Annotated in this window: 48 protein-coding genes, 1 tRNA gene and 3 pseudogenes; 30 read left to right on the top strand and 22 right to left on the bottom strand. The window is 43.2% G+C overall.

The window, feature by feature from the left end; genetic code table 11:
- Window positions 1-104 precede the first annotated feature (104 nt).
- Window positions 105-524, top strand: coding sequence for a plastocyanin (gene petE, locus F8S12_RS01300; protein WP_196514418.1), 420 nt, complete (start codon window positions 105-107; stop codon window positions 522-524).
- Window positions 525-718: 194 nt separating this feature from the next.
- Entirely contained in the window at window positions 719-1063 is a 345-nt protein-coding gene (gene petJ / locus F8S12_RS01295) for a cytochrome c6 PetJ (protein ID WP_196514417.1), read from the top strand.
- Between the two features lie 232 nt (window positions 1064-1295).
- Here petJ and F8S12_RS01290 read toward each other — a convergent pair whose 3' ends face one another.
- Window positions 1296-2792, bottom strand: coding sequence for a hypothetical protein (locus F8S12_RS01290; protein WP_196514416.1), 1497 nt, complete (start codon window positions 2790-2792; stop codon window positions 1296-1298).
- Window positions 2793-3503: 711 nt separating this feature from the next.
- On the opposite strand from F8S12_RS01290, the gene F8S12_RS01285 reads away from it, so the two are divergent.
- Together F8S12_RS01285 and F8S12_RS01280 are read left to right on the top strand one after the other, a co-directional pair.
- The gene (locus F8S12_RS01285; protein WP_196514415.1) at window positions 3504-4199 is read left to right on the top strand and encodes an esterase/lipase family protein; all 696 of its coding nucleotides are present in this window, start codon (window positions 3504-3506) and stop codon (window positions 4197-4199) included.
- 98 nt (window positions 4200-4297) lie between these two features.
- Window positions 4298-4897: a cytochrome b N-terminal domain-containing protein gene (locus F8S12_RS01280; protein ID WP_196514414.1), complete on the top strand. Its 600-nt coding sequence runs from the start codon at window positions 4298-4300 to the stop codon at window positions 4895-4897.
- Between the two features lie 224 nt (window positions 4898-5121).
- On the opposite strand, the gene F8S12_RS01275 is transcribed toward F8S12_RS01280, so the two are convergent.
- Window positions 5122-7008, bottom strand: coding sequence for a cation:proton antiporter (locus F8S12_RS01275; RefSeq protein ID WP_196514413.1), 1887 nt, complete (start codon window positions 7006-7008; stop codon window positions 5122-5124).
- A 335-nt stretch (window positions 7009-7343) separates the two neighbouring features.
- Here F8S12_RS01275 and F8S12_RS01270 point away from each other — a divergent pair.
- A tRNA-Glu gene (locus tag F8S12_RS01270) sits at window positions 7344-7416 on the top strand.
- 87 nt (window positions 7417-7503) lie between these two features.
- Here F8S12_RS01270 and F8S12_RS01265 read toward each other — a convergent pair.
- The 3 genes from F8S12_RS01265 to F8S12_RS01255 form a co-directional block, all read right to left on the bottom strand.
- Entirely contained in the window at window positions 7504-8112 is a 609-nt protein-coding gene (locus F8S12_RS01265) for an SRPBCC family protein (RefSeq protein ID WP_196514412.1), read from the bottom strand.
- Window positions 8113-8120: 8 nt separating this feature from the next.
- Window positions 8121-10139, bottom strand: coding sequence for a sensor histidine kinase (locus F8S12_RS01260; RefSeq protein WP_196514425.1), 2019 nt, complete (start codon window positions 10137-10139; stop codon window positions 8121-8123).
- A gap of 523 nt (window positions 10140-10662) precedes the next feature.
- Window positions 10663-10998: a hypothetical protein gene (locus F8S12_RS01255; protein ID WP_196514424.1), complete on the bottom strand. Its 336-nt coding sequence runs from the start codon at window positions 10996-10998 to the stop codon at window positions 10663-10665.
- A 71-nt stretch (window positions 10999-11069) separates the two neighbouring features.
- Here F8S12_RS01255 and F8S12_RS40150 point away from each other — a divergent pair, with 71 nt between their 5' ends.
- From F8S12_RS40150 to F8S12_RS01245, 3 genes and pseudogenes are all read left to right on the top strand, one after another.
- Window positions 11070-11318, top strand: a complete 249-nt coding sequence (locus F8S12_RS40150) for a hypothetical protein (protein ID WP_331001328.1) — start codon at window positions 11070-11072, stop codon at window positions 11316-11318.
- A gap of 144 nt (window positions 11319-11462) precedes the next feature.
- Window positions 11463-11546, top strand: a pseudogene (locus F8S12_RS01250) (HNH endonuclease); the annotation flags it as partial.
- 104 nt (window positions 11547-11650) lie between these two features.
- Window positions 11651-12052: an alr0857 family protein gene (locus tag F8S12_RS01245; RefSeq protein ID WP_196514411.1), complete on the top strand. Its 402-nt coding sequence runs from the start codon at window positions 11651-11653 to the stop codon at window positions 12050-12052.
- A gap of 222 nt (window positions 12053-12274) precedes the next feature.
- Here F8S12_RS01245 and F8S12_RS01240 read toward each other — a convergent pair whose 3' ends face one another.
- Entirely contained in the window at window positions 12275-16330 is a 4056-nt protein-coding gene (locus F8S12_RS01240) for a hypothetical protein (protein ID WP_196514410.1), read from the bottom strand.
- A 67-nt stretch (window positions 16331-16397) separates the two neighbouring features.
- Between F8S12_RS01240 and F8S12_RS01235 the strand changes: the two genes are divergently transcribed.
- The 5 genes from F8S12_RS01235 (at window position 16398) to F8S12_RS01215 (ending at window position 22711) form a co-directional block, all read left to right on the top strand.
- Window positions 16398-16619, top strand: a complete 222-nt coding sequence (locus F8S12_RS01235; RefSeq protein ID WP_196514409.1) for a hypothetical protein — start codon at window positions 16398-16400, stop codon at window positions 16617-16619.
- 371 nt (window positions 16620-16990) lie between these two features.
- Complete coding sequence (locus F8S12_RS01230) at window positions 16991-17692, top strand: Crp/Fnr family transcriptional regulator (protein WP_196514408.1); 702 nt, start codon at window positions 16991-16993, stop codon at window positions 17690-17692.
- A gap of 13 nt (window positions 17693-17705) precedes the next feature.
- Window positions 17706-18443, top strand: coding sequence for a DUF2232 domain-containing protein (locus tag F8S12_RS01225; protein WP_196514407.1), 738 nt, complete (start codon window positions 17706-17708; stop codon window positions 18441-18443).
- Between the two features lie 38 nt (window positions 18444-18481).
- Window positions 18482-19651, top strand: a complete 1170-nt coding sequence (gene cobT, locus F8S12_RS01220; protein WP_196514406.1) for a nicotinate mononucleotide-dependent phosphoribosyltransferase CobT — start codon at window positions 18482-18484, stop codon at window positions 19649-19651.
- A gap of 390 nt (window positions 19652-20041) precedes the next feature.
- Entirely contained in the window at window positions 20042-22711 is a 2670-nt protein-coding gene (locus F8S12_RS01215) for a U32 family peptidase (RefSeq protein ID WP_196514405.1), read from the top strand.
- Here the strand turns inward: F8S12_RS01215 and F8S12_RS01210 are convergent.
- Window positions 22706-23329, bottom strand: coding sequence for a Uma2 family endonuclease (locus F8S12_RS01210; protein ID WP_196514404.1), 624 nt, complete (start codon window positions 23327-23329; stop codon window positions 22706-22708). The genes F8S12_RS01215 and F8S12_RS01210 overlap by 6 nt on opposite strands.
- Window positions 23330-23552: 223 nt before the next feature.
- Between F8S12_RS01210 and F8S12_RS01205 the strand changes: the two genes are divergently transcribed.
- Window positions 23553-24326 (top strand): class I SAM-dependent methyltransferase, encoded by a 774-nt coding sequence (locus F8S12_RS01205; protein ID WP_196514403.1) that lies wholly within the window; start codon window positions 23553-23555, stop codon window positions 24324-24326.
- A gap of 47 nt (window positions 24327-24373) precedes the next feature.
- Window positions 24374-24922: a hypothetical protein gene (locus F8S12_RS01200; protein WP_230967710.1), complete on the top strand. Its 549-nt coding sequence runs from the start codon at window positions 24374-24376 to the stop codon at window positions 24920-24922.
- 48 nt (window positions 24923-24970) lie between these two features.
- Here the strand turns inward: F8S12_RS01200 and F8S12_RS01195 are convergent, their stop codons facing one another.
- The 5 genes from F8S12_RS01195 to F8S12_RS01175 form a co-directional block, all read right to left on the bottom strand.
- Complete coding sequence (locus F8S12_RS01195; protein WP_196514402.1) at window positions 24971-26128, bottom strand: extracellular solute-binding protein; 1158 nt, start codon at window positions 26126-26128, stop codon at window positions 24971-24973.
- Between the two features lie 199 nt (window positions 26129-26327).
- Window positions 26328-27101 (bottom strand): 1-(5-phosphoribosyl)-5-[(5-phosphoribosylamino)methylideneamino]imidazole-4-carboxamide isomerase, encoded by a 774-nt coding sequence (gene hisA, locus F8S12_RS01190; RefSeq protein ID WP_196514401.1) that lies wholly within the window; start codon window positions 27099-27101, stop codon window positions 26328-26330.
- Between the two features lie 79 nt (window positions 27102-27180).
- Window positions 27181-27474 (bottom strand): DUF3593 domain-containing protein, encoded by a 294-nt coding sequence (locus F8S12_RS01185; protein WP_196514400.1) that lies wholly within the window; start codon window positions 27472-27474, stop codon window positions 27181-27183.
- A complete protein-coding gene (locus tag F8S12_RS01180) occupies window positions 27471-27806 on the bottom strand; it encodes a DUF2499 domain-containing protein (RefSeq protein ID WP_196514399.1) in 336 nt (111 codons plus the stop codon). The genes F8S12_RS01185 and F8S12_RS01180 overlap by 4 nt, the downstream gene beginning before the upstream one ends.
- Before the next feature lie 66 nt (window positions 27807-27872).
- The gene (locus F8S12_RS01175) at window positions 27873-29330 is read right to left on the bottom strand and encodes an RNA-guided endonuclease InsQ/TnpB family protein (protein WP_230967709.1); all 1458 of its coding nucleotides are present in this window, start codon (window positions 29328-29330) and stop codon (window positions 27873-27875) included.
- Between the two features lie 85 nt (window positions 29331-29415).
- On the opposite strand from F8S12_RS01175, the gene tnpA reads away from it, so the two are divergent.
- Together tnpA and csaB are read left to right on the top strand one after the other, a co-directional pair.
- Entirely contained in the window at window positions 29416-29823 is a 408-nt protein-coding gene (gene tnpA / locus F8S12_RS01170) for an IS200/IS605 family transposase (protein ID WP_196514398.1), read from the top strand.
- A 210-nt stretch (window positions 29824-30033) separates the two neighbouring features.
- The gene (gene csaB, locus F8S12_RS01165) at window positions 30034-31077 is read left to right on the top strand and encodes a polysaccharide pyruvyl transferase CsaB (protein ID WP_196514422.1); all 1044 of its coding nucleotides are present in this window, start codon (window positions 30034-30036) and stop codon (window positions 31075-31077) included.
- A gap of 1 nt (window position 31078) precedes the next feature.
- Here the strand turns inward: csaB and F8S12_RS01160 are convergent, their stop codons facing one another.
- The gene (locus F8S12_RS01160; RefSeq protein ID WP_196514397.1) at window positions 31079-31645 is read right to left on the bottom strand and encodes a Uma2 family endonuclease; all 567 of its coding nucleotides are present in this window, start codon (window positions 31643-31645) and stop codon (window positions 31079-31081) included.
- 87 nt (window positions 31646-31732) lie between these two features.
- Between F8S12_RS01160 and F8S12_RS01155 the strand changes: the two genes are divergently transcribed.
- From F8S12_RS01155 to F8S12_RS01145, 3 genes are read left to right on the top strand one after another with little or no spacing between them, the layout of a single operon-like run.
- A complete protein-coding gene (locus F8S12_RS01155; RefSeq protein ID WP_196514396.1) occupies window positions 31733-32050 on the top strand; it encodes a hypothetical protein in 318 nt (105 codons plus the stop codon).
- On the top strand, window positions 32047-32427 hold the full coding sequence (locus F8S12_RS01150) for an aspartyl protease (RefSeq protein WP_196514395.1): 381 nt from the start codon (window positions 32047-32049) through the stop codon (window positions 32425-32427). Before F8S12_RS01155 ends, F8S12_RS01150 begins: the two co-directional genes overlap by 4 nt.
- Window positions 32428-32470: 43 nt before the next feature.
- Complete coding sequence (locus F8S12_RS01145; protein ID WP_196514394.1) at window positions 32471-32923, top strand: retroviral-like aspartic protease family protein; 453 nt, start codon at window positions 32471-32473, stop codon at window positions 32921-32923.
- Between the two features lie 108 nt (window positions 32924-33031).
- On the opposite strand, the gene pgeF is transcribed toward F8S12_RS01145, so the two are convergent.
- Window positions 33032-33817, bottom strand: a complete 786-nt coding sequence (gene pgeF, locus F8S12_RS01140) for a peptidoglycan editing factor PgeF (RefSeq protein WP_196514393.1) — start codon at window positions 33815-33817, stop codon at window positions 33032-33034.
- A 78-nt stretch (window positions 33818-33895) separates the two neighbouring features.
- On the opposite strand from pgeF, the gene F8S12_RS01135 reads away from it, so the two are divergent.
- Together F8S12_RS01135 and F8S12_RS01130 are read left to right on the top strand one after the other, a co-directional pair.
- A complete protein-coding gene (locus tag F8S12_RS01135) occupies window positions 33896-34735 on the top strand; it encodes a biotin--[acetyl-CoA-carboxylase] ligase (protein ID WP_196514421.1) in 840 nt (279 codons plus the stop codon).
- Between the two features lie 90 nt (window positions 34736-34825).
- Complete coding sequence (locus F8S12_RS01130) at window positions 34826-36355, top strand: peptidoglycan DD-metalloendopeptidase family protein (protein ID WP_196514392.1); 1530 nt, start codon at window positions 34826-34828, stop codon at window positions 36353-36355.
- 61 nt (window positions 36356-36416) lie between these two features.
- Here the strand turns inward: F8S12_RS01130 and F8S12_RS01125 are convergent, their stop codons facing one another.
- Window positions 36417-37097 (bottom strand): riboflavin synthase, encoded by a 681-nt coding sequence (locus F8S12_RS01125; RefSeq protein WP_196514391.1) that lies wholly within the window; start codon window positions 37095-37097, stop codon window positions 36417-36419.
- A 340-nt stretch (window positions 37098-37437) separates the two neighbouring features.
- Here F8S12_RS01125 and F8S12_RS01120 point away from each other — a divergent pair, with 340 nt between their 5' ends.
- The gene (locus tag F8S12_RS01120; protein WP_196514390.1) at window positions 37438-37935 is read left to right on the top strand and encodes a bifunctional nuclease family protein; all 498 of its coding nucleotides are present in this window, start codon (window positions 37438-37440) and stop codon (window positions 37933-37935) included.
- A 98-nt stretch (window positions 37936-38033) separates the two neighbouring features.
- A complete protein-coding gene (locus F8S12_RS01115; protein ID WP_196514389.1) occupies window positions 38034-39164 on the top strand; it encodes an aldo/keto reductase in 1131 nt (376 codons plus the stop codon).
- A 249-nt stretch (window positions 39165-39413) separates the two neighbouring features.
- On the opposite strand, the gene F8S12_RS01110 is transcribed toward F8S12_RS01115, so the two are convergent.
- The 5 genes from F8S12_RS01110 to F8S12_RS01090 form a co-directional block, all read right to left on the bottom strand.
- On the bottom strand, window positions 39414-39671 hold the full coding sequence (locus F8S12_RS01110) for a ParE family toxin-like protein (protein ID WP_196514388.1): 258 nt from the start codon (window positions 39669-39671) through the stop codon (window positions 39414-39416).
- Entirely contained in the window at window positions 39649-39870 is a 222-nt protein-coding gene (locus F8S12_RS01105) for a hypothetical protein (RefSeq protein ID WP_196514387.1), read from the bottom strand. The genes F8S12_RS01110 and F8S12_RS01105 overlap by 23 nt, the downstream gene beginning before the upstream one ends.
- Before the next feature lie 210 nt (window positions 39871-40080).
- The gene (locus F8S12_RS01100) at window positions 40081-40224 is read right to left on the bottom strand and encodes a hypothetical protein (protein ID WP_196514386.1); all 144 of its coding nucleotides are present in this window, start codon (window positions 40222-40224) and stop codon (window positions 40081-40083) included.
- Complete coding sequence (locus F8S12_RS01095) at window positions 40221-40457, bottom strand: hypothetical protein (protein WP_230967707.1); 237 nt, start codon at window positions 40455-40457, stop codon at window positions 40221-40223. The genes F8S12_RS01100 and F8S12_RS01095 overlap by 4 nt, the downstream gene beginning before the upstream one ends.
- Before the next feature lie 22 nt (window positions 40458-40479).
- Window positions 40480-40623, bottom strand: a complete 144-nt coding sequence (locus F8S12_RS01090) for a hypothetical protein (RefSeq protein WP_196514385.1) — start codon at window positions 40621-40623, stop codon at window positions 40480-40482.
- 68 nt (window positions 40624-40691) lie between these two features.
- On the opposite strand from F8S12_RS01090, the gene F8S12_RS01085 reads away from it, so the two are divergent.
- Entirely contained in the window at window positions 40692-40883 is a 192-nt protein-coding gene (locus tag F8S12_RS01085) for a hypothetical protein (protein ID WP_196514384.1), read from the top strand.
- A 12-nt stretch (window positions 40884-40895) separates the two neighbouring features.
- Here the strand turns inward: F8S12_RS01085 and F8S12_RS01080 are convergent, their stop codons facing one another.
- Window positions 40896-41438, bottom strand: a complete 543-nt coding sequence (locus tag F8S12_RS01080; RefSeq protein ID WP_196514383.1) for an RNA 2'-phosphotransferase — start codon at window positions 41436-41438, stop codon at window positions 40896-40898.
- Between the two features lie 552 nt (window positions 41439-41990).
- On the opposite strand from F8S12_RS01080, the gene F8S12_RS01075 reads away from it, so the two are divergent.
- The 5 genes and pseudogenes from F8S12_RS01075 to F8S12_RS01055 all read left to right on the top strand — a co-directional run.
- Window positions 41991-43796, top strand: a complete 1806-nt coding sequence (locus F8S12_RS01075) for an ABC transporter ATP-binding protein (protein ID WP_196514419.1) — start codon at window positions 41991-41993, stop codon at window positions 43794-43796.
- 148 nt (window positions 43797-43944) lie between these two features.
- Complete coding sequence (locus tag F8S12_RS01070; RefSeq protein ID WP_196514382.1) at window positions 43945-44181, top strand: hypothetical protein; 237 nt, start codon at window positions 43945-43947, stop codon at window positions 44179-44181.
- Window positions 44178-44351: a hypothetical protein gene (locus tag F8S12_RS01065; RefSeq protein WP_196514381.1), complete on the top strand. Its 174-nt coding sequence runs from the start codon at window positions 44178-44180 to the stop codon at window positions 44349-44351. Before F8S12_RS01070 ends, F8S12_RS01065 begins: the two co-directional genes overlap by 4 nt.
- 49 nt (window positions 44352-44400) lie before the next feature.
- Window positions 44401-45540 (top strand): annotated as a pseudogene (locus F8S12_RS01060) (IS630 family transposase).
- 7 nt (window positions 45541-45547) lie between these two features.
- A pseudogene (locus F8S12_RS01055) lies at window positions 45548-45951 on the top strand (sensor histidine kinase); the annotation flags it as partial.
- Between the two features lie 75 nt (window positions 45952-46026).
- Here the strand turns inward: F8S12_RS01055 and petL are convergent.
- Window positions 46027-46122: a cytochrome b6-f complex subunit PetL gene (gene petL / locus F8S12_RS01050; RefSeq protein WP_196514380.1), complete on the bottom strand. Its 96-nt coding sequence runs from the start codon at window positions 46120-46122 to the stop codon at window positions 46027-46029.
- Window positions 46123-46238: the final 116 nt, after the last annotated feature.

The raw sequence follows: 46238 nt of genomic DNA, 5'->3' as shown, positions 1-46238 counted from the left end.
CTCCCCCTTCTTAAAAAAAATTCTATCTATGACAGATTGTCATATTTGGTGTTGATTTTATTTAAAATAAGAAAGGAAAAAAAATTGTTTGTTAGGAGAAAGGCATGAAATTGATTTCGGCAAGCTGGCGACGACTTAGTTTAGCAGTGTTGACAATTCTTTTAGTTGTTAGCAGCTTCGCTGTTTTTACCCCTAGCGCTTCGGCTGAAACATACAAGGTGAAATTGGGTAGCGATAAAGGAATGTTGGCATTTGAACCGAAAAAGCTGACAATTCAACCAGGCGACACAATTGAATGGGTGAACAATAAAGTTCCTCCCCATAATGTTGTGTTTGATGCTGCCAAAAATCCTGATAAGAGCAAGGATTTAGCAACATCTCTGTCTCATAAAAAGCTGTTGATGAGTCCTGGTCAAAAGGAAACAACTACTTTTCCCGCAGACGCACCTGCTGGTGACTACACCTTCTACTGCGAACCTCACCGTGGTGCTGGCATGATTGGTATAATCACTGTCCAAGGTTAGAAACATCGTCGCTCCTAGAGTGATGCGTAAAATGCATAAATGGCGGTGACGAATTTTATCCCAGCCTAAGACGCTAGGCAAGCTGTGGCAATGCAGGGGGTGAATTCGTTACCGCCAATTTTGATCAAATGTGACTTAATTAGGGATTAATCGCGTTTATACTCTTGCTGGAGGCTTGTTGCGAGGAAATTCTTTTGAGAATACTTTTATTAATCTTGCTGTTGGCGATCGCCCTATTCAAACTTACATTCATTCATCCAGCACTAGCTGCCGAAACATCCAACGGTGCTAAAATTTTCGAGGCTAACTGTGCTTCTTGCCATATAGGTGGCGGTAATATCCTGATTAGTCATAAAACTTTAAAAAAGGAAGCATTGTCAAAGTACCTAAAAAATTATGATGGCGACTCAATCGAGGCGATTATCCATCAAGTGCAGAATGGTAAAAATGCCATGCCTGCTTTTAAAGACAAGTTAAGTCCTCAAGAGATTCTGGAGGTAGCTGCTTACGTTTTTCAAAATGCAGAGCAAGGCTGGTAAAGTAGCTCTACTGTCTACATACAGCAGATTTCAAGTTGGTGAACTACATCAGCTAAGTCTCAAAGCTAGGTATAAAGCCTGTTTTACTTCTGAATTATGCTGTATATGGCGAAGTAGCGATCGCCACTTCGCCTACTGCTAAAAACAAGATGTTAAAAATCAATGATCAAGATTGTGAACTTCTCATTCATGGTTTTTAGCTTGTCCTTAATTCAAAATCACCAGTAGGTGATTATTTTTCTACATTAGACTCTTGTCTTTTTTCCTTCAGTTGGCGCAACTGTTCTACTAATTTTTGCTCAGATTCAGCAGTAGGTGTAGGCTGACTTTTATTGACTCTAAACACCGATAACGGCTCAGGAGTAGTAGCTGCTGGTGAAGGAGCAGGCTGAGTATTTCTGATTCGTAGTTCAGATAATGGTTTAAAAGTAGCTGTTGGTAAGGACGCAGGCTGATTGCTATTGACTTCCGGTGCAACTAATGGTTTGAGACTACTTGCTGGTGAAGGGGCAGGCTGGTTTCTTCTGATTCGCAGCTCAGGTAATGGTTTAAAAGTAGCTGCTGGTGAGGGTGTAAGCTGATTGCTATTGACTCGTGGTACAGCTAATGATGAGGGACTTTGCTCTGGAGTAGCGCCAGTAGTGTTGTTTTGGAAAAGCAGATTAAATGGATAAGAACTAATCTGTTTATCTCCCTTGGGGGATTGTTTGTTGAAATATTCCCTTGCTTTTGTTCGCAATTCAGGTGAGATAAACTTGTTTTGGAACTTGATATCTAAAACTTTGCCATCAGGGTCTACAATTAACACACCCAAAACAGCACCTTCAAGATTAGGTTTATCCGTGGGTAATATTTCGCGGATGACTGATTTTTGTCGTGCGTTGGGGTATTCTTCCTGGACTTCTTTTCTCAGGTTTGTGTAGGAGTCTAGTTGTGCGATGGCCTGTTGAGTTCCCTTCGCCGACAAATCGGCTGTCTGGGGCGCACTTCCCCTAGTTCCAATTAAAGTCTTTTCAACCCTTGGAGTTTGTTTTAGAGAATTTATGAGCGAGTTTTGAGAAAATTTAGACGCATCATTTAAAGTTGTATTTCCCTGTGCTGTTGCAATAGAGGTAGTATCAGATAAATTCGGAGGTTGGGCATTCCGCAAAATATCCTCAGGTATTCTCTGCGACTGCAATTCTGGCAACCTATTTATAGGGAAGGGCTTAGATACCTCATATTTACTATCATTCAAACGAGGAACTAATGGAGAGAATTTAGCCCCAGCGTTGAATTTAGAACTGTCAACTTTAGAAGCATCAAATCGCAAATTTTCACTAGGAATCATCCGCAAAGACTGCCTTGTAGGCAAGGAGGAGATCCGATAGTTATTCGATGATGGGGGTAGAGGAGGCAGCACTAGCTGACTGGATGGCAGTGGTGGTGTCAATGGGGGTAATACAGCTTGGGCACCAAAGTTTGGAGGAGAAACTGGCGCTACTGGGGGAAATTGTTGTAAACCAACTTGCGGTGTACTTTGGGGCAACCGATTTTGGTCGGCTTGGCTCAATTCCAAAAGTCCAACTGTTTTGGATGATCCTGTTTCTTTAGGCTTGTTGGCCTCCATAGGCATCAATGGCACAATCATGGCGATCGCCCCGTGGATGCCAAGAGAGGCTATAGCTGCTATCCCAATTGGCTGGCTTATGATTTCTGGTATATTTTTCAGCAGGGAGACGTAAGACATAACTGTTATCGTTCACTCGGCTCAGTTGCAGTTGACTAGCGATTTTCTCTTTCAAACTATATTGCAACAGATTGCAATATATAAGTGCCTCTAAGGAAATAATTAGTTCCTAATAGTGGCAATCAAAACGCCAAGATTGCCATTTACTCAAGTTTTTAAGGTGATTAATGACGCTGTATCATATCTTTAAAGTTGAGCTTACTAAAGAGATATTTGAAAAATTACTTTTTTGGATTTTTTATTCTTACAACGCACACGATTGTAGATCGGCGTAAAAATTTATCGTTGAGATAAAGCACGAGGCAAGAGGGTTTTAGCCTACTTTATCAATATCCACCTAGTTTGGTTTTATTGTGCCAACTTACTCATTAATATCTGGGATATTTATAAAGTTTCAGTCAGGGCACGAGTTTGGATACATCACAACATCTGCTGAGGTTGCCTTGTCTTTTTTATTGTTTTGCAGTCAACTACGCTTCTGTAAAAGATGACACACCTGCTCGTCCGAGACTAGCCACTATGTAAAAATACTACCACATTAGCAACCCCTAAAACTGTTGCAAATTGTACAATTTTATTGACATTCTAGTTTTGAACCCCACCCAAGCTATTTGGGTTTTTATCAAAGGAGTCAGTCACGCGATCGCAATTCTAGCTCCTGAATCCTGACTGCTTCTTCGTCCCCTTAATTCATTGCATCTAAAATTCAAAATGCCGTTACCGATAGTTATTCTGCCTGGATATCTAGAAAGCGCGATCGCTTACCGCCAACTCGAACAATCTCTACAACAGTTGGGTTTTGCTACCGTCACAGTACCACTGCGACGACGCGATTGGCTTCCCACTCTTGGCGGAAGACCTGTAACACCGATTCTGCAACAACTAGATTACACAGTAAAGCAGACGTTACAGCAACACAATACTACTCAAGTTAACTTGATTGGTCACTCAGCCGGAGGTTGGATATCTCGCATCTACATGGGAGAAAAGCCCTATTCGGGACGTGGTAATATCCAACCCTTTCTCAGGGAAGCACATCCCCTGGTTGCCACTCTCATCACCTTGGGTACACCTCATATCAGCCAAGAACGTTGGACGCGCTTCAATCTAGATTTTGTCACCAATAACTACCCAGGAGCTTTTTACAAAAACGTTCGTTACGTTTGTGTGGCTGGCAAAACTATCTTTGGAGAAAGGCGACGCGGTAGTTGGTTAGCTTACAGTAGTTACCAATTAACTTGTGGCAAGGGCAATACTTGGGGAGATGGAATCACACCCATTGAAGCTGCTCATTTAGAGGGGGCAGAAAATCTAGTGATTGAAGGTGTGAAGCATTCTCCTAGAAGTCCAGGGATTTGGTATGGCTCACCAGAACCCTTAAAAGCTTGGGTGCAATATTTGATTTAAAAAACTTTGTTTTTTTGAAAAATGCAACATTTGTTAATATTTCTTAGCTAAAATTATAATAATAGTAAATACTTAGTTAAGAACAGGAGGGGTGAGCCATGCAAAGCACCCAGTTCGATAGGATTTTGCGACGAATAGCGACGATATTATCAGTCGTGATTTTGACTCTGTGCTTAATTTATGTATCTACCGGAGTTTTGCTTGCTTTTTACTACGAACCGACAGCAGGCGGAGCTTATAACTCCTTAAAGATGATTAATACACAACTGCCATACGGCTGGTTGTTTCGGAGAACCCATGATATTGCTGGTAACGCGCTAATTGCGATCGCCCTAATTCAAATTGTGGTGATGTTTTTAGGTCGGCAATTTCGCAAGAGTTGGCTAGTGGCTTGGATTAGTGGGATTTTGTTTACCCTAAGTGCCATCGGGCTGGATTGGACAGCGATGCTCCTAGATTGGACTCAGGAAGGATACTGGCGTTTTAGCATTGAGCTAGGAACCATCGAAGCTATTCCTTTCATTGGTGGGCAACTGCGTGATATTTTGACTGGCGGTGGAGCCATTAACACAATTACCGTCGAACACCTTTACACAATAAATAGTTATCTTCTTTCTATGGCAACACTAATTCTTGCCATAGTACATTTATCGGCTTTATTGTGGCAGGAACGTCAAATGTATCAAGCTGAGGGATAAGTTGGGAGTCATTAGACCTCTTGCATAAATAATTTTTTGTCTCACGCAAAGGCAAGGCAGCGCGGTCTTCTCCCAAGGGGAGACGCTAAAAGCGATGGGGGTTTCCCCCATGAGTGACTGCCGCGCAAAGGCGCAAAGAAGAAAGCAAAAAGAAGGACTTTTGCAAGAGGTCTATTGAATTTTAAATTTTTCCTTCAATCAATCCAAAATCCAAAATCCAAAATCTAAAATTGGCTAAGGGATAAATCTTCAACCTCTGGTAACTTTTCTAGAGACAGAGGAGTGGATTGGGTAACGCCAGATAAGCGTTTTAAAAGCTGAGGTCTGGGGTCATATAATACGTAGATAATGCGATCGCCAACTTCCCACTCTTGGTTAGCTGCCATTACCTGTAAGCGTTCTTCTCGTTCTACCAATAATGGTATCAACACCCCAGCCCGAATTTTTTCTTGGATGCGATCGCTTTGATTAGAAAATTCTGACTCAGTTAGGGTGGTTGTTCCCAACTTGACTCGCCCATCATTTAAATATTCATTCCAAGTTTTAATCGCTAAGTCTGGAATGAAAGCTTGGTTAACTTTATTATTAACTGAAATATTAGCTTGCGGGTCACGGGGAAAAACAGCCAAGACACGCGGCGGATTAAATTCCTCAGCCGCCCGTTGAGCCAAAACAAAATTCACCTCGCCATTACTAGTCATAGCCAAAAAAGTGCCAATAGAAGCAAGTCCTGCCTCTTCCAAAACAGCAGCATCCAAGGCACTGCTGGCAATAACCCGCAGATTTTGCGCCTCAGCTTGGACAAGACATTCAGGATCAGTATCAATCATGATCACGTTTTCTTCCCGTTCTTGAAAGAACCGGGCAATCAAAAGACTCAACGGATTACAACCCACAATTACTGCTCCAGTTGCATCTTTGGAGGTGATTTGCAGCCATTTAGCAACCCAGCCAGCTGTTAGCCCTTGGCAGACAACAGTCATAATAATTGTTAGGAATACTAGAGCTTTGATCGAATCACCGCCGTTAATGCCGCGCTGTGTTAGGGAAATCGCAAAAAAAGAAGCGATCGAAGCAGCAACAATTCCTCTAGGAGCAACCCAGCTTAAAAATAGTTTCTGTCGCCAGTTGAGGTTACTATTCCAAGTACACAACAGGATATTAATCGGGCGAACGACAAACATTAGTACCAAAACGGTGAATAAACTACCCCAACCCAAAGCAAATACACTAGCAATAGATAGGTCAGCTGCTAATAGAATGAATAGCACCGAGACGCTGAGAATTGTCAACTGACCCTTAAAGCTCCTTAACAAACGTTCTTCTGGGACTGAAGAGTTAGCAAACACTGCTCCGGCAACTACTGTTGTCATTACTCCTGACTCACTGCGGATCATTTGCGATAAAGTAAACAAACTCCACAGTATTGCTAGCACCACTAAGTTTTTTAGCTCAAATGACAGAAAATTGGCGCGTTTAAAAATCAAACTCATCACATAACCGCCAGCACCACCAATTGCTGCACCAACACACAGACGCATAAGTAAACCAGCGATCGCATTCATTGGGTCAGCATCGCCGTTTAAAATGGTATCGAGGACAACGAAGGCGAGAATAGCTCCTACAGGGTCAATTAAAACCCCTTCCCCTTCCAATAGTGTTGCCACTTGCCGATCTACATTGATTTGTTTGAGCAGGGGGCCAACGACAGTTGGGCCTGTCACCACGACTATGGAAGCATAGAGAAAAGCTATGTTCCAGGGAAATTCACCCAGCCAGTGAGCAGCCATACTCCCACCAAGCAGCGTGATCAGCGTTCCGAGAGTTACGAGCAATTGCAAGCTAACTGAAACTCTGCCTAACTCTCGCAGATCCAAATTGAGTCCGCCTTCAAACAAAATTATTGCCGTCGCTAGGGCGACAATAACTTCCAGTCCACTGCCTAGTAAATGGGGATGCAACAGCCCTATGCCATCGGAGCCAAAGAGGATGCCTAACAGCAATAACAAGACGATGCTGGGTATGCGAAAGTATGCAGCCAGGACTTGAGCGCTAATGCCTGCAAGGACTGCGATCGCCATTTGTAGGGTAATTTCAAAAGATGCTTCCATGTTGTAGATTTTGAGCGATTTATTTCAAAATCTTTTGTAAAAAACCGTAAATATTAACTTTACAGGGTACAACATCATACCCTTTGTCACCTCTTAAATTTAGCGTTTTTTCCATCTTCGCTTTCCCCAAAGTTCCAATTATCCAATGCCGACGACGGACGCTACACTCGTAGAAGAGCCACAGAAGCATCTACAGACTTCTTTTTGTGTCTCTATGCTGTGTGTCTTCTTAAAGCTTTTCCCTCCACCCAGTTTAGCTGTCACCAACTTTTTTTGGCGAAAACTGTTGACATTGGTAAGAAAATTCGTTACCTTATAAAAGGTCTGAGTCCAATGCCCCCATCGTCTAGAGGCCTAGGACACCTCCCTTTCACGGAGGTAACGGGGATTCGAATTCCCCTGGGGGTACTTTAAAAAATAAAAAACAAAGGTGTTTTTGCTCGGAAGTTTTGAATCAAACCTATCATTCATGATTCTTCCTGGATGATAGTATAACTAAACGTCAGCTTTTTTGCTGGCTAAGTGTTCTACACGTTGGTGGATAGCCAAAAGGTTTAACCGTAAATCTTTGCTCAGGCGGTTTTCAATGATTGCCACTGGCATAGTACGTTTAGGCCAAATCTGGATTGTGTAGCAAAGATTTGTTCCTGTAGACTCACCCAAAGAATAAGGCTCTAAGCACCAGCTACCAGAAAAGCCTTTAAAATCTCCTTCTACCATCTGGAAATTAATTTCTTTAGGAAAGTGTTCTTCCATATCTAGAACTACACGCGCACAAAAGTTGATATTTAGTAAGCGCTGGGAGCCTATTTGCTCCAGTCGAATACCACCGTTAGGATGCGCGATTAGACGACTCTTAGTAAGGTTGGGGATGAAGTCAGGCAAAGCTTCATAATCTGTCAGAACCTTCCAGATTTGTTCTACTGGTTGGGGAATGTGGAGTTTGGCACTGATTTGCCGCTGTCGTTCTGCTATTTTCTTAATTTGAATTTCTACCTTAGCTGCCAAAGCAACTGCATCAGTAGGCAAATTGCCTTCTAGATCGGTGTCATCACTAGGAGACTCGAAATCAAGATTTTCTGTTGTGTTTTGTTGTTTAGTCACTTTTAGAATTATGGTTTGCTTTCGTCAGAAAATTGGGGCAGAGTTAGGGTAAAGCAAATTTCGCTTTGTTCAGAATCTGAGATTTGTAGACTTTCAACAGCGATCGCCCCATTCAAATGCTCCACCAAAGACTTGACTAGAGCAAGTCCCAAGCCGGTTCCTGGAGTCCAGCGCCCTCTTCCGCGACGGAACTTGTCAAAGATATAAGTCGCTTCTTCTTCGGAAATGGCACGTCCTGTATTCGTCACTTTGATGATAACTTGATCAATTTGTTGATCAACTCGGTGAGAGGCTTGCAAGTGAATTATGGTATCACTATCCGAGTATTTACAGGCATTAGTTAACAACTCTTGGAGAATGCGGTCAAAACTCTCTAGTTCAGTTTGGAGTTTTAGCGACTCCTGTGGCAAATCTACAGAAATCCTTAATCCCTTCTCTGCAAGTTTTTTCTCAAAAAATCCAGTTATGTCGTGAATTCTGGTATTTAAATCGATAATTTCTAATTGTGGAGCTTCGTGAGGCGAATCTAGCTTCTGGAGTGTCAGCAAATCATTAATTAAGTTGATTTCCTTGGTACATTCCTGCTCTAGGATATCTAGATATCTAACCTGACGATCTGCTGCTATTCCTGGCAAACGTAAGTTACGAATTGACAACAGCATATTTGTCAGAGGATAGCGCAAGCGATCGCTCATGTTGCTCAAAAATTCATCTTTGAGTTCGTTAAGTGTCCGCAGTTGCTGAACATATTGCCGGGTTCTTTCATGCAATTTAGCCTGGAGTTCCAGACTGCTCTGAAGTTTCGCTGTCCGCTCATCTACCAAAGTTTGGACTTGGCGCAATGTCTGTGACTGAATGATGGCGTTACTCATTTGAGCACAAACCATTCCCATAAGATTTAATTCTGCTGGTTGCCAACTACGAGGAACAGATTGCTGTAGCACCAGGAATCCTAAGATTTTACCTTGATTCTCTAACGGCATTAATAGTACCGCAGGCAATTCCTCTACTGCAAATAATGGAGCAGCTGTAGAGATATCGTTTTGGTTTGTATAGTCATCGAATATTACTGCTTTTCCCGAATCTACGAAAGCACGCTGGCATAAACCACAATCTGAAATCCAGAAAGACTGATCTAAGGTATCTGGTTTACTATTGCAAAAACTTTGTATTTCCTTAGCCCATTGGCCGATTACTGTAGCTTTCGCGTTGGGAATTTGTTTTTTAGTTTGAGTCCTAAATCGTGGATCTGTATATTTTAGCAGTATGAGCAAACCTCGATCTGCTTGTAGAGATTCAGCAGTAGAGGTGATAACTAACTGGAGCATTTGATTTAGCTCCAAGTTGCTGCGGTTGAGTAATGTTAATTGCTTGATTAAGTTTTGATGCTGGTTGCTCTTTTGCAAATACTGTTCTTGATGAGCAATTAGTTGAGCTTGAGCCACGCGAGAAAAAGCGATCGCGCAAGCCGATTCCACTTCTTTGAGCAATTGTTTTTCTGATTCACTCCAATCATAGGGTTGGAATTTAATCAAATTAATCACCCCATTATTATTGCCACCAAACCTGGTAGGAGTTGCCAAAACTGCTTTTATCGGTAGTGGCAAATATTGACAACCAATTACCAGACTGTTGTGAATAAGGGAAATGTCTTCAATAGTCAATGGTTGGGCAACGCATTGCAGCACTGGCAATTGCATAAGCAACTGTTCCATCGAAAACATCTCTTCTGGGTGTGGCAACCCTAGATATTCATCAGCACACCAATTAGTAGTGATCGCTTCGTCGGATGTCTCACCTGTTACTGAAACCAAGCAGCAGCAATCTACTTGAAAAACAACTCCTAGCAATTGAGCAATCTCTTGCAGCATCAATGCCGTCGCCGAGCTATTGGCAATAATTTGATTAATTTTTTGTACCAACTGGCGGGCTGGTTCTTCCTGATGCAACATCAGCTTGACTTGGTAAGGTTCTAGTTGATCTATGTCATCTACGTACTGTGGCGGCGACGATAAAGGCTTTTTCATTCCTGGCACGCCCTCGGATAATAATTCCATTGTTTTTGCACCCAACCTTCTGGTATATGCTTCACCGTTAGTTGTGTTGCTATACCTTGATAATTAACAAATCTTCTATGAATACTTTCTCTCACCTGTTATAGCCCTTTTCTATGTCAGATGGTAAAATTCGCGCTATTTTCAGCAAATTGCTACGTAAGTAACAAAATGCTTAGAATATCTTAAAAATACTTCAGCCAGGTTATTATTAGCTTCTTTATCTTTTTTATATTGAGATGATTAACTAACTTTGATTTAGGATATCTTGGCTATAGGTATACACAAACCGTATTTTCTCTATAATTAAGGCGAAATCTCAGGATCGTAACCGTATAAATACTGGATTTAATCAAAGGTTTTGTAATATTTATATTAAATTTAGTCCGTTTAAAAAGCGACCCTTTTATCTGTGTTACTTTGAATCAAGCTAAATTTTGAATGCAGCCAAATTATTTAGTCAGGATAACTGGGCTGCATTCGCTTGTATATAAAACTATACAGCCAAACTCTCGACACTTAGAGGAACCATATCGCCATTCCTCGTTAGTCCTAATAACATCGGTTCTTGAGGTTGAATTAGTTGACCTGTGAGCACACAGCGTTCTTCCTGCTGAGCTGTGGCAGCTATGCTAGCTCGAATGTCGGCTCGTGAAAATCGGGGCTTCCACTCACCTGATTTCTGCTGCACATAATTCCAAAGAATATCTCGGATCAAAGCTTGATATCCCTGATTGCCAGCTATTTCTTTGAGTTTATCTTTGAGTTCCCGCTCTAGGCGAATGCTAGTAACTTCCATATCAGTTGTTGGGGTGCGAGCGATCGTATGCATCATTTTTTCTCCTCAGATATATAGACAGGATAGTAATACAAGTGTAGTATGTTTATAGGAATGTTCAATAGGTGAAATTTTCTGTGAAATCCATTTACCCCGTCTCCACTTCTTTGTGTGCTATCAATTGCCGAGCCAATTGGGAATCAGCCGCTATGGAAGTGGAGTATTTATTTATGGGCGATGGTAGCCGAGATCATGGGCAAATCACAGAGGGTAATTATGATTTTAGATGTTTCAGTATTAGTGTGCTGATTGCAAAACCACAAATAGATAAAGGAAGCGGGGGGTACAGGCTAAGAAATACTGTACCGATATAAGACCAGAAATTTCTCCGGTCAGTTTTTAACCCCTGCTTCACCCAGATAAGAAGCGGGGGTTTTTTTATAAGGAGTCGATCTGTGACGATATCTTCTCTACAAGCCGCTTCTCAATGAGAGGCGGCGTAATGGTGGGCGATCGCAATGCAAATGTTAAAGCAATCGGTGGTGGTGTTTTCTCAAAATTACTTACCACTGTGTCGAGTCAATATCAAAGGAGCGATTGTGCCTGCGCTATCGCTACCGCTAGTCGCTCATAAAGAGCCACTGCCGTGGACGAGTGTTTTGGATAGATGTGCAAGCAAACCTGGAATAACAGGAGAGCATAAGGAATGCTGAAATTAACTTACACTGAAAACAGTTTTTATTTAGAATGTCTGACTCAATCCCTAGAAGAATGGGTGGCGCAACGAGTGATTTTGTCCCTGCGAGTTGGGCAAGCTTTGTGCATTGAACCCAGTACCGCTTCCTTTTTGCTTCCTGTTGATTTGCCAGGAGTAGAGGTGTTGAAGGCTGAGGTAAAAAGAGATGACGGAGAAATCATTGCTCTGTGTGCCTGCGATGGCGAATATATGGAAATCACCCTGCGGGGTTCTTGGCTATCAAATAGTTCAGAGGATGCTGTAGGTGTGTTTGTCATCACGATGAGCGATCGCGCTGAGTTCTTTTTGCAAAAACTTTGGCAGGAAGCTCAAGAGAGCAGTGCTTCTGTGGTGAGCGAGAATCAATTTTAGATTTTAAATTTTGGATTTTGGATTGAATAATTCAAAATCCAAAATTATTGCTCGAAGCTGCTGCATTCATGGGACGCGGCTCAAGCGAGAATCAATTTTAGATTTTAAATTTTGGATTTTGGATTGAATAATTCAAAATCCAAAATTATTGCTCGAAGCTGCTGCATTCATGGGACGCGGCTCAATCTAAAATCCAAAATCCAAAATCCAAAATTGATTCACCTACCGAATGTGTTTGTTTGGAGCTAAGGCAAAATTCACTGTATATGGTTCCTCTAGTGATTGTTGATTACTAGCCTTGATAGCATTTAGATAATGACGCAAAGACAAAAGTTGTTGGGAATTGGGACGATAGGTAAGACTGCCTTGTTTTTCAAAAAGTGGTGCAGTGGCGATCGCTTTGTAGTCCGGGTTTTCTTGGGAACTCTGGGTGAGCCAGGTTGAGTCTGTGACTGAAGGTATCAAGCCGGAAGGGAGTTCACCTTCTAAAAAAGCCAGCAGGCGTTGCTGACAAGTGCGGGTATTGATTCCACGACTCTCGAATAACTGGATAACTTCACCGAAAGATAAGGGTCGGTCTGGTAACAGCCGTAGCAGTTCCGTAAATAGGAAATAATCAGTGTATTGTTGCCTGGGTATATCTAATATCTGGGGGTGTAAAGGCAGCATCGCTAAACCATAGGCAACTCTACTACAATTGGGAGCGCCGTTTTCACCGAGATATAAATCTTGAATAATTCTAGCGTTAGGGAGTTTTTGCCGTAGCCATCGGTTCACCGTTCCGACACAAGCCACCCCACCAGTGAGGATAGCTTGATTAATTGCTTCTGTGGGGATGCCACGAGCTACCAATAACTTGTTAAGTTCGCGGTTCAGGCGGCGCACAAAGGGGATAAATACCTGACTTTCTAGGTCTCGTCGCTGCAAAATCCACTGCTGATCGGCCAATTCCAGGGTAAAAGAGTCTTGATGTTGCAAAATTAGCTTCAGGGCAAGTGCTGCATCCAATACTGCCTGTCCTAGTAGGGAACTTTCTAGACGCTGTTGGAGGCGAATTCGAGCAGTGATATCTGGCTCCCCGACTCGCGGTAGTTCTAATTCTTCTAACCCTAAACTCTGCCAATGCATTTGGTCTAAACCGGGAATTGACGGTTGCCATTGCCAAGGATTACTGGTGATGTCTTTGCGATCGTCGCTTTGTGTCTCTCTTCGTGATTGCCGAGATTTAGGTGGCAATAGCAGCTGGCAGATAATATCTTGTTCTATTCCTTTGCCAGCGTAGGCAAAACTATGGAGCATGAAATCATTGTATGTTAATTGCAGCAGGGTTTCTGGTAAATCGACCAGCAACATTTCTGTGGCAGTTGTCCCGATGTTAATGACGAGGGTGTTGCCAACAATGGGATGTTCGCTGGTTTTTACCGGCTGAGAACCTTGACGATCGCTTAATTTTACTTGCTCACCGTTAGCAGCATCGAGTTCTGGTAGTAGACTGGCGATCGCTTCTTCCACAAAAAAGACTTGCTGTGGATGTTGGATGAGTTTGCTAGTGAGTAAAGCTTCCCGGACGTTGAAGCGGTATTGTTCCGACCAACTAGATGGACAGGTGCAAATCACACCAGCAATATTATTGATAATCTGCGGAAAACTTTCTTCGCTGATTCCAACAGCAGCAGTCATTAAACTAGGGGTGGTACAAGTTTTTTCGGATTTGAGAGTTAACAGTAATTTAGAGAGCGATCGCACAACCCAAATCAAAGGGCCTGCCGAAAATTCATTTAATTGCAAAACAGGTTCCCATTTTTGTCGCTCACTCTTGTAAGGAATAGCTACTTGTAAATAGGGCTTCAACTGTGCCGAGTAGAGATTGTTTGTCGTCGGATCTGCTGTTGATTTTGGTAGTGCCGGAGGGGTAGGCGAGGAGTCAGAGACTTTTTCCTGGGCAACAGCCGCAGGTGTTGTCTGTTCATGTACTTCAATACTTTCATTTTCTCCGTGGGGTACGGAAGCTATAGGCAGATAAACCTCTGTTGGTAAACGAAACGATTGCTGGAAGGAAGTTGTTCCTGGCGGATTTTCTGCTGACCAGTAGATAGGATGTACAACAAAAGTCGAGCGATTTAATAATGCGGCAGAAATTCCTGTTGTACCTAAATCAATTCCTAAATACCAGACTGATTCTAGAGCATTGAGCGAAGCTTCTGGATTATTTATAGAGTTGGAAATTGCAGGTGAAGAACTTTCTTGAATAGGAGTTATAACTTCCTTTTCTTCAGTTTCTACCTGGGGAACTACCAAGCTGGAGAAAGCAATAGTTGAGGTATTCTCTATTTGGAGATTTTCTGGCGATCGCTGCTCCGGGGAAACTGTAGAGAGTGTGTCTTGATCTTTACTAAGCAGTTGCTGGGAAATATCTAAGTTAGTAGCTGGCTGCGACTCAGAATTTAGCTGCTGATCAAAATTAGCCAAATCCCGATCTAATTGCTGTAACTGTTCTTCATCTAAGGAAATATCAGGCACGACTGAAGTCTGGTTTGACTCAACAGAAAGCAAGTTCTCCTGGGGCGAAGCAGCAATGTAATTATCTAAAGACGGTTCTGGCTGATCATCGTTAATCAATACTTCCGATGTGGCAATATCTTCTCTGGCAGACGCTACGCCAACGCTAGGCTCCTCTACAAGACGCTGCGCGGAGGGCAATGCAATTTCTGCAACTTCGGAAGTTACTAGTGCTGTAGTTGTGGCATTATTCCCAGAAGATGACACTTCCAGAAGTTGCTGATCACTACCTGCATCAGCCAATAGCTCAGTAAGGGTAGTGATTGTATCAGCACTAGCTGGCTGAGTGTCAAGTTGTACCGAACTGTTTGCTGGAGAAACTTCTTGCGGCGTAAAGAAGCTAACAGGCAAGTCGGGGTCAGTATCTTCTGCAAAAAATAATGCTTCCTCTGAATCTGACGAATCTGTGGTTTCTTGGATCTGAGCCGTATCGGGTGTCACAACCACAGAATCCACAGTGGGATCGGCCGGTGCGTCCTCAGCAATATTTAAAGTTGGTGGTGAGGCTGTGACAGAAGCAGATAAGTCATTTGTGGCAACCTCAAGGCTTGAGTTATTAAAATCATCAGTACCGAATAAACTGGCGTAAAGTTGGTCTACTTCATCACCAATTACCGCAGAAATATCTTCCGGTAATTCGGTCGGGTTTCCAGAAGATTGAGGTGATTCTAAGCCAAGCTCAAACAGTACTGCATCTAGATCCTCAGTGAGAGTAGTATCCTGTTGCTCAGGATTAATTTTGAGTGAAGATAAAGCTTGGGGCGTAACTCCATCACTAATATCGGCTGAATCAGCCAATGATGATGGAGGCAGTATTTCAGATTCTACTTCAAGCAAAGATGGCTGGGAATTAGGGGATTGTTGCTGCAAATGTTGGGTCAAATTGTTGAGAAAGCTGGCCATCAACTGTTCGCCTTCCATTCCCTTGCTATGCATTCTTGCCAGTGCTTGCGATAAGGACTCGTAATAGGTATTAATGTTACGCTGTAGTCCCTCAAAGACAACATTCACAGTCCCATCTAGTGATAGCAAGCGTTGATCCAACTCCCTGGCCAGTTGTGTTAACTGTTCCACACGCTCTGGCGATTCTAATAAAGGTTGAGTTGCAGAGGTTGCTGGTTCTAAGTTTGCGTTATTAGTTCCTCCTGAAGAACTGGAATAATTTGCCAAAGTCTGCGCTCTTAGTGGCGTTAAACTTGGCACAAGGCGGCTCATGAGTACCTGTAAAAACTCGGTAATCATCTGCTCTTGGTTTGTCAACTGCTGCGCTAAGGAGTAGTTTTGTAATCGCTTTTGTTCTAGCTGCCTAATTTCCTGTACAAGAGTGGCTCGCTCTTGCAAGAGCAGTTCTAATTCCGATCGCAATGGCTGTATCAAGCTCGAAAATTCATTTTTTAATTGTTCTGCTCCAACAGTACTCTGTTCCTGATTGAGTTCAGGCTTCGGTAGTGGATACTGGTTATGATCAATAAATTTTGTTAACAAAGGCGATGGCTCCGCCAAGGGCGATCGCGGTTCTCCAAAAGGCTGATTTTGGATACCGCTCTCTAATGCCTCTTTTTCTTGTAGCCTCACCAAGAAGTAGCGAATTCGTTCTAAAACTTCTTTAGGCTCTTGCGCCTGACCAGACAAAAATCTAGACAGGCGCTTGCCACCACTGGCAAGTAAATTGTCAATGTCTGCGATCAGTTTGGGAATTTCATCTGCACTGGAAGTCACTTTCAATCACCTTAACTAGAATGGATGTCAACTAGTGTGACAATTAATTTACAATCACTGTACCCCTATGGAAAAGCAAGCTACGCCCAGCGCCGACCATAGAAGAAGTTTTGAGCAGCAAAAGCTGCTGTTGGACTTGCGACTGTCATTATGTTATGGATTACTGGGAGTCGTGGCAATCTTCAGTCAGCGTTTGTTTAAGAACTTTAGCTTGAGAGCTAATTGTAGTCTTCCGATACACACATTATTATTAAGCGTTACGCTAGGTGTTGCATTTATAGACATCTAGCGTTAGCGAAGCGTCAAAACTTCACACACAAGGTACGAGAATCGCTATATTTCGGAAAACCGCTAAAATACGTGAGCAATAATTTACTCCCTTTAGTATCATTGATGTTGTTTGCCTATATTCTTAACTAATCAAGTTTGCAGTGCAGCTAGCCCCTAAGCAATACTACCGAAGGCTATTAACTACTTTTTGCAAAACTTTTACCCCGTTTAAACCTATAGGTAAAGATGGTTTAGAAAAATGCTCTTGTCGCTTTCTTATGCAGCATAGTTTAGTTTTCCCTTTGAAAGGGGACTGTGCTTGATAGCTTAGGCTTAAAGATGGCGCTTTTGTTTGTTGTACATATAGCAGCTTGAATTAAAGATGTCGTAATGGAAGACCGATCCAGCTTGCAGGCACAGGCTAATTCCTGGATAATCACGTCGGCTCCCTTTTTTCAAGGGTTGCCACAAGTTGTTGTGGAATCAGCCCTCATCCATCTTGTCACCCGCACTCACCCAGCCAATCAAGTGATTCTGCTAGAAAATGACTGGGGCGGTTCTGTGTATTTTATTATGGACGGATGGGTAAAAATTCGCACCTACAATCTGGAAGGAAAAGAGGTAACGCTGAATATTATTGGCAAAGGGGAATTGTTTGGTGAAATGGCGGCGCTAGATGAAGTACCTCGCTCCACAGATGTGATCACCTTAGCCCCTACGGTAATTGGCAGTATGCCTGCTCAGGATTTTGTCAAGTTACTTCATATAGAACCCTTGGCGGGAGTTCGATTGGCGCAACTCATGGCACGACGTTTGCGACAAGTAAATCGCCGATTGCGATTACGGGAATCTGATAGCCAGTCACGCGTGGCAGACACGTTGCTGTTTTTAGCAGAAGGACAGGGAAAAAAAGGGCAAACAGGAACCGAAATCCCCAATTTACCTCATCGGGAATTGAGTAGTTTAAGCGGACTAGCGCGGGAAACGGTGACACGAGTGTTGACAAGGCTAGAAAAAAAAGGGTTGATTAAACGGGATCAAGACACTATTTGTATCCCCGATTTGTCAGCCTTAGAAAGAATGATAGTTTAACAACTTGTTAGATATGAGCATTTTAGATTCTCTGCCAGATGAGCCGGAGGAAGATCCAACTCCTGAGTCTCAAACTAGCGATCGCTCCTTGGACAACCAAAACCAGTTAATGCATCCTCAACTTAAAGCTGATGCGCCCTTGAGAATGGTGGAAACGGCGTTTTTAGCCAGTACCGCTAGCTTGATTTGGTTTATTAATTTCTACTTTCCCTTGGGGCCAGTTTTGCGGATATTTTTTCCCGTCCCGATCGCTCTAGTTTATCTGCGTTGGGGCAAACGTGCCGCATGGATGGCAGCACTCACCTCCGGGTTACTGCTGACGGTACTGATGGGGCCAGCCCGTAGTTTGCTGTTTGTCATGCCCTACGGGTTTATGGGCGTGCTTTTAGGGGCAACGTGGTCTCGTCGCCGTCTTCCCTGGATTGTTTCTATCACCTTAGGTACGCTTTTAGGTACTTTGGGGGTCTTTTTTCGGCTGTGGTTGCTATCTGTGTTGTCGGGTGAAGACCTGTGGATTTATGTGATTACCCAGGTGACTGAGTTCATTGAGTGGTTATTTTTGAAGCTAAGTTTATTGGCGAGTCCCAGTGTGTTTTTAATTCAAGTGGGGGCGATCGCTTTAATTTTACTCAACAATTTTATCTACCTTTTTCTGGTACACCTGGCAGCATGGTTGCTTTTTGAGCGCCTGGGCAACCCCATTCCCCGTCCACCACGCTGGGTGCAAGTTCTCATGGATTATGAAACATAGTTATTTGTCCTTTGTCCTTTGTCATTTATCAATGCCCCATGCCCAATGCCCAAATTCGTATTTATACTCAAACAGAACAGGGTGAAGAATGGTTGCGACGGTATCGTGGTTATCTACCGATATTTGCCTGTGTTTTAGGATTTACTGAAACTGGTTTAATTCCAGGAATTTCTGCGGCTGGTCGCACTCCAGAGGATCGGAAATATACTGCTTGTGCCGATGCCGAGTTTTTGTATTATGGCCCAGAACATAAGCCGCAATATCCCCTACCACCATTGGCGGCTGGGGCTTCACCTGTATTGATTTCTCGCGCTGTCTTTGAGTCACTAAAGATTCCAATTCATTTGTTTAATGCTGGTTTACCCCAACCTCCGGCTGTGCCAGTAATTGATTTGGGTGGCGCTGCTGCTAAGTGTTTAAGTGGAGGTAATGCGATGGAAATCACAACGGTACACCACTTGTTTGAACAAGGGCTACTTTGGGGAGAACGTCTTGCTGCCAATATTCAACAGGGGTATCTGATTGTTGGTGAGTGCGTCGTTGGAGGCACCACAACTGCCCTAGCAATTTTAACTGGTTTAGGTATAGAAGCTGCCGGAAAAGTTAACAGTAGCCACCCTGTTTGTAACCACGCGCAAAAGTGGACACTAGTGCAAGCTGGGTTAGAGAAGCAGAAAGAGATAAACTTCCCATCTCCAATCCAAAATCCAAAATCTAAAATCCAAAATTCCCTAGATCCCCTACAACTCGTCGCCGCCGTGGGTGATCCAATGCAAGTAGTAGTAGCTGGGATGGCGATCGCTGCTAGTCGTAGTTGTGGTGTAATGCTGGCTGGTGGGACGCAAATGCTGGCGGTTTATGCGCTGATGAGTGCGATCGCTCAAGCTTATGCTTTATCATGGCAACCAAAAGCAGTGGTTGTAGGTACAACCCGTTGGGTAGCAGAAGACCCTACCGGCGCTACGGTTGACTTAGCCCTTGACTTAGGTAAAGGCAGCTTAACTCAGAGTGGAGGAACTCCTCCTCTACTAGCAACTTATCTGAGCTTTGCTGATTCTCGTTATCCTCAACTTCGAGCTTATGAGCAGGGTTTTGTAAAAGAAGGTATGGGCGCTGGAGCCGCTTGTATAGCCGCCCATCTTAGCCAAGATTGGCAGCAACACCAACTTTTGGCAGCCATTGAAGCCCAACTTGAACGGTTGAGCTAAATCAATAGTTAATAACAAAAGTACCGGACTTAAAGAGCTTCCGGTAAATTTTGAGAATAAGTAGTCTAAGAAAATGTTTGAAAAGTCGTCTTGTCGGTATCAAAAGTTTTAGATCCCTCTAAATCTCCCGATAAATTGGGAGACTTTGATTTCGGTTCCCCCCTTTTTAAGGGGAGCCACTGCGGTCTTGGGGTCTCCCCAAGTGGAGCAAGTGGCGTGGGTTAGGGGGGATCTAAAAGTGCCTACAGTCACAGCGAAACACTTTTCAAACAACCTCTAACACCAATTTGAGAAAAGAATCCGATAAACAGACCTCCTTTGCTCACAATAGTTCATTTTCTTTTATTAACTTAGATAAAATCACTATGGTGCTACCTAACCCTAAGTCTAATGAAAAGCGATATCTCCCCTTCCCAACCCTCTCTTCAACGTCCTGAACTCCTTGCACCAGCAGGTAATTGGGAATGTGCTAAAGCTGCTGTGGAAAATGGGGCAGATGCGATTTACTTCGGTTTGGATCGCTTCAACGCCAGAATGCGGGCACAAAATTTTACTGAGGCGGACTTACCCCAATTGATGACATTCCTGCACCGTCGGGGCGTAAAGGGTTATGTCACTGTCAACACACTAATATTTCCCAAAGAACTAGCAGAAGCACAGCAATATCTCCGCACAATTATTGCAACGGGTGTGGATGCAGTCATTGTCCAGGATGTGGGTATATGCCGTCTCATCCGTCACCTCTCGCCTGATTTTCCCATCCATGCTTCCACCCAAATGACGATCACCAGTGCGGCTGGGGTGGAATTTGCCAAGTCCCTCGGCTGTCAATTAGTGGTGCTGGCGCGTGAATGTTCTCTTCAGGAAATCAATAAAATTCAGCAGCAGATTGCCCAACAGGAAACTTCGCTACCCTTGGAAGTCTTTGTTCACGGTGCTTTGTGCGTGGCGTATTCCGGTCAGTGTTTGACTAGTGAGGCTTTAGGCGGACGTTCTGCTAACCGAGGCGAATGTGCCCAAGCTTGCCGGATGCCCTACGATTTAATCGCTGATGGGGAAGTTGTAAATTTGGAGAATCGCAAATATTTACTTAGTCCTCAAGACTTAGCAGGGTTAGATGTTTTGCCAGATTTGGTGAAATCAGGTGTAACTTGTCTCAAAATTGAAGGTCGTTTGAAAGCTCCAGAGTATGTTGCCAATGTTACCCGTGTTTATCGACAAGCCCTAGATCGGGTGATGGGGGAATTGGAAAAACCTAACCCCCTAACCCCCTTCCCTACAAGGGAAGGGGGAATAAAAACTCCCCTCTCCGTTTCGGAGAGGGGCTGGGGGAGAGGTCAATCAGACCAAGAACACTACAACCTAGAAATGGCATTTTCTCGCGGACTCTACACAGGCTGGTTTGATGGGATTAATAATCAGGAATTAGTACACGCCCGCTTTGGTAAAAAACGTGGGGTTTATTTAGGCGAAGTTATCCGCATCCACAACGAACAGGTAACAGTCAAACTGGAAGCACCGGTGAAACCGGGAGATGGAATTGTGTTTGACTGCGGTCATCCAGAGGCGAAGGAAGAAGGCGGCCGGGTTTATGGTGTGGTGTCCAAAGGTAAAGAAACTTTGCTGACCTTTGGTAGAAGCGACTTGAACCTGCGCCGAGTGCACATAGGCGATCGCATTTGGAAAACCAGTGATCCAGAACTCGATAAGCAACTGCGTCAAAGTTTTGCTGGCGAGAACCCACAATTTCAGCGTCCCATTAATATAGAAATTTATGGAGAAGTCGGTCAGCCACTAATTGCGATCGCTCGTGATCAACTCGGTAATATCGTACAAGTAGAGTCTGCAATTTCACTAGTTGAGGCACACACAAAACCTCTAGACACAGACCGTTTACAAGAACAGTTCGGTCGTCTCGGTAACACACCTTTCTGTTTGGGAACGCTAACCAACCACCTCAACGGTGCTATGATGCTGCCCGTAAGTGAGTTGAACCGGATGCGGCGAGATATGGTAGCGCAGTTGGAAGAATTGCGGAGTCAACCCAAACGCTGGCAATTACGTTCTGATGTCTCTTTCCAAGACTTACTCCCCTCCTCATTACCCTCATTTCCTACCCTGCGGGAAGCTAAAGCTACATCTCCTTCACTCATCGTTCTAGTACGAAACCTCAAGCAACTCCAAGCCGCCCTCAAAGCTGGTATTGAAACACTTTACTGTGAATTTGAAGAAATACGCGCCTACCGAGAAGCGGTGCAGATGGTACGCCAACAACAGCAAAGAAACAAAGCAGAAAATTCTTCACTTTTAACTCATAACTCACCACTCCTAACTCCTAACTCCCCACTCCCCACCATCTGGGTTGCACCACCCCGAATTACGAAACCTGGGGAAAACTGGATTTTGCAGCAAGTGCGTGCCTCGGAGGCCGATGGCTATCTGGTGCGGAACTATGACCAATTGCAATTCTTTGCGGCAGACCGTTGTATCGGAGATTTTTCGCTCAACGTTGCCAACGCCTTAACAGCAGACTACTTTCAGCAATATTTTGCTTTAGAACGGCTGACGGCATCCTATGACCTGAATATTACCCAACTGCAAGACCTGCTTACAAGTTGCCCACCCCAGTGGTTTGAGGTGACAATCCATCAGCGTATGCCGATGTTTCACATGGAGCATTGTGTTTTTTGCGCCTTTCTATCGACAGGAACAGATTACACAAACTGTGGACGACCTTGTGAAAAGCATGAAGTGAAATTAAAAGACCGTGTAGGTAGTGAACACATCCTCAAGGCGGATGCAGGCTGCCGCAACACTGTATTTAACGGCACTGCCCAAACTGGAGCCGAGTACGTACAGCGTCTTATAGAACTTGGTTTACATCACTTCCGAATTGAATTTGTGAATGAAACACCAGAGCAAGTGAGTAAAACAATACATTGCTATCGGCAATTACTACAAGGTGAAATTACAGGCTCACAATTATGGCGAGAGTTGAAGTTGCAAAATCAATTGGGCGTAACTCGTGGCCCTATGGGAGTATCTGCATTGCGGTCATAATTCATTTTGTGAGCGCCCAGCTTGAAAAATCTGTTCGGCAGTCAAATTCAATTCTGGGAACGTCGGCGATACAATGCGATCAGTACCTTGAAACAGGTTAACTTGATACTCCCCTTCTACTAAGTAATAGATGGAAATAGTAGGTTGTTTAGGATTACCTATGTATCTCCTACCGCCCAAGGCTAAATAGTCAACAATCCAGTATTCAGGAATACCGAAAGTTTCATAGTCAACCAGCTTGGATGCATAATCATCTCTCCAATTGGTGCTGACGACTTCAATGACTAGGGGAACGGACGCAGCTTGAGTAACCGTTGATGACTTTTTCCACATCGGTTCTAATGAAAGATTATTTTGATTGATCACTATCACGTCAGGCGAATAACCAGACTCTCTATCAGGAACCTTCACCAGTGCTTGCTTGGGTATGAGGTAGGGGAGTTTTAATCGTTTGAACTCTAAAGTTATTTCACCCGCCAAAAAACCATTAATCTCTTCATGATCTCCTACTGGCTGCATTTCAAAAATTGCTCCCTCGTGTAGTTCATAGCATCCGCCGTCTGGTTTCCAATTGAGGAACTCTTCAAAAGTAATTGTTTTTGGTAAAGCTTGAAACATCAGATTTGCTCCTGACTTTAGTTTAAAGTTTAGCAAATTACTTGATATTACACAGTTGACCCTCAAATACCCAATTTTTCAAAGAAGTCGGAAATATTCTTTTTCACAAATGAGCTAGGACTGCAATGTATAATTAGAAAGTTTTTTTAGCCTAATCTTTAGGCAGTCATCAAATCAAATCGTTGATGACTGACAAGCCAACAATCTGTACTTTATACAATTTATGAGTAATATTTCAAAAACTAATAATTGGGACAGTTCTCTTTATGAAGATAAACACGCCTTTGTCTGGCAGTATGGTGAGGACTTATTAAAATTGCTCAATCCTAAGCCAGGAGAATCCATTTTGGATCTCGGCTGTGGTACTGGACAACTCACAGAAAAAATTGCCCAAGCTGGTGCTGAAGTAATGGGAATTGATTATGCACCCACGATGATCGAGAAGGCAAGACAAAACTATCCCCATATCCGTTTTGATGTTGGTGATGCTAGAAACTTTCAAGTAGACAAACCATTGGATGCTGTGTTTTCCAACGCTGTACTACATTGGATGAAAGAAGCAGATAGTGCGATCGCCTCCATACATCAATCCCTAAAACCCGGAGGACGTTTTGTGGCAGAATTTGGTGGTAGTGGAAATGTGGAGGCGATCGTCACAGCTTTGGAAAGCGCTTTAGAAGCAATTAATATTCCTGCACAAGCTTTAAATCCTTGGTATTTCCCTACTATTGGTGAGTATGCTACCCTACTAGAACAACAAGGCTTTGATATCATCCATGCCATGCTTTTTACTCGTCCAACTCCTCTAGCAGAGGGAGAAGCAGGTATGGCAAACTGGATTCAGATGTTCGCCAGCAGTTTTTTAACAGGACTTTCTGATGAGCAACAAATAGAAGTAATTCGCGCCGTGGAGGAACACCTCAAGCCGACGCTGTATCAACAGGGAACTTGGAGAGCAGACTATCGAAGAATTCGCATCGTTGCCATTAAACTCTAAATTGTGCGAATTTAGAATTATGCCTTCATTACGAATTAGTATCAACTATGCATATACCCAGATTGTGCGATGCCTGCGGCGGGCGCAACCATCGCCAAACATCATTTTCATTACTACTAACCATTAGCCTCAGTACTTTACTAGTCCCGCCTTCACTAGCGCAAACCTCCCCAATACCGTCGCCTTCTAGCGCCCCTCTAGAACTAGATTTATTGACCAAGCCAAAAGGCTATGTAATCACAGCTAACACCATTAATCCAGAACGATTGACTGTTCCCAGTTTATGGTGGGCACAACAAAACTCTGAGAACAAGCTGTTGGATAATTGGATAGCATATCCAGCTTCTGAAAAAGAAGCTGCGCGAGTAGACTTGATCGTGAATCAGCAAATCTGGAGCTTACTAGAGTATGTCGAGCGCTACGATTTCGTGAATCGCTTGGGTAGCACCGCACGGAACTTTGGTTACAATGTCCGGGTATTCAATTATCAAAAAGAACCCTTGGCAACCTACACTTGTAACTTTAGTACAAGTCCAGCTTTATGCAGTATCCAAACGACTGTTAAGAACAAGATAGGGTTACAGCGTTCTTTGTAGAGAGTAGGGAGTGGGGAGGAAACTTAATCACCAATGCCCAATACCCAATTAAACCTTAATTTTGGCGAATAAAGACTCGTATTGTTTTATTGTTGATGGGGGTAAGGGGAGCAAAAATTCACTTTTATCTAAAATTTTGCGATCGCTCTGTAACAGACTCCCCAATGGTTCTTGGAGGTCGGAAACGACAATATTTGTAGAAATTGGCGAATTACTTTTGGTCAGCACCGAAATTTGTTTAGCTGTGCTTGGTTGCCAACAAAAATCAATCCATTGATCTGATAAAGTACTATTAGCAATACCTGCGGGACGTACCCACAAATCTGCCCAGATTGCTGTTCCTGACTGAGGAATCGCTGCGCCAAGTTGTGCATAACGTCCCAGAACTGACAATACATCGCTTGACCAACCAACCGCTAGCCAAGTGTCTCCCATAATTAGAGGTTCCAAGTAGTTATTGGAACTGTAGAATTTTACCTGTTGGTTTAATGTCCGTAATTCCTTTTCCAAGTCTGGAACTTGGTCAAGATTCTCTGTATTATAAGATTTTCCCAGCTTCTTTAAGACCAAACCAATAACTTCTCGTGGTTGATTGAGTAGAGAAATGCGCTGCTGCACTCCATCTCGCCACAAATCACTCCAATCTGTGGGCGTCCATCCCAATTCTCGAAACTTATCACGGTTATAAACAATCATCGTGCTACCCCAACGGTAAGGTGCACCCCACACCTTTCCTTGAGTATCCAAGTTACCTTGGTCGTTGCGCGTCACCAGTTTCTTCCACTTTTCATCCAAAGCAGACCACTGCTTTAATTGGTTTCCCTGTGCCTCTTGGAGTGGTTGAATCAATTTTTGCTCAATAGCTGCTTTTAGCCAGTAATCTCCCAATGTTACTAGGTCTACGTCAGCCGCTTTTTGACCTTGCCTAAAGGGTATAAAGCGACTCCATCCCTGTTCATCAGCAGCTTTTGGTTTCTGCTGCCAATTTTGTAATTCCTGAAATAAATCCTGTATCTGCTCGACTGGAGCAAACTTTAATTGCACCTGTTGCTGCAAACTCTTGTGGAATTGATTAACTACCTGACCAGGTATAGAACCTTTTAATAACTGTATTTTTAGTTGTGTCTGGTTGTTTCCACCACAACCAAAAAGCAGTTGTGAAAGTGCCAGTGTACTTGTACTTAACAAAAAAGACCGTCGATCCATTGATTTTGAATTTGAGATTTTCGATTATACCTAATATTAAGCAGAGATTTACTAGAAACTGACTAGCTGAAAAAGTATGGTAATTCAATGGTCAGATGAGGATAAACAAAGAACTTTCGCATCTACAGCTTCAATCATTGGTTCAATATCTGTGGTTTCCCCTCATCAAACGATGGATAAAAAATACCCAAAAATAATGTCAAGCAAAGGTAGAAAAACCTAGATTCGGTGGAATATCCTGAATCCGCCCAGGCCCGATCGCTCGTAATGCTTCTTTGAGTAAAATATCTCCAGTGTACAAAGCACGTCCGACAATTACACCTGTTACACCTTGAGGTTCTAAAGCCAACAAACTCAACAAATCGGTGACAGAACTCACCCCGCCAGAGGCAATTATTGGGATGGAAATTGCCGCCGCAAGTTCTCGCAAAGCTTCTAAATTGGGGCCTGTGAGTGTACCATCTCGTTGGATATCTGTGTAAATGATCGCAGCTGCACCCAATTCTTGCATCTGTACAGCCAGTTGAGTTGCTAAAACTTCCGAGGTTTCCAACCAGCCGCGAGTTGCTACGAGGCCGTTACGGGCATCAATACCGATGATAATTTGTTCGGGAAATTCTTGGCAGAGTTCTTGCACTAGCTGGGGTTGTTCTACGGCGATGGTTCCGAGAATTGCCCACTGTACGCCTAGATTGAATACTTGTTGGACGCTGGTGCGATCGCGCAATCCTCCACCAATTTCAATGGGTACTGTCACCGCTTGAGCGATCGCTTCAATTGCCCCCAGGTTTATTACTTTACCTGCTTTGGCACCATCTAAATCAACTATATGCAATCTGCTAGCACCTTGATCTACCCACTGTTTGGCAACATCAACCGGGTTTTCGCTAAAAACTTGCGAGCGATCGTAGTCTCCTTGATATAGTCGCACACAACGACCTTCTAGTAAATCAATTGCTGGGATTACGTCCATTTAGTTTTTCCTGATGATTCAATAGATAATAATTTTTTTCTCACGCAGAGGCGCAGAGGCGCAGAGAAGAACGCAAGAGTTAATTTTTCATTTTTAATTGTTTTACGGCTTGTCCGAAACCTAGCACAAGCAAGATATTAGAAAGCGTCAAAAATGATTCTGCACCGCCGTGCAACCAATCTATATTGGCTAAAGACTCGCCATAATGCAATTGGGCGTAAATTCCGGCTGGGATGGTGACGGCAACAAATACGAGAGTGCCGTAAAATCCATATAGCGCCAAACGCGGCATTTGCGGACTGCGGCTAATAAACCACAAGAAACCCAAATAGGGAAATAGTGAAAGCGCAAATAGGGTTTCTTTAGATATCATGGCTCTGATTTGATAGGTTTTGGTTCAACAGTGTTAGCAGACTTGGTGGAACGCCAAATCAAAAACGCTGCTGCCCAAAGCGTAAAATTACCAACTAAGGTCATGGTAGCTTGAAGTGTTACCAGCCATTCCAGTGATTCGGCGTTATCGAAATAATGCCAGGTACAAGCACACATGGCGCTGACCAAAGCTGGTAACATGGCAAGGGACAATCCCCACCAATTGCGATTATTAGTGAGTTCGCCATAAGTCCAGATTAACCAAATGGCAACAATCCACTCAATAACGCTAGAAATATGAATAATCCAGGTGGGAATTGATAGGGCGTGCATAGAGTGGGGAGTTGGGAGTTAGGAGTGTCAAGGTGATATGTAGCTTGAATTTTATATTTGTATGAACTACCCACAGTTGGCTCTGCCTGAACTGTGGGTTTCTACATCCCTCAGTTCGTTTTTAGCAAAATCTTCTATGGATTTTTGACGCTTCGCTTGTCCTAGTTGCTTCAAGATCACCGCAGTTTTGCGAGTGCGTGAAGTAGCGCTAGCAACATCAGCGTCTGCGAGGCTCGTTCCAAACCCCGGTAGAATTACGCCACTTGCTCCACTTGGGGAAACCCCAGACGCTCGTTCGCTCTTAGCGTCTCCCCCTGGGAGATGACTCGCTACCGCTTCACTATCGCTTTTAGCGTCTCCCCAAGGGATGCGACCGCAGTGGCTCCCTTTAGCCCAATAAAGCATTACTTCGGCAGCAGCAATATCTCTATCTTGCAAATATCCACAACCACATTCATGCACTCTAATATCGAGCGTTTTCTTGTGCTGGTTTCCACATTTAGGACAGGTTTGAGAAGGCTTTACTTGTCGGGTTGGAACTTCGATAAATACACCACCAATCTGCTCAACTTTGTATTTAATGGTACTGCGAAGCATTCCAAATCCGACATCAAGTATTGACTTATTCAAACCCGCTTTTTGTTTTTTACGTTTACCTTTCTTCGCTTTTCGGGTCATGTTTTTGACTTCTAGCTTTTCAGTTGCCACCATGCTATTACTGCTGGTTATTTGTGCGGCGACTTGGTGTACCCAATTTTGACGTTGATTAGCGACTTTTCGAGTCAGCTTGCTAACTGATAATTGGGCTTTTTTAAACCGTCTAGAAGCTAAAATCTTTTTTCTTCTGTTTGGGGCACGTTTACGTCGTTTCTCCTTAGAAGCTTTCTTAATTAAATGTTCTGCATTCCTCAAAAACTTTGGAGCGTCAATTTGTTGATGATTCTCGCCGTCAGTAATTGATAATGCGGAGTTACATCCTAAATCAATGCCGATAGCACCGATGGGTAGAATCTCTGGTTTCAGAACTTGGTTTAAAATGTCAACCGTAATAGATGCGTACCATTTACCATTGCGATAAACCATAGTACAAGTAGTTGGTTTGCCCCAATATTTGGCTTGTCCGCGCATCTGAATACGCCCAATTTTAGACAGATTGAGATATCCGTTTTCCCCGTCAGACTCAACAGAGTAGCCAGTTTTGGCGGGATATGCCCATCCTGAATAATGCCTAATTGACTTGAATCTAGGGCGTTTACCTAAACCCTTGAACCAACGCTCAAAAGCAAAATCAACACGTTTTAATGTTGCTTGCAATGCCTGAGAATTGATTTCTTTATACTCAATCCAAACCTCTTTAAACGCTGGTAAGCAATTCTGCTGCTCTATATAGTTAACAGAATGATTGAAGTTTTGATACTGATAAAATCTATTATTGACAGCAGCGTTGTATAGGTCTTTATGTAACTTCCGGTGATACCGTAAAGACTGCTCTATCTGCTTATTTGGGTATAACCGAAAAGTCATTCGCCTGATCGCCACTTCTATCTTTACCTTTAAGACGAGAATATACTATATCATTGATAATACTATCGAAGTATAGGTTAGTCAAGTGCTTGTTAGAAAAGGTTCTCATTCTGTTTTTTCTGTTCACCTGCATTTTGTGTTTGTTACCAAATATCGGCGCAAGGCAATAACTGCTCCAATACTGGAACGGTTGCATGAGGTACTGGCAAATGTTTGCATAAAGACAAAATGCCGATTGATAGAATTTTCAGGAGAATCAGACCATGTTCACCTATTGGTAGATTTCCATCCTGACAATAATTTATCAGCATTAGTGGGGAGCCTTAAATCAGCTTCTAGTAGAATTATTCAAAAAGAATTCACGGAGCATTTAGCAACTTTCTATAAAAAACCTGTTCTTTGGTCTAGCTCTTATTACGTTGCCTCAACTGGTGGCGCACCGATTGAAAAAGTAAAACAGTACATCAAATCTCAGGAAGTGCCTATAAAATAAATGTAAAAAGTCAAACTCTTGGGGATTCGTCATACATCCGAAATTTGTTTTTGCTTGATGCAAAAAATCAATTCCAGATGTAATCCTCATCCCCCGCTCCCTATCCCCACCTTACTAAGAGTTGAGGGTGGGGACTTCCGCGATACGTTAACAACAGCTATTAATCCAAAATCGTTCGACTGAGCGAAGTCAAAATCCAAAATGGTCAAGATGCGGGCATTATTGTCTGGGTATTACGGTAAAGGTAACGGTGGTGACGAAGCTTTGTTGGCAACGCTTTTGCAAATGTTACCATCTCATGTAACGCCTGTGGTGCTTTCTGGTAATCCAGAGGAAACCCGCGATCGCTACAATGTAGAAACCTACAATCGCATGGCTCCCTTACTTATATTTGAAGCTTTACGCTCTTGTGATGCCTTGATTTGGGGCGGCGGGAGTCTCATTCAAGATGTTACCAGTACTATCAGCCCATTTTATTATGGGGTGGTGATGGCATTGGCGCAGAAAATGGATTTGAAAACCATTGCTTGGGCGCAGGGTATTGGCCCCTTATTGCGTCCGCAAACTCGCTGGCTGGCACGGCAAACTTTTAGTAATTGTACCAAAGTCAGTGTCCGCGATCGCGCCAGTGCTGCATTATTATCTGATTGGCAAATTCCTTGTATTATAGCTCCTGACCCGGTTTGGGCGTTGGAATCTAAACCAGTACCGGGACTTTGGGATTTACCTGCGCCGAGAGTTGCGGTAACGTTGCGATCGCATCCCCAACTTACAAAAATACGGCTAGCAAACTTAACTCGTGCTTTGGTTGACTTTCAAAAAGCCACGCAAGCTTTTATTTTATTACTGCCATTTCAAAAAAGTGAAGATTTAAGTATTGCCGAAGGCATTCAACCACATCTTAAAGATGTCAGCAAGATTTTGTGTCTCGAAGATCCGCAACTTTTGAAAGGTGTGTTTCGCGGTGTCGAGATGGCAATTGGAATGCGCTTGCACAGTTTAATTATGGCTGCATCTGAAGGTTGTCGCTGTTTTGCTCTCAGTTATGACCCTAAAGTAAATCGTCTCATGGAAGACTTGGAAATGCCTGGGTGGGATTTAGCGAGTTTACCAGATGACCCTAACTTGATTAGTTTGACTTGGATGGAGCATTACGCCAATGGCGAGCCGTTATCATCAGAGAAAATCCAATCTTTAGTAGATCGTGCCTTAATGCATCGTGAAGTATTGTATGAAGCACTGGCTAAAGATTAACTTAACTGAACAAACGCGCAACATCGCAAGTGAACCCAGGTAGTAACGGTGAACTCAGATTATCGTTGCTAAATAACGTTTCTATTAGCACCAGTGTTGCTTGCTCTCGTCGATAAACTTGAATTTGCTGTAACTGCCAATCAACAATCCAGTATTCTCGAACACCTTGAGCAGCATAGAGTTTCAGCTTCACCTGTCGATCACGTCGTTCGTTTTCCTCTCCAGGGGAGAGAACCTCAACCACCAACTCTGGTGCAGCTGTTAAATGTCCAGCATCATCCAGCACAGAAGCTAATCGTTGATTGCTAATCCAAACCACATCAGGGATGACGTTATCAGCATCGGTAAAGATAATCCCAGCACCACTTACAGGCTTTCCTAAACCAGTCTGCCGTGACCATAGTTTTAACTCTGTACAGATATTGTCAGTAACTTCTTGATGACCCCAGTGTGGTGCGCGTGTCACAAATAATTCTCCGTCTACAATTTCATAGCGATTGCCGTTGTCTGGCAATAACTCTAAATCGGCAGTTGCCCACCGTACTTGGTTAGTCGAAGTCTGGTTCATCGGGGCATCCTTGGAATTATATCTTTCAATGTACCAAGCCTAACTAAGATGCGGCACAATTATATTGATATATGAACAGAGAATGATATGACACAGGTATCTCAGCCACGACGCACCCGCATTCTACCAGCATCAAACTTAGCACCTGAAGAAGTAAGCCAGCGCCAGGAAAAACGTGATGCTTTTGCTATGCGGTGTCGTCCTGTTTTCGAGCGCTTACGTCCAACTCTGATCGAAACGCATTACAACTGGCATATTGCCATCGATCCTGAAACAGAACAGTACCTCATTGACCCAACACTCTTGGGGATAATGGAAAAAATCCACAATGTTTACGGCAACACTAACGAAGTAAAACTCACTATATTCAGACTCAACGATACAGGAACCTGCGGCAGGTTATGATTGCAGGTTCGTTTGGCAATAATGGTGAGTTATTATTTGAAATTGAGCTTGTTGCTGCTAATAATGACAAATTTTCTGTTGAAGCTTTACTCGATACTGGGTTTACAGATGGGTGGTTAGCTATCAATACTCAAGACTTGGAAGTATTGGAGTGGTCATTGATGACTGCACAGATTGAAATGCAGACAGCGCGAGGGAAAGCACGATTCGATATCTATGAAGGTAAACTCATTATTGACGGAACTGAAATTATGATTCCCGTCCATGTTGGAGATGAAATTCCTGATACCATCATAGGTTCGTTGTGGCTGGACATTATGCAGTTGGTCGTTAACAAACCGAAAGGAATATTAACCCTTGAAATAGTGGATAAGTAATTAAGTTACTTACACTTAAAGAATTTTCCAAAATACACCAATTATGGTAAATCTCAATCATTCCCATCCTGCCGACAATCAACCTATGGGTGCAGTTCGCGTCAAAGTCAAGCTCACCAATGCCATTGATGAAGCGCTTGTTAGTCGAGGAATGCTCAATCCAAATATGCTACGGGTGTACGAAACTGAAGCATTAGTGGACACTGGGGCAGTACGTACTGTCCTACCCATGTCTATTGTCCAGCAACTTGGTTTGAGAATTCGAGGACAGCAGATTGCTCAATACGCCAACGGTAGCGAAGAATCTATAGGCGTGACTGAACCCGTAATTATTGAATTGACAGGACGGGAAACTACCGAAGCCACATTAGTTACAGGTAATATTGTCCTGATTGGACAAACGGTGCTTGAGACGCTGGATTTACTGGTGGACTGTAGAAATCAGCGACTTATTCCGAATCCTGAGCATCCTAACTATCCGGTGATGAGAATATAGGCTAGTACCGCTTTGCGTAATTCGTAATTCGTAATTCGTAATTCGTAATTAAGTTTTAGCAAGGGTTTCAGACATTACAAATGGATGGCTTATTTACGCCGTACTGTACTAGGAACTCGTTTTGCGGCTAACAATTCCTGACCATTGCACCTTTTTCTCTTTTTCCCGGCGGTAAGAAAAGAAATGCTCTGGAGTTTGGAAAGTACAATAAGGTGCGATCGCAATTTGTTCTGTACTAATCCCCATGTTTTCCATTTGTAAGCTATTCACTCGCCGGACATCCAGCCGTACCTTTCCAGGATTGGAATCTTCCAGCAAAGGTGAATTTGGTAGCTCATGCAAGGCTTCAACGATTTTTTGTTCGTCTTGATATGGTATAATGCTAGCACCGATTTCAGCAGCTACATCAATAGAGACTTGGTAAACCTCACCAGCGATGGCCGGGCCCATCGCAATCCGTAAATCATATATTTGGCTGCCTTGGGATTGGAATCGAGCGATCGCTAGAGGCACAATTTTCTTAGCAGTCCCCCGCCAGCCTGCGTGTAATGCTGCCACCCGTCCAGTTTTCACATCCCCAATTAACACGGGTGTACAATCTGCACTAGCGACCCAAACAGCTTGTAGAGGCTGTTCGCTGATTAAACCATCTGCCGATGCTAAATCGTCTCCAAGGGTGCTTAAGAGGCTGTCAATTTCTTGGGGGGTGAGAACAGTATTGCCATGTACTTGCTTTAAACGATAGACTGATGCCTTTGATTGCAGCACTTCTGTCAAATCTTGTGGCGATCGCGGCCAAAACTGCTGGGTAAAAAAGCCGTGATCCCATTGTTCCAGAATACTACAAGTCAGATAGGGCAGTCCTTCCCAATTGCGCCAGTGCCAAGTGTGCATCTTGAACTAAACCTAAACAGAAAATCACTCATCAGCCAATCAATGCTAACTTGAACAATGGAATTTGGGTTAACTGCTGTGGAATTTGATCTGCAAAACTTAGAAGCAGCCTTGAAAGCAGGGCGTAAGTATACATATTTACCATTTTCCCTCCACATTTTTGAAAGTGTCTCCTCAACTAATCAAACACTCTGGGACTTGCTCAACCAAGGGGCTATTTCAGGAACAGTAGTAATTGCAACTCAGCAAACTGCCGGCCGTGGACAATGGGGACGTAAATGGATTTCTCCTGCTGGGGGACTATATCTTTCCGTGGCAATTTCTTTCGACAAGCTGCAAGGTATCTACATTCCTAAAATAGAAGCTACTGACAGTTACCAGCTAACTTTCGCTACTGCTTGGGGAATTGCTTTCCAATTGCGGCAATGTGGCGTAAATGTTGGCATAAAATGGCCCAATGATTTAGTTTTAGATGGTCGCAAACTAGGCGGCATTTTGACAGAAACCAAAGTAAACAAAGGACAAATCACCCAAGCAGTGATTGGTGTTGGTATTAACTGGACAAACTCAGTACCGGAAACTGGAATCAATCTCGAATCGTGGCAAGCTTCCCAAGATTTCAGACCAATTCCTTGTCTGGAAATGCTAACCTCTACAGTGTTACTGGGAATAGAATCCGGTATGGAATGCCTTTCCCAAGAAGGAGTAAGCATACTCTTATCTCGCTATTTAGATTTGCTTACAAACATGGGTGATCAGGTGTACGTCAATAATCTTTCAGGTACTGTAGTTGGGGTGACTCCTCAAGGAAATTTACGAGTTGATTTAGAAACAGGCGATACAAAGGAACAAATAACACCGGAAATTTATATTGAACCCGGTACAATCAGTTTGGGATACCATAAATCTTCCGTTTAAATTTTAGGTTTGTTCAAAATTTCGCTCTTTGGGCAAGACAAACCACTAGCATCATCTCTTTAGGCTAATTACACACAACTGAGAGAACAAATGACGCAGCGCAATAATTCTGCCCATCATCGTTTACATTACTTATGGCAGCAAGGTGTGACAAAAAAACGCTTTGCCTCTACGCTACCCGCTCAGAGCCTCTGTTGGCTGAGTAGCGTCAGCCTCCTTAGTGGCGGTTTCGTGTTTGCCCAAACGGAAACACAAATAGACAACATCGTTCCCACTGTTGAAAGTTACCAGCCACCGACAGTTACAAAACAGACTGTTGCACCCCAAGCAGCGCCAGCACAACCGGAATTTTCCCAACGGCGAGCCAGACTCAAACAAAGACTACGTAAGTCAGAGGTTGCTCAATCAAAAGAGCCGGTTAGGCAATCTATACCCAAAATCGAAGCTGCCCAACCTGTTGTTATTATCAGACAGTCAAAGCCCCAGGTTGCTCCTGCAAGGGTGAGACAGGAAAAACCTAATACTCCTGTCCGCTCTTTACCTGAAAAACTAAGAGAAGTTGCTCAACCATCGAACAACTCAAACAGCACTGCCAATACAACGGCGGGGAAAACCAAGGATTATAATAACGCCTATATTGATCCTAATAGTTATGACAGTGGTACAACAGCTACTTATCAAGCACCAAATTCTGTAATTCTCACAGAACGCTCCAGTGGTTGCCGAACCATTTTACCTTCAGGGCAAAGCGTATTAGGCGGCGTTTGCGCCAAATTACCCCAGAGAAATGTAGCTAATTCTAATGGTAAACCAGCACCTAATTGGCTCAGAAGAAGTCAAAATGCACAATTAGCAGTAGTTTCCCCCGTGCGGCAGATTACAACTACTGGCAGCACCAGCAGATGGCGTGCTACTCAAGGTGGTTCTAATGGTGTCACTAAGAGCGGATTGCGCCAGAATCGGTTTATCCCTAATCCCGGCGAGTTCGCCACTACCAGAGTGAGTGCAACTCCCATCGCACCCAGTGGTGGTACTTTACCCCCACCAATGGCAGATGGCAACATTGCACCCCGCCCCGGCATCGTAGCTTACGACTTTTCGCTTGCCTCAGTACTGCCGCAAATTCCCTACACGGGGAGAGTTGCCTATAGTGGTACGGGAATGATGTTTCCGCTATCAGTCCCCGCTTCCATTACTTCTATGTTTGGTTGGCGAGTTCACCCAATCACAGGTAATCAACGGTTCCACTCTGGTACAGATATAGGTGCAGCTATGGGAACGCCAGTTTTAGCGGCTGCTGCTGGTCAAGTAGAAACTGCAAACTGGTTGGGTGGTTATGGTTTAACTGTTACCCTGAATCACAAATCTGCTGAACAAACGCTCTACGGTCACATGTCAGAAATCTTTGTTCAACCTGGTCAGTGGGTAGAACCTGGAACTATGATCGGGCGAGTTGGCAGCACCGGTAACTCTACAGGCCCTCACCTGCACTTTGAAGTTCGCCACCTGACAAAGGATGGATGGGTTGCTACTGACCCAAGCGCGAATTTACAAAGCGGCCTCAACCAATTAGTACAATCTTTACAAACTGCTCAGGTAAGCCAGCGACCAGGCAGCTAGATTAGAATTTTGGATTTTAGACTAATTTAAAATCTAAAATCCAAAATCTAAAATCTAAAATTTACAAATACCCATGTTCTGCTAAGAATGCGGGTGTAATGCCATCTGTACTATTGTCATCAGTGGCTCTGGTGTTTGGGTTGCCAGAATAAAGGAATTTTTCCACGTATTTGCCAAGAATATCCCCTTCTAAATTCACCAAGCTGCCAGAAACCAAATAGCGAAGATTTGTCTCGGTGTATGTGAGAGGAATTACCGCCACCTTGAATTGGTAGAGTTCTGGCTCATAAACGGCTACTGTGAGGCTGATGCCATTGACGGCTATGCTACCTTTAGGGACAATGTATCGTGCGATCGCCTCGGATGCAATAAAGGTCATTTCCCAAGAACTAGCCGTTTGTTCTGCCACTAGCAATCGACCGATGCCGTCTACATGACCCATCACAAAATGACCGCCAACTTTGCTGCCCACCTTTAGCGATGCTTCTAAATTGACATATCTCTGTTGTGTTTGTTCACCTGAGAGAGTTGTGCGGCGTAGCGTTTCTGGTGAAGCCGTGGCCATAAACCCGTCTTTTAAAACTTTTTCCACTGTCAAGCAAACACCATCTACTGCAACACTGTCACCATAAGCCAAATCTTGCATAATTACTTCACCTGACTGGCTTACACAAGTAATTTGCCAAGAATCGCCCCCTAAGGGTTTCATTGTTCCTAATGCCTGGATTAATCCTGTAAACACGGCTTTTTTGTCAAACTAACTTTATTTATTGCCTAATTTTGGCTGAAATTAATTCGTAATTATCACACGAATGGAGACTATTTCAGTATAAATTCTGACTTTTTTCGTATAGGAATATTAACACATTAGCATCGTTCACAAGGCATACTTTCGGTAAGAAGGTTATTCTTTAAGAAGACCAATTTGACTTACTCTGGTGTTCACCACAAGTTCGGAGTTTAGTAGAAGCAATTATAGAGAACAAATGCTTATGTTTATTACTGTCGCCAAACCGCCCAAGAAAGAGTACTATTTATTACACAGCACTCAAGGCTCTCAAAGGATTGTAGAGGCTTAGCCAATGATTGAAATGAAAGTCGCTGGCATAGCATTAGATGCCATAACCCGCAGCCCAATCGTACTTTTGAAAGATTCTTCAGATCGGCGGGCTTTACCAATTTACATCGGTCAGGAACAGGCTAGGGCAATTATGGGCGCACTGGAGAATCAGAAGCCTCCCAGACCCTTAACCCACGACCTGATTGTGAATTTTCTAGAGACTTGGAACATGACTCTGGAAAAGGTGATCATTCATTCCCTGCAAAAGGATACATTTTATGCAGCTTTAATCGTCCAGCAAGGCGAGGTCAAAAAAGAAATTGACGCGCGTCCTAGCGATGCGATCGCCATTGCCCTCCGTACAAATACCCCCATCTGGGTAATGGAAGAAGTGATTGCGGATGCTTCTATCCCTGTTGATCGTGATGCAGATGAAGCCGAACAGCAAGCTTTCCGCGAATTTATTTCCAATCTCCGTCCCGAAGATTTGATCAAGCGCTTTGGTAATGGCGACAGCTAGGCAATTTTAGATTTTGAATTTTGGATTTTGGATTGAAGAAAAAATCTAAAATCTAAAATCTAAAATCTAAAATTGAATAACTGCTAACTTTGTTAAAGATGCAATACCGACGCTTTGGGAAAACTGATCTGCGCCTTTCGGTTTTTTCTCTGGGAACAATGCGCTACCTGGCTTCCTTTGAAAATGCTCACCAGACCATCGAACAAGCCTTAGCGCTAGGAATTAATCATTTAGAAACCGCCAGAGGTTACGGCAAAAGTGAGGAGTATCTTGGTAGAGCGTTAAAAGCTGGATTGTCAGTACCCCGAACAGGGCTTCACGTCACTACCAAAATTCCACCTACAGATGACGCTGACACCATGCGTCGGTGCATCGACGAATCTTTAGAACAATTACAGCTAGATTATCTAGATTGTCTGGGGATTCATGGCTTGAACACTTGGGAACATTTAGAGTGGGTACAAGCCAAAAATGGCTGTATGCAAGCAGTGGAAGAAGCTGTTGCTGATGGTCGAGTGCGACACGTTGGTTTTTCCACCCACGGGCCATTAGAGGTAATTCTGGCAGTAATTAATACAGATTTTTTTGAATTTGTCAATCTGCATTATTACTATTTCTTCCAGAGAAACGCACCAGCGATTCAGTTAGCAACTGAGAAAGATATGGGCGTTTTTATAATTTCTCCTGCTGATAAGGGAGGACGGCTCTACACGCCACCTCAAACCCTAAAAGACCTGTGTCACCCGTATTCACCATTAGAATTAAACTATCGATTTTTACTTAGTGATGAGCGGATTACTACTCTGAGTATAGGGCCAGAAAACCCAGAGGAATTAATGGAACCTTTGCGAGTTGCTGACGATGATGGTGAGCTAAAATCAGCAGAAATTTCTGCTTTCTGGCGTTTAGAAAATCACGAAAAAGTTGCTTTGGGAACTGATAAATGTAGTCAGTGTTTTGCTTGTTTGCCTTGCCCAGAAAATATTAATATTCCAGAGGTATTACGGTTACGTAATCTCGCCGTGGCATACGACATGACTGACTATGGGCAATATCGTTACGGAATGTTTGAAAATGCCGGTCACTGGTTTCCTGGAATGAAAGGCAACCGTTGCACAGAATGCGGCGACTGTTTGCCCCGGTGTCCAGAAAAGTTAGATATTCCAGCTTTGTTGCAAGATACTCACCAAAAATTAAGCCAGAAAGCAGGTAGGAGATTGTGGGGTTGATACTCTCCGGTCTAAAGACTTACTGTGTACATACAAGTCGGAAAACTGCTAACTGTACTGTTTCAACACTGTAATGATGTCCAGCTGCTACCTCAACCTCTATTGGCTCTGAAAATTCTCCCCCTTTTTTTCTCCTTCGGTAATATTCTTCCGAAGGAAACGTAATTCTTTTTCTGCTGTCATCGCACGCTGTTTGCAATTTTCTCGTGATAGCGAGAAATCTCTAAGTTAGCTGGCTTGTCGCAACAGCTAATTCAAAAAACTCTCATATTCATCGTGATCACCAATCCAAATCCAATAATAATCGTCGCCCTTTTTCAAAGCTAATGCTCGATACCCACCACTGATACGAGCAGACCAAAGGTTCTTACCAACTTTCTTGAAATGTAACGATGGATACAGTAAGTTTTCCTGCCAAAGCTTGTAAGCTTTCCGCGCTTGCTCTTGTATTTCAGGTGACAATTCGGCATACGCTTTCCAAAAGTCAGCCGTCGCAAAGGACTTCATCCAGATCCCTCACGTTGTTTGCTGCAATGTCCTCTTCTGCCTGAGCAATGAGTCGATCTAATTTTCCTGATGCTAAGTCTGCTTCGATTTGCCGATCCCACATCTCATCAAGATATTCTTGAAGCCATTTTGCTAGATTGCGAACTTCATCCTCTGGTAATTGCTTGATTGCCGATTCAACTTCTAGGCGGGTGTTCATGGGGTACTCCACATGCTAAGAGCAGACTTTTATGCCCACCAATTATAGCTTAGAGGTCAGCGGCGTTAAAAAATTAGACAGCAGCTTGAATGCTGATCTGTATAAGCTATTGGTTAATAAGACAACTTCGACACTGAGATCAGTTTCGAGGGATTCCAAAAGTTGGATTGCTGCCGCTCTGTATCTTTGCTTTGAAAGCGCATTACCTATTTATAGCAAGATCGGCTGAGTTGTCACTAAACGGGTTCTGTTAGTCTCAATTTGATTAGCAAGCTTAACAGCAAGTACATGATTTTGATCGGTGACCGAAGATAATGCGATCGCAAAAGAAGTATCTAAAAAAACTTCAGTCATCGTTCAGAAAGGGTTTCTCCATACAAGTATTGATCAATTTTTTCTGACCAATCTGGCTTACCCTGTAACTTTAAAGACTGAGCAGTTTGAAGAAACGTTTTATGTGGTTTGACTTCATTAGGTAAAACACTTTCAACGGTAATTCGCACCCTCGTACCTGCGGCTAGGTTTAAGGGTACTTCTAGTTGAAGGGCTGTTCCATCAAATACGGCTTCGAGTTTTTGTGGGATCATTCTCTAAAGACTGAGGACTATTTTAGTATAGCCCGACGGTGTTGTTGGGTTTCGGGGACTCAACCCAACCTACAGCGATGGGCGATCGCCCTCTTATTTTAGCCTCGCGATCGCATCCACGGTTGCAGCTTAAAGTGCAATCTGGCTTCTGGTTAGGGCGTGTCATCAAATAAGTATCAATCGATTATAAAATCAGTAGCCGAGGTCAAATTGAGAGTAGGGAGAAGTGCGATCATGACATGCCGCTATGCCTTGAGAGATGACCAGTGGGAACGCATCAAAGACTTAGTACCAGGACGAAATTTTTATTGTAACACGCGTATCCAAGCCGCGCGCAGCCGCATAACGCTCAAGTTCACCGGAAAAACAGCCGTAGTGCAGCGCAACGAAACGGAGGCTGGTTTTTCCGGTGCAACGCCTTGTTAGGCATGATTTTACCTAGCTAAATGTAATGAATTGGACTGGCACTGCCACTACCAGCCAAACGGCATTTTCTGAATGGTAGAACTTATGCCCTGCTTCTTGCATTTGTTTTGCAGCGACCTCTAAAACAAATGGCTTACCGTGACGCTGCCCGACTTTTACCGCAGTTGCGTGGTCTGCTGACAGATGAACATGTTGCCGACTACCAGGTAACAACCCTTGCTGTTTTATGGACTCCACAAACCTCGTAGCGGTGCCGTGATAAAGGACTTCAGGCGGTTTTGTAACTGGAAGCTCTAACTCGACTGCTACTGAATGGCCTTGACTAGCTCTAATTTTTGAGCCATCCGAACTAAACGCAAACCGCTTTTTATCATTATTGGCTACAACCTCTTGTAGTAATGCAAGGGTAAGAGCGCGGTTGTGGTTGTTTGAGAGTTTTATAAGTTCAGCAACATTAGCCCAACCCGCATCATCGAGTGTTAGCCCAATAGCCTCTGGCTGATGACGCAAAACCAAGCTCAAAAACTTGCTGGTTGATTCGAGATGCTTGCTCATAGTGCGATGTTTTTTGAATGCCTAACTACTTATTATACGGTAACTTTTCGTATAATCTTTTTCTAAATCCTAATACATCAAGCATTACAGCTACCTTCTTTCTGGATATACGGAAAACTTCTTTTTTAAACCCTATGTATTATACAGAATTTTTACGTATATCCACCCTTTACGGGATGATTGTATGGAATTTTTCCGTGTATCCCTTAGTGTTATGTAGAAATTTTCCGCATAACATCCCTATTTAGGATATTACACGGAATTTTCTGATCAAATTATTGTGCGCGATACAAAGGGAAATGAAAAGAACTACTGGCATATATTTTGCATGAATTTTGAACACCTAAAATGGTACAAAGTTAACACCCAAGTGCGTTAGCCTACTGCATAACACACCCTACAAAACTAGTTTTTAGGTTTCAACTTCGGGGTTTTCAGCCAACATTCTGATAAAAATGTAAAATTTATAAAGATTAATATAGAGTTAGGTAGATCCGCCCAAGTTGGGGTATCTCGCGGCAAAAAGATGAAAATTAAAAAAAAAGAAATCTCCTGCGCCAATCGCTGTCAGTTTTCCGCTACAGTGGACGGGCTGTAAGTTTAGTATGGACTACTAGCCGATCGCTTACTATTCTTCTGGCTAGTTTAACAATAGTTGCTGGTCTTTTACCGGCGGCGACATCCTACCTCGGTAAGTTAATTGTTGATGCGGTGGTATTTGCCTCTCAAGTTAATTCACAGACTAATGGTTTTGCCAATATTTATCCCTCTCTATTTTATGTAGGATTAGAAGCGATCGCTGTAATTTTACTAGCAGGCAGTCAACGGGGACTGCTCATGTGTCAGTCGTTACTGCGGGCACTACTGGGTCAGCGTGTGAATGTACTCATCTTAGAAAAGGCACTGACACTGGATCTTAGGCAGTTTGAAGACTCAGAATTTTATGACAAATTGACCAATGCCCGACGAGAAGCATCGGTTCGTCCCCTTTCCCTAGTAAGCCGCACCTTTGGGTTAGTGCAAAATGCTCTTTCCCTTGTTACTTACGGTATTTTGCTAGTAAATTTCTCAGTTTGGGCGGTGCTAATGCTGATTGTCGCAGCTATGCCCGTATTTATTGCAGAAACGAAGTTTGCTGGAGAAGCCTTTCGCTTGTTTAGTTGGCGTGCGCCAGAAACTCGTCAACAGCATTACTTAGAAAATCTGCTAGCGAGAGAAGATTTTGTTACAGAAGTGAAACTCTACCAACTGGGAGAGATGCTGCTAGGACGTTATCACGACCTATTTGAGCAACTCTATGGTCAAGACCGCGATTTGACTCTCCGGCGAGGACTGTGGGGGTATCTGCTGAGTTTAGTCAGTACTGGTGCTTTTTACGTAGCTTATGCTTGGATTGTGGTGGAAACAGTGCTGGGTAAAATTTCCTTGGGAGATATGACGCTGTATCTGACTGTGTTTCGCCAAGGGCAGTCTACTTTTTCCAATGCCCTCACCTCTATTGGAGGGATGTATGAGGACAACTTATATCTATCAAATCTCTACGATTTCCTCGAAGAAGAAGTACCAAGGTCTTGGGGGAATGCAACCATTGGTTTAAATTCTCAAGATGGTATCCGTTTTGAAAACGTATCATTTACTTATCCAGGAAGTTCTCAGCCAGCGTTAAGAAATATTTCGCTACACTTGAAACCCAGAGAGAAACTGGCAATTGTGGGTGAAAACGGTTCCGGTAAGACTACCTTAATCAAACTACTTACCCGACTCTACACCCCGGACTCTGGGCGAATTTTATTAGATGGCTTGGACTTGCAAGAATGGGATGTGGATGTATTGCGGCGTCGCATTGGTGTGATTTTTCAGAACTTTGTTCGCTACCAGTTTACTGTGGGTGAGAATATTGGCGTGGGCGATGTAGAACATCTGGAAAACAAAACCCGTTGGCAAACTGCTGCTGAGAAAGGCATGGCGCAATCTTTTATTGACCAATTACCCGAAAGCTTCCAAACTCAGCTTGGTCGTTGGTTTAAGGGAGGACAGGAACTTTCGGGGGGACAGTGGCAGAAAATTGCTCTATCTCGTGCTTTTATGCGATCGCAAGCAGATATCTTGGTGTTAGATGAACCAACGTCGGCAATAGATGCCCAAGCTGAGTTTGAAATTTTCAATCATTTTCGCGCGATTACTCAAAATCAGATGGTACTTTTGATTTCTCATCGCTTCTCGACGGTACGAATGGCTGACAAAATCCTAGTTATAGAAAACGGCGAAGTTATCGAACAGGGAACTCACGAAGAATTGTTGCAGCTAGGAGGACGTTATGCCAAATTGTTTTTGTTACAAGCAGCCGGTTATCAATAAGCAGTCTTTGTGAATTTAGATAGCGATCGCTTTGTACAATGCACATAACACCTCTATCTCACTACGTTAAACTGTTCAGTAAACATGAGTAAAATCTCTTTATTGCCTAGACGCTCCGGATCGTTAAACATTGCTACCTGATAAAACTATGCAAATAACAAAACAGCGATACTATAGCCCAGAGGAATATTTAGAGCTAGAGGAAGCATCTGCTATAACGTTAGCGAGATTTGTTTCACCCCAGACTATCCTATTGTGGGGAGGAGAAGAAATTATTTATTCGCTGCGAAATAAAAGTACAAGTAGGTCGCTAATCAAAAAATATCGATATTGTATTGAATATGGTCTTCCCGATTACAACATTACGGTTGAGGCAAAAATATGACCCAAGCTTATGTCATTACAGAAGGCTTTCAAGACGTAGTAGTTTTAAGAAGATTGCTACCACAAACTATTATTCAAAAAATTAAATTTGTAGAGGGTTCGGGTCAGTATGGAGCGCGATCGTTAGCGAGTACAATCCTGGCAACTATAGGACTCCTATTTGATTTCTGAACAAGACTAAGAGAGAATACGGTGAGGCATACAAGTCTAACAGGGAACAATGATAAGTCAGCATTCACAAACTGCCACACTGACAGTAGAAGTATCGCAGGAACAGTCCAGAGAGGGAATGTTACTGGAAGCAATTGCGCGGAGCGCCCAGGAGGACGCAATCGCCAAACTACAAGATTTTATAGCTTTGCGTCCAGATGCGCGTGAAGTCAGAAAAGCGTTGGCAGTTAAGTTGGTTTATCAAGGTTACTTATATGATGAAATCCAAACAATTTTAGACGTATCACGAGGGTCAATAACAGCTTGGAAGCACTAGCTGTCGAAGAAGATGGAGTTGACGGACTGCGGCTGAACTACAAGGGGAGGAAAAGCTATCTTTTGAGCGCACAACGACAAGAAATTTTGAGTTGGCTACAAACCAAAGATACTTGGGAGCTTGGCGAACTGGAATATAAGTTGGCTTTTGAGTACGACGTAGTTTATGAGTCAAAACAAAGTTACTACGACCTGTTTGAGGCAGCAGGAATCAGTTGGAAGAAAACCACAAAATGGAATCCTAAAGCCAATCCAGATGCTGTGGCAGAAAAAAAAAGAGATTGAAACATTATTGGCAAAGCACCGTGTTGAAATCGAGACAGGAAAGTTGAGAGTATTCCTGATTGATGAGTATCATTTAATGTGGGGAGATGCCATTGGCTATGTCTGGGGGAAAACTGACCAAGAAATCACAGTTCCAGTCGTCAATGAGCGAGAAAAACAGACATATTACGGGGCTGTTGATTATCTCGAAGGACAATTATTTCTGAAAGCTTATGACAAGGGCAACTCAGAAAATACTATTGATTACCTTCGCTATCTGTTAAATGAGTCTGGTGATCAGCGATTGCTGATTTTTTGGGATGGCGCTACTTATCACCGCTCCAAAGAAATTCGAGGTTTCTTGGAAGAGGTTAATCAGACCTTGCCATCCGATGAATGGAAAATACACTGCGTTCGCTTTGCGCCTAATTGTCCAGAACAAAATCCCATAGAGGATATTTGGTTACAAGCTAAAACATGGGTTCGACGTTTTTGTGCTTTGATACCAACATACTCGCATTTGAAGTGGATGTTTGAGTGGTTTCTTCGACACACTACTTTTGATTTTGCCACTCTTCAGATGTACGGAGCTTGTTCAAAACTCAAGTAGGATTCCTATACCTTTGATAGAATGCTTTCCTGGGCAACTAAATCAAGTATTTATGAATTTGTTAGCAAATGCCATTGATGCTTTAGAAGAGTCTAATAGTGGACGTAACTTTCACGAGATTAATAATAAAATTGAGATTCAGACTTGCTTGAGTGAAGACAAATATCATGTTTTAATTCACATTCAAGATAATGGTATAGGAATGTCTGACAAAGTGAAACAAAAGATTTTTGACCATTTATTCACAACTAAATCTGTAGGCAAAGGTACAGGATTAGGATTAGCGTAGACGCGAAGCGGCTTGCCGCAGGCATCGCTCGTCAAATTATTGTAGAAAAACATGGCGGCACTCTGGAAGTTGATTCTGTACAGGGAGAGGGTACAGAATTTGTGATTCGGATTCCAATTTAAAAGCGCTGCAAAACTGATAACTGGGCAGGCAGGATGCCCGCCCCACAGGAGTCTTGCCTTAAATGTGTCTGTTGATTAAATTATCTTGGCAGTCCGCAGACCGAACAGCAGACCGACAGATAAACCAAAAAACAAAGCCAAGAAGAGGACATAAGCTATTACTGCAAACATTTATCTTTCTCCACAATACTTTCTAAATCTATTGAATCATTAGTTGCTGGGCATTGGGCATTGGGCATTGGGTACTTGTACTGAGCGTTGCTGTCCCCTCATCCCCTCCCCTGCCC

The sequence above is a fragment of the Nostoc sp. WHI genome (genome assembly GCF_015714725.1).
In the GTDB taxonomy this organism is placed as follows: domain Bacteria; phylum Cyanobacteriota; class Cyanobacteriia; order Cyanobacteriales; family Nostocaceae; genus Nostoc.
Note: the sequence above shows the minus strand (reverse complement) of the source record. Positions and strands in the feature narration are given on the sequence as shown.

Excerpts from the sequence above, each read along its gene's own strand:
- F8S12_RS01205 (WP_196514403.1), top strand. The coding sequence starts at position 23,553 with ATGAGTAATATTTCAAAAACTAATAATTGGGACAGTTCTCTTTATGAA.
- cobT (WP_196514406.1), top strand. The coding sequence starts at position 18,482 with ATGCCCAATGCCCAAATTCGTATTTATACTCAAACAGAACAGGGTGAA.
- F8S12_RS01070 (WP_196514382.1), top strand. The coding sequence starts at position 43,945 with ATGCAAATAACAAAACAGCGATACTATAGCCCAGAGGAATATTTAGAG.
- petL (WP_196514380.1), bottom strand. The coding sequence starts at position 46,122 with ATGTTTGCAGTAATAGCTTATGTCCTCTTCTTGGCTTTGTTTTTTGGT.
- F8S12_RS01100 (WP_196514386.1), bottom strand. The coding sequence starts at position 40,224 with ATGACTGAAGTTTTTTTAGATACTTCTTTTGCGATCGCATTATCTTCG.
- F8S12_RS01095 (WP_230967707.1), bottom strand. The coding sequence starts at position 40,457 with ATGATCCCACAAAAACTCGAAGCCGTATTTGATGGAACAGCCCTTCAA.
- F8S12_RS01255 (WP_196514424.1), bottom strand. The coding sequence starts at position 10,998 with ATGCATACGATCGCTCGCACCCCAACAACTGATATGGAAGTTACTAGC.
- F8S12_RS01150 (WP_196514395.1), top strand. The coding sequence starts at position 32,047 with ATGATTGCAGGTTCGTTTGGCAATAATGGTGAGTTATTATTTGAAATT.
- F8S12_RS01180 (WP_196514399.1), bottom strand. The coding sequence starts at position 27,806 with ATGCACGCCCTATCAATTCCCACCTGGATTATTCATATTTCTAGCGTT.
- F8S12_RS01160 (WP_196514397.1), bottom strand. The coding sequence starts at position 31,645 with ATGAACCAGACTTCGACTAACCAAGTACGGTGGGCAACTGCCGATTTA.
- F8S12_RS01230 (WP_196514408.1), top strand. The coding sequence starts at position 16,991 with ATGGAAGACCGATCCAGCTTGCAGGCACAGGCTAATTCCTGGATAATC.
- F8S12_RS01210 (WP_196514404.1), bottom strand. The coding sequence starts at position 23,329 with ATGTTTCAAGCTTTACCAAAAACAATTACTTTTGAAGAGTTCCTCAAT.
- F8S12_RS01155 (WP_196514396.1), top strand. The coding sequence starts at position 31,733 with ATGACACAGGTATCTCAGCCACGACGCACCCGCATTCTACCAGCATCA.
- csaB (WP_196514422.1), top strand. The coding sequence starts at position 30,034 with ATGCGGGCATTATTGTCTGGGTATTACGGTAAAGGTAACGGTGGTGAC.
- F8S12_RS01290 (WP_196514416.1), bottom strand. The coding sequence starts at position 2,792 with ATGTCTTACGTCTCCCTGCTGAAAAATATACCAGAAATCATAAGCCAG.
- F8S12_RS01235 (WP_196514409.1), top strand. The coding sequence starts at position 16,398 with ATGGAAAAGCAAGCTACGCCCAGCGCCGACCATAGAAGAAGTTTTGAG.
- pgeF (WP_196514393.1), bottom strand. The coding sequence starts at position 33,817 with ATGCACACTTGGCACTGGCGCAATTGGGAAGGACTGCCCTATCTGACT.
- F8S12_RS01145 (WP_196514394.1), top strand. The coding sequence starts at position 32,471 with ATGGTAAATCTCAATCATTCCCATCCTGCCGACAATCAACCTATGGGT.
- F8S12_RS01185 (WP_196514400.1), bottom strand. The coding sequence starts at position 27,474 with ATGATATCTAAAGAAACCCTATTTGCGCTTTCACTATTTCCCTATTTG.
- F8S12_RS01260 (WP_196514425.1), bottom strand. The coding sequence starts at position 10,139 with ATGAAAAAGCCTTTATCGTCGCCGCCACAGTACGTAGATGACATAGAT.
- F8S12_RS01110 (WP_196514388.1), bottom strand. The coding sequence starts at position 39,671 with ATGAAGTCCTTTGCGACGGCTGACTTTTGGAAAGCGTATGCCGAATTG.
- F8S12_RS01225 (WP_196514407.1), top strand. The coding sequence starts at position 17,706 with ATGAGCATTTTAGATTCTCTGCCAGATGAGCCGGAGGAAGATCCAACT.
- F8S12_RS01105 (WP_196514387.1), bottom strand. The coding sequence starts at position 39,870 with ATGAACACCCGCCTAGAAGTTGAATCGGCAATCAAGCAATTACCAGAG.
- F8S12_RS01200 (WP_230967710.1), top strand. The coding sequence starts at position 24,374 with ATGCATATACCCAGATTGTGCGATGCCTGCGGCGGGCGCAACCATCGC.
- F8S12_RS01245 (WP_196514411.1), top strand. The coding sequence starts at position 11,651 with ATGCTGAAATTAACTTACACTGAAAACAGTTTTTATTTAGAATGTCTG.
- F8S12_RS01195 (WP_196514402.1), bottom strand. The coding sequence starts at position 26,128 with ATGGATCGACGGTCTTTTTTGTTAAGTACAAGTACACTGGCACTTTCA.
- petE (WP_196514418.1), top strand. The coding sequence starts at position 105 with ATGAAATTGATTTCGGCAAGCTGGCGACGACTTAGTTTAGCAGTGTTG.
- F8S12_RS01130 (WP_196514392.1), top strand. The coding sequence starts at position 34,826 with ATGACGCAGCGCAATAATTCTGCCCATCATCGTTTACATTACTTATGG.
- F8S12_RS01285 (WP_196514415.1), top strand. The coding sequence starts at position 3,504 with ATGCCGTTACCGATAGTTATTCTGCCTGGATATCTAGAAAGCGCGATC.
- F8S12_RS01120 (WP_196514390.1), top strand. The coding sequence starts at position 37,438 with ATGATTGAAATGAAAGTCGCTGGCATAGCATTAGATGCCATAACCCGC.
- hisA (WP_196514401.1), bottom strand. The coding sequence starts at position 27,101 with ATGGACGTAATCCCAGCAATTGATTTACTAGAAGGTCGTTGTGTGCGA.
- F8S12_RS01090 (WP_196514385.1), bottom strand. The coding sequence starts at position 40,623 with ATGACACGCCCTAACCAGAAGCCAGATTGCACTTTAAGCTGCAACCGT.
- F8S12_RS01065 (WP_196514381.1), top strand. The coding sequence starts at position 44,178 with ATGACCCAAGCTTATGTCATTACAGAAGGCTTTCAAGACGTAGTAGTT.
- F8S12_RS01175 (WP_230967709.1), bottom strand. The coding sequence starts at position 29,330 with ATGACTTTTCGGTTATACCCAAATAAGCAGATAGAGCAGTCTTTACGG.
- F8S12_RS01280 (WP_196514414.1), top strand. The coding sequence starts at position 4,298 with ATGCAAAGCACCCAGTTCGATAGGATTTTGCGACGAATAGCGACGATA.
- F8S12_RS01080 (WP_196514383.1), bottom strand. The coding sequence starts at position 41,438 with ATGAGCAAGCATCTCGAATCAACCAGCAAGTTTTTGAGCTTGGTTTTG.
- F8S12_RS01215 (WP_196514405.1), top strand. The coding sequence starts at position 20,042 with ATGAAAAGCGATATCTCCCCTTCCCAACCCTCTCTTCAACGTCCTGAA.
- F8S12_RS01275 (WP_196514413.1), bottom strand. The coding sequence starts at position 7,008 with ATGGAAGCATCTTTTGAAATTACCCTACAAATGGCGATCGCAGTCCTT.
- F8S12_RS01085 (WP_196514384.1), top strand. The coding sequence starts at position 40,692 with ATGACATGCCGCTATGCCTTGAGAGATGACCAGTGGGAACGCATCAAA.
- F8S12_RS01115 (WP_196514389.1), top strand. The coding sequence starts at position 38,034 with ATGCAATACCGACGCTTTGGGAAAACTGATCTGCGCCTTTCGGTTTTT.